Genomic DNA, 56,859 nt, shown 5'->3' on the forward strand with positions numbered 1-56,859 from the left:
GTGGTCGCACCAGGGTTCGAACCTGGAACCTACTACTTAGAAGGCAGTTGCTCTATCCAATTGAGCTATGCAACCGTTACTGTGCAAATTTCGGTGCAAATATGCACAAAATGGACAAATTTAAAAAATAGAAGATGATAATGCCCCTATAGCTTCTTTATCATCATGTTCCTAAACTCTATTTTCATTGGCGGGCCGACATGTACCTGTACACCTATTAATCCGCTCATTTTACGGTTTACGAGGTCGTTATCGGTAACTTCGCTCATCAGGGTGCCGTTTAGGTAGTGCTTCATGTTATTGCCTTTTACCACGATGGTAATTTCGTTCCAGTCGTCGTATTTGATGTGGCTCAACAGTTCGGCCTTGGTGCCCAGGCTATCGATGAGGCGTGGTGGTTTACCGGTTTCGATTATGGTGCGCTGCCCGCGCGGGGCCAGAAACTGACGACCACGTTCCTCGTAGTTTTGCCCGCTGTATTTAGGATAACCGAGATTGTATTTGTCTTTACCGTCGAGGTCGAACTGATAGCCTTTGAGGGCATAAGGCAAAGTATCAACACGAACGCTGCGGTAGTTAATGCCGCTATTGCCTTTTGATGAGATGCGGTACTCGGCCTTCAATATAAAATCGGCAGGCTGCTCTTTGGTATAGATGAGGAAGGTATTCACCTTGATGATGGTGGCAGGTGTAATCTCGCCTATCATCTCGCCGTTTTCCACGCGCCAGTATTTCGCATCACCTTCCCAACCATTTAAGGTTTTACCGTCAAATATGGGAATAAAGCCTTTTTCGCCCGACGTTTTGACCGTACTACAGCCTAAGTATGCCATCATAACAACTAAAAGGGTTACACTCAGTAAAATTTTGTTCTTCATGATTTAAGTGTGCTGCGTAAAAAGCCAGCTTCTTTCAGAATCCTGTTCAAATGTTATTTCATAGCAATTATTTTTTTGCCGGTATTTGCGCCAATAGCCATTTGCTCAGGTCGTCAAGGGCTTTGTCGTTATCGTAACCGGGAGGCAGGTGGCCGTTGGTATATTCGTTGTACAACCATGGGTCGCCAACGGCGAAAACGGTGCCTTTGCCATATTTTAGGGTAGCCATCAACACTACGCCGTCCTTGTTGGTGTATACGGGTTTGGCATTGCCGCTCAGTTTGATCGAGCTGATGTCCTTGAGGTATATTTTGCGGGCGGTTGTAAATATGGGGTGCCCTTCGGGTACCATGAGCGTGCCGGCGGCTATATTGCTGCCTATAACATGGTTTTGCAGATCATCGTTAAAGTGCAGGCCAAAAGCCTCGGCCAGTACATTGGCGCTGGGCAGGTTCACGTTGGCACTATCGTTGGCCATGATCACCAACACGCCACCGGCCTTTACCCATTCGGCCACAGCCTTGGCATCTTTAGGGGTAATAAAATTGGGTTTTGGTGTTTCCTTGGCATTATCGGGGTCAACAACGATGTATACGTCGGTACCTTTCAGGTTTTCGGCGGTTGGGGCGGTTTCAAGACTTTTTAGTTGGGCGCCGTATTTTACAAAGGCGTCGCCCCAATTGGAGTAGCCGTTCAGGTCCTTCTCTTCCCAAATGTAGTGGAAACGTTCGGTAGTGTAGTTACCGTCTTTGTCTTTTTTAAATTCGTGGTTAAAATAGTAATCGAGTGTTACGGTTGGTTTTTGCGCGATGGCCACGGGGGCAAACAATACTGCAAAAAGCACAAGGGCCAGTGTTTTTTTAATGGGGTTCATATTGATGCTGGTGTTATAATTTTAGGTTAGTAAAGGTAGTTTTATTCGTGTAAATTATTTGTTCATTTTAATCAAAACTACGCCGTGTGGCCCAACTTTGGCAGTAAAACTATCCGCAAAGGCTCCCAAATCTTTCTGACGCCATAAGTCGCGGACCTGGTATTTGCCCGATAGCTTCAGGTCGGCCCATTTGATGGTAACATCGGTATCTGCATCACCACGGTTAAACAGCCCTATCGACCATGAACCATCGGCCATGGGTTTGGCATACACATCGGTATTGGTATCAGTTGCTACATCCACAGCTTGTTTGCCCAGTTCGTCCTGACTTACGTCGATTACGTCATCGTTGGTGAGCAGGTTGAGGGTAAAATCGTCCATGTGCTCCAAATCGCAACCCAACAGCATAGGCGCATTGAGCAGGCACCATAGGCTGATGTGCGTGTACTGTTCGTTGGCGGTCAGCTTTTTGGGTTTTCCGCCACCATTGGCACCAACTTCAAACATGTCGGGGTCGTTCCAATGGCCAGGCGACGAGTATGGCAGCCAGTCGGTTTGGCCAAAGCCGTGCGTTTTGAGCGAGTTCCAGTTGTCGCTGATATCGCCGCTGATGCGCCAGCTATTGGCGTATTTGGCTATTCCAGGTATCTCTTTTATTAACGATTTGGTGGCATTATTAGAAAGGCTCAGTATCACATCGCGTTTGCTTGCGCGGAGGGCATCGTACATCTCTTTTGTTTCGGGCAGTTCATTTGGCGCCCAGTCGTACTTCAGGTAATCGATGCCCCAAATGGCCCATTGTTGCGCATCCTGTTTTGCAAACGAGTATTTACCGATGGCATAAGGCAGCTCTTTTTTATTACGCCCTCCATTGCCGACTTTGTGCGGGTCCCAGGAGCCATCTGCATTTTCGGAACTGCCGCCAACATGGCGCGCATATGATTGCACCCAAGGTGTAGAGTAGATGCCCAGTTTTAATCCCATTTTATGGATAGCATCCGACAATCCTTTCATATCCGGAAAACGGACAGAATCGGATTGAATAGCATTTAATGGGCCGCCACGTTTGCCCTGCCAGGCATCATCAATGTTGATATAGGTCCAACCATGCTGATCCAAGCCATATTTAATAAAGCCCTCGGCCGAACGCATAATTTTTGTCTGGTCGACATCGGCATGCCAGCAGTTCCAACTGTTCCAACCCATTGGCGGGGTAAGGGCAATGCTTTCGCCCACTACAATTTTGAAAGTGCGACTTGCCCTACCCAAACTGTTTTTAACATTTAATGTAACCTGGTAAGTACCTTCTTTTTCAATACTGCCGGTTATTTGGCCGTTATCGGCATTAACGTGTAAACCTTTTGGCAGATGGTCGGCCGAGAATTTTACCGGTCTGGTGCCTGTTGCGGGTATGGTGTACAAAAAGGGTGAACCCGGCCGTACGCCAAATATCTTTGGCCCATGTATCCAGGGCTGCGGTGGCGATGTCGGTGTTAAAATATCGGCGGAAGTTGGCAGCGCAATGGCGGGTGCCCGGTTTGCCGCAGGAGTTGTGGTTTGCGCGTAAACTGTAAAGCTCATCGCCAAAAGCAACAGGCTGCAAGCTGATTTTATATTGCTCAAGATGCGGGTATTGGTAATTGGTTTAAAATTAAGACGAATTAAATAAATATTGATGTATTGCCCATCATGTACAGTACTGCCTGTGTTAAAAGTTGTTAATAGTAAGGTAATAATTGTAGCACATTAGTTTAATTGAGAGGACAATATTTTATATTTGCGGCTATTCTGAAAAAAATCTACCAGTACCTTATAAACTTACACTGTGCCCGATAGTATTGTAATTGTCCCCACGTATAACGAGAAAGAGAATATTGAACGCCTGTTGGATAAGGTATTCTCGCTGGAGCATGATTTCCATGTGCTCATCATCGACGATGGGTCGCCGGATGGTACAGCCGATATTGTAAAACGCATACAAAAAGACTATCCAGAACGCCTTTTTATTGAAGAGCGGGCGGGAAAGCAGGGTTTGGGCACGGCTTATATCCACGGTTTCCACTGGGCCATTGCGCATCATTACGATTTTGTTTTTGAGATGGATGCCGATTTTTCGCATAACCCGGATGACTTGATACGACTGCGCCAGGCTTGCGTTGACAATGCCGACATGGCTGTTGGTTCGCGTTATGTTACGGGTGTTAACGTGGTAAACTGGCCTATGAGCCGTGTGCTGATGAGTTACTTCGCGTCGGTATATGTGCGTTTTATTACCGGTATCAATATACAGGATGCTACAGCTGGTTTTGTATGCTATCGCCGTAAGGTATTGGAGACCATTAATTTGGACAAGATACAGTTTGTGGGTTACGCTTTCCAGATAGAAATGAAGTTTACGGCCATTATGTATGGCTTTAACGTGGTGGAAGTGCCTATTATTTTTACCGACCGCACGGTTGGTACCTCCAAAATGTCGACCAGTATTTTCCGCGAAGCTTTCATCGGTGTGTTGCAGATGAAAATCAATAGCTGGTTTAGGAAGTATAAGAGGGTTGAACCGAAGTCAGAAGTCTGAGGTCGGGGGTCTGAAGCCTGACTTATTTTAAACAGATAAATATCTCCGTTTCCAGTTTCGATTCGTCGGGGGTCCAGTGCCCGTAAACTTCGAGCCAGGGGAAACAGGTGTCTAAAGCCTGACGCTTAATGGCTGCCCGTATCTCTTCATATGCCGCCGGGATTTTGCTGTAAGGCCCCACGAGTTTATAGTAGGCGTACTTTTTAAGGTTCACCTGTTTTGGCTCAAGGCCGATGCCAGGTGGCGGCACATCTTCCAGCTCAACGCCGGTAAACAGGTGCTCATTGGCTTCGTACACCCAAACATTGATGCCTTTATGTTTTAGTTTGTGCGCCTGTATCGTTTTCCACATTTCGCCCATCAGCTTCATACCTGTTTCGGCAAAAGCCCGGTTTACGGCAGTGCCCGATACGCCGTAAAGACTGAGCGTATAGTTTTGGTTGATGATTTGGAGTTCCATGGTTTTTGTTTGTGCTAATTTAGGGAACTGGTGGATAAAATTAAACGTCCAATTTGACTCACCCCGACTACGCTGCGCTGGTCGACCCTCTCTTCCGCTGCGCGGGAAAGAGGGTGAAGAAAATTACAGATGTTGTTCTATTTTATCTAAGACAACTTGTATGTCATTTAGTATCTCTTCGTTTTTAAATCTTAAAATAGTTAGACCTAATGCTGTTAGTACGGCATCCCTATTTTTATCATATTCTTTTTTGAAATTATGTATAGGACCGTCGGCTTCAATAACAAGTTTTGATTTATGACAGTAAAAGTCGGGGATATAATATAACCTTTTGCCCAAACCTCCATCTGCACAAATGGGGTACTGTCTTAAAAATTTATGGTTAAATAGTTTCCTGTTTCTCAAATTATCCCATAGTAGCTTTTCCGCGGGTGTTTCCCTTTGTCTTAACTCACGACATAATTCGACGATCGATGCCATACTCAAATATAAAAAAATGGGAAAACTCTTCAAAGTTTACTCACCCCGACCACGCTACGCTGGTCGACCCACTCTTCCGCTTCGCGTGAAAGAGGGTGAAAAACAAAAAAATTATTTTTCTTTTACCCTCTTTCCGCCGCAGGCGAAGAGAGGGTCGCCGGCGTAGCCAGGCGGGGTGAGTCAAATGCGCCGGATGTTCTAAATGCAGATCCATATTTTTCCAAAAAACTTTTCTGACATCCGGCGTCCCACTCCCCACTTCACAAAAATAATTACTAATTTCGTTGGCAATGAACGAGAACCTCGATCCGAGTTTGGACAATCTTTCACCCATTGAGCGCGACATTGAAAAAGTGTTGCGGCCGCAGGCTTTTGAAGATTTTACGGGCCAGCATGCCATTTTAGCCAACCTAAGGGTATTTGTTAAAGCGGCCAAAATGCGCGGCGAATCGCTGGACCATGTGCTGCTGCACGGCCCGCCGGGATTGGGCAAGACCACGCTTTCGCATATCATTGCCAACGAGATGGGTTCGGGTATCAAGATTACTTCGGGGCCGGTTTTGGATAAGCCCGGCGATCTGGCCGGATTGCTCACCAACCTGGAGAGCGGGGATATTTTGTTTATTGATGAGATACATCGGTTGAGTCCGCTGGTGGAAGAGTACCTGTACTCGGCAATGGAGGATTTTAAGATCGATATTATGCTGGAAAGCGGCCCCAACGCGCGCTCGGTGCAGATAACGCTCAACCCTTTTACTTTGGTGGGCGCTACCACACGCTCGGGTTTGCTGACGGCGCCTTTGCGCGCCCGTTTTGGCATTAACTCGCGGCTGGAATATTACGATGCCAAATTGCTCACCACCATTGTGCTGCGCTCGGCATCCATCCTAAAAACACCGATACTGGACGAAGCCGCTTACGAAATTGCCCGACGCAGTCGTGGTACCCCGCGTATTGCCAACGCCCTGCTGCGCCGCACCCGCGATTTTGCCCAGGTAAAAGGCAATGGCGAAATAGATACCGAAATAGCCCGCTTCGCGCTGGACGCGCTGAATGTAGATGAACATGGCCTGGACGAAATGGATAACAAGATACTGCTCACCATTATCGATAAGTTTAAAGGCGGGCCGGTGGGGTTAAAAACCATTGCCACTGCCGTGGGAGAGGACGAAGGCACCATTGAAGAAGTATACGAACCCTTTTTGATACAGGAAGGCTTTTTGATGCGCACCTCGCGCGGAAGAGAAGCTACGGAGAATGCGTATAAGCACCTTAACCGATTAAAAGCGGGGGGTGGACCGACGTTGTTTTAAATCACATGATTATGAAGATTATCTACATATTGTTTTTTGCCGCTTCTAACCTGGCCATTTATATGAAACTCAATAAGCCAGACATAATTGAACGCAAAGCATGGATTGCTTTTATATGTTTCTTTTTGTTCTTTGTATTTCTTCATGTTGGTTTATTTCAATGGGGGTTTTTAATGCCGAGTAAACAATTTTTCAGGCTCCTGCCTGGATTTATAATGCCGATAGTTGCTTTTCTATGTTTTAAATACATTTTTTTGCGCCGAATTAGTAAAGCGAAGGAAAATGGGTTAAACGAAGACTTCTTAAATTTTAGTCAAAAAGTTTTTTCGTTTTTTTGCTTGAAATTGGTGCCAATAATGATATTTTTCAGTCAATTCTTGTTTGTTTTATCCCCGGACGGCACGACAAATTAACAGTACTACTCGCTTTTGTTAATGATTTAAGCGCACCAAATAAAATCCCCCAAACCATTATATTTGCGTTAACTATGATTATCCACCAGTTTTATGATAAGGGCCTTGCCCATGCATCGTATGCCATCATCAGCCAGGGCAAAATGGTAGTGGTTGACCCTGCCCGCGACCCACAGCCTTATTATGATTTCGGGGCGGAGCATGGCGCGCAGATAGTCGGTGTGATCGAGACCCACCCCCATGCCGATTTTGTGAGTTCGCACCTGGAGATACACCAACAAACCGGCGCGGCCATTTATGTGAGCAAATTGTTGGGCGCGGATTATGAACATACCCCTTTTGACGATGGCAACAGCATAGAACTTGGCGATTTGACCCTAAAAGCCATCAATACCCCCGGCCATTCGCCGGATTCCATTTGTATTTTGGTGGAAGACGACCTCGGCCAGCCAAAAGCCATATTTACCGGCGATACGCTGTTTGTGGGCGATGTTGGTCGGCCCGACCTCCGCGAAAGCGTAGGCAACCTGACTGCCAAAAAAGAAGAACTGGCCCGCGCCATGTTCCACAGCACCCGCGAAAAGCTAATGACCCTGCCCGAAAGCGTGGTGGTTTACCCGGCACACGGCCCCGGCTCGTTGTGCGGTAAAAATATGAGCCCCGACCTGCACACCACCATTGGCCGCGAGATACGCGAGAACTACGCCCTACAGCTAATGAGCGAACTGCAATTTGTTAAGGTTTTGACCGAGGACCAGCCCTTCATCCCCCGGTATTTTGGGTTTGATGTGGACCTGAACAAACATGGGGCACCTTCGTACGAAAAGAGTATCGCTTCGGTACCGCACTTAGATAAAAATTCGCCGCTTGATAAGAGAGTGATCATTATTGATACCCGCCCGCAACAGCTGTTCAAAGCCGGGCATGTGCACGGCGCTTTTAACCTGCAAAACGGCGACAAGTTTGAGACCTGGCTGGGCTCGGTGATCAACCCGGATGAGAAATTTTACCTGGTCGCTAAAAGCGAATCTCTGTTAAACACCATGATCGGCAAAGCCGCAAAAATCGGTTATGAGCAAAATATTAAAGGAGCTTTACTAAAGCCTGATAGCGCGGTCGAAAAATCGGTAACAGCAGATACCGAAGCCATCCTGGCCGATCCGGAAAGCTATACCATTGTGGACGTGCGCAATGCAGGCGAGGCAGCCGATTTGAATTACTTCGAAAACTCCATCAATATCCCGTTGCCCGAACTGCGAGACCGTATTGGCGAAATACCAACCGATAAACCCATTGTAGTGCATTGCGCGGCGGGTTACCGCTCGGCAGCGGGGAGCAGTATTATTGCTTCGACTATTCATTCCGTACCTATTTATGACTTTGGCGAAGCCATTTTAACCGTCACGTCATCCTGAACTTGCTTCAGGACCCCATCATGAATGTCTACCACACGCATGATGGCTACTTAACGCGTGAGGTGCCGAAACAAGTTCGGCATGACCTGTTTAATTAAGTGCCATGACCAATGAACTAATGACAAGTGAACCAGTGAACTTCTTCGTACTAACCGCCGATGGCTCCAAAACCATTTACAACCCTGTTGTGGGCGAGAACTACCATTCGCGTAACGGGGCTTTGCAGGAGAGTGAGCATGTGTTTTTAAACTCGGGCCTGCGTTATTTTTTGGCGGATAAAACGGTTGATGAGGTTTCAATTTTGGAAGTTGGTTTTGGTACCGGTCTCAATTTCTTACTCAGCGCTGATTTTTGTACCATGCGCGAGATTAACCTGAATTATGTGGGCATTGAAGCTTATCCCTTAAGTCAGGAAATGATAAGCCAAACGAGCTATGAGCAATATGTTTCGCCGGGGTTGTGGGGCAGTTTTATTGGCACTTACCCGGCAGCAATGCAAAATACAGTCGGACTAAATGGATATGTGAATTTGCACATAGCCCCGCTCCCATTATTGGAATTTGTAAGTGATAAACAATTTGATGTAATTTACTTTGACGCCTTCGCATCGGCTAACCAGCCCGAGATGTGGAGCGAAGAAAGCATGAAAAATACCATTCGGTATTTAAAGACGGGCGGCGTGTTTGTTACTTATGCTATTACCGGTAATTTAAAGCGAATGCTGAAAGCTTTGGGGTGTAAAATAGAAAAAGCACCGGGAGCTTTGGGCAAGAGGGAAATGCTGCGGGCTACTTTGTTGGTTCATTAGTTCATTGGTCATTCGTTCATTGGTCATTCGTTCATTGGTATGGCATGTAAATCGGCTAATTGTTTTAATTTTGGCTGAACTCAATTTTATCGTATGCCTTTAATACCTCCTCCCTTCGCTTCCACCCCCGCTACAGCTTTCGACCGTTTGGTTGCCATTATGAACGATTTGCGTGCCAACTGCCCCTGGGATAAAAAACAGACGCTGGAAAGTCTGCGACATTTAACCATTGAGGAGACCTACGAACTAAGCGACGCCATACTGGAAGGCGATATGCAGGAAATAAAAAAAGAGCTGGGCGATATTATGCTGCACCTTGTATTTTATGCCAAGATAGGTTCGGAGAGCGGTGACTTTAATATTACCGACGTACTGAACGGCATCTGCGAAAAGCTGATACATCGCCACCCGCATATTTACAGCGATACCGAAGTGAGCAACGAGGAAGATGTGAAACGCAACTGGGAGCAGTTGAAACTAAAAGAAGGCAATAAGTCGGTTTTGGAAGGAGTGCCGGCATCGTTGCCTGCACTGGTGAAGGCATCTCGCATACAGGAAAAAGCCCGCGGCGTGGGTTTTGACTGGGAGGAGAAAAGCCAGGTGTGGGAAAAGGTGGAAGAAGAGATGCGTGAATTTCGCGATGAGTTTAACGCGGTGGACGATAAGGCCATCGATATAGAAAAAGCCGAAGGCGAGTTTGGCGATCTGCTGTTTTCGCTCATCAATTATGCCAGGTTTATCGACATCAACCCAGAGAACGCGCTCGAAAAAACGAACAGGAAATTCATTAAACGCTTCCAATACCTCGAAAGCAAAGCCAAAGAGCATGGCAAACAATTGCGGGATATGACCCTCGCCGAAATGGACCTGTTTTGGAACGAGGCAAAAAAAGTTTAGCCGTTTATTTAAACTGTATGGCCTTTACGGGCGATATGCGGCTCACCAACGTGGATGGTACGATGAGTACCAGTAAGCTGATGACCAGGGTGCCCAGGTTGAGCAAAACCACGTCCATTAGTTCCACTTTGATTGGGACGAAGGTCATATAGTAGGATGTTTGGTCGAGTTTTATCCAATGGGTTTGGTATTGCAACAGGCTGAGGCCCAGACCAAACAGGTTACCCAACAACATGCCGAAACCGATAAGGTAGGATGCGTTGATGAGGAATATGCGTTGTATGGTCCAGTTTTGGGCGCCCATGGCTTTGAGCATGCCAATCATCGAGGTACGCTCCAATATCATAATGAGCAGGGCCGATATCATGTTGATGACGGCCACGATGAGCATCAGGATGAGCATGATTTGGGTATTGATGTCGATTTTCTCCAGCCAGTCGAATATGTTGCCAAAGTTTTCGACCACGGTAAAGGTTTTGAGGTCGGTAGGTATTACATCGCCAATGGCGCTGTTGGCATAATCCAGTTTGTCGAAATCGTTGATGCGCACTTCGTAACCGCCGACATTATCCAAAGGCCAATCGCTCAATTTGCGGATGAGGGCCATATCGCCGATAACAAAGGTTTTGTCTACATCCTCTACCCCTGTTGTAAAAATGCCCACAATCTTAAACTTGCGTTTGCGCAGGTTGTCGCGCACAAAGTACATCAAAAAATCGTCGCCCACTTTCAGTTTTAACCTGTCGGCAGTGCGCTGCGATATCATGATCTGCTTTTGCGATGCCACGGTATCTCTAAAATCCATCACGGTACCGACCACCAGACATTTTTGGAGGAAGGTCCAGTCGTAATCGCGGTTAACGCCTTTCATCACCACGCCTTCAATCTCGTCGTTGGCCTTGATGATGCAGGGCAGGGTGGCAAAAGGCATAATGTGGGTAAACACCTTGTTGGCCTGTACATGTTTTACAAAAACAGGGTCATAAGGTACGGGGCTGTTTTCGTAAGAGGTATTGAGGTCGAGCTTGAGCACCTGGATATCGCCGGAGAAACCGCGTATCTTTTCGCGCACTTCCTGCTTAAAGCCGTTCATTATCGCAAAGGAAAGTATCATCACCCCCAGGCCCAGCATAATGCCTATAACGGCTATCCTGACGATGAGTTTCGAGAATGTCCGTTTGGAACGGAACGAAATACGCGAAGCGATGAAGGCAGCAAAATTCAAGATGAGAAAACGTTTTTGTATTTTAGCAAAGATGGAAATTTTTATTGGTTCGAGATTGGTTCATGGTTGATGGATCATAGTTCATGGCAAAAAAATTCCGATCTTCGACTATGAACCATGATCTATGAACTATGAACCCAAAACAGCATGCGAAGAATTAGTCTCGTAATTATAATCTTGTTTCTTTCGGCGCGGACAGCAAGTGCCCAAGCACCACGCATCATTACAGGCGCCAATCGTACAGATGCTTATGTGCCCTACCTGCAAGGCAAAAACGTGGGCATGGTGGTGAACCAGACATCTGTAATAGGACATTTGGTGCCGAGTGTGGACAGTTTGCTGAAACTGGGTGTTAAAGTGAAAAAGATATTCGGGCCGGAGCATGGATTTCGCGGGGCTGCCAGCGATGGCGCCAAAGTAAGTGACGAGGTAGATGCCAAAACGGGTATACCTGTGGTATCGCTTTACGGCAAACATTATAAACCTACGCCTGATGATTTAAAAGGCTTAGACATCGTAATTTTTGATATACAAGACGCGGGCGCGCGGTTTTATACCTATATCAGCACGCTGCATTATGTGATGGAGGCCTGCGCCGAAAACAATATGGAACTGATGATACTTGACCGGCCTAACCCCAACGGCGGCTATGTGGATGGGCCGGTGCTGGATACCGCGCTGCACTCTTTTGTGGGGATGGACCCGGTGCCCATTGTACATGGCATGACCATTGCCGAATACGCTCAAATGATAAACGGGCAAGGTTGGCTGAAAGGCGGGATTAAGTGCAAGCTGAAGATCATCAAGATGGAGAACTATATCCGTACTTTGCAGTTCGGTTTGCCGGTAAAGCCATCGCCCAATTTGCAAACGCACCAGGCTGTGGTATTGTATCCCAGCCTGTGTTTGTTCGAGGGGACCAATATTAGTGTTGGGCGGGGCACGCCCTATCCTTTTATGGTTTTTGGCAGTCCGCTGTTAAAAGGCAAATACACTTTTGAGTTTACGCCCCAAAGCATAGCAGGTGTAAGCGACAACCCGCCGCAAAAAGGACAGCTTTGCTATGGCCTTGACCTGCGGAATTACCATGTAGATGCCGACAAGATCAACCTGACCTGGCTGATGGAAGCCTACAAGGCCTATCCCGATAAGGCGCACTTTTTTACTCCCTACTTTACCAAACTGGCGGGTACTAAGGAATTGCAAAAGCAAATTGAGGATGGCGAGACGGAAGAAAATATCAGGCTAAGTTGGGAACCGGCCTTGAGCCAGTATAAGTTGATGCGGTTGAAGTATTTGTTGTACCGGTGAGTTGATTTGAATCTTATGAAGAAAATAATTGGGAACCCTATATTCATCTATGGTTTATGGATTTTACTTGTGGCTGGCAATTACTTCAGAATACTACTCACAGGTAGTCTTGATTATGAGGACGAGGTAAAGGAAGTTTTTAACATACACATTCTTGTTGCCTCACTTGGCGTATTGTGTATTGGCGTATTAACTATAATCTTTCGAAGGGATTGGTACAAGAAATTTTATTTCATTCCATTGACTATTCCCATCGGTGTGGTGCTCTGGATAGCTTATACTATACTACGATAGTAGGTGCAATGTAGGATATCGCGGTGATTATTTTGGATATCTCACAAATTTTCCTTATATTGTATAGTTTGTAAAACCAAATTGTGAATTTGATAAAAGTGCTTTTGAACTTTTTTTAGATACCCATAAATACCCATATCCATCAAAAAACAATTGAGAAAATTGTAAAATGAAATAATGAATGCGACAAAAGTGATGACCGTTTTGATACTGATTTTAGGCGTCCCTGTATTGATATGGGGGCTGATGATATCGCCCTATGCATTTGCCTGGGACCCGCTGTTGAAACAAAGGAATGATGAGGGGATATTTATTGCCAGGGTGCTTTTTAGCAGTTTGCTGGTATTGTTTGCCTGCGGTTTGTTTTTGGCCAGAAAAGGGGGCGGGTATTGGGTGAAGGCTGTCTATATCGGGGCCTTGGTAGTGGCTGTTTTTAAGTTGCTGGAGATGGTTAGTTTGTAATGCTATTGATAAAGGAACAAGGAGTAAAGACAAAAAGTAAATGTTTTGTATACCCATATTTACCCATAGCCAGGCCGGAGGCCAGAGGGTAGTTGGTCACGAGGCAGAGCCTCGCGCCAGCTTTCGCCGTACCCATATTTACCCATATCTTTCATTTTCATATCGGCACAAACGCACATTTGCACATTATATTGAATTATCTTTGCCATCAATATGAGAATAGTATTTATGGGTACGCCCGAGTTTGCGGTGGCATCGCTGGACGCACTGGTGAAGGCCGGGTTTGAGGTGGTTGGTGTGATAACGGCACCGGATAAGCCGGCCGGCCGGGGGCAAAAACTGAGCGAAAGCGCGGTAAAGCAGTATGCGGTGGCCAATAGTCTGATGGTTTTGCAGCCCGAAAAGCTGAAGAACCCTGAGTTTTTGGCGGAATTAATGGCCTTAAAAGCCGACCTGCAGGTGGTAGTGGCTTTCAGGATGTTGCCCGAAGTGGTTTGGGCCATGCCGCCAAAGGGTACCATTAATTTGCATGCTTCGCTGCTGCCCAATTATCGCGGCGCGGCACCGATAAACTGGGCCATTATTAACGGCGAGAAACAAAGCGGGGTAACCACGTTCTTTTTAAAGCAGGATATCGACACGGGCGATGTGCTCTTCAGCGAAAGCGTCAACATAAAACCCGATGATACCGCCGGCGACCTGCACGATGAACTGATGGCTGTTGGGGCCGGACTATTGGTGAAGACCGTAAAGGCCATTGTAAGCGGCGATTACAAAGAACAAGCGCAGGATAGCATGACCGCCGGTGCTAAGCTGAAACATGCGCCAAAAATATTTAAGGAGGATTGCCTTATAGACTTTAACCAACCCGCCGAGCAAGTATACAACAGGATACGCGGCCTAAGCCCATACCCTACCGCTTATACCTTTTTGAACGGGAAGTTGTTGAAGATATTTAAGGCTGAACTATTGCCCGGCGAACCCGGTATTTCGGCAGGTAGTTTTTTAACGGATAACAAGACGTATTTGAAGTTTGCCTGCGCGGATGGGTTTATGAGCGTTATGGATATACAATTGGAAGGGAAAAAGCGGATGGGGATTGAGGAGTTTTTGAGGGGATATTCGGGATTTCACTGATTTTTTGAGGATTACACCGATTTTATAGCTTAAACAATACCATCATCTGATAGTCGTTTTAAGATGCCGCTTTCATCAACGGTATCAAATTCCGACTTTAGATATATCTGTGCAAGAACAACGGTTTCGCGCGATATTTTAACGTAAGTTATAACACGGGCACCGCCGCTTTTGCCCTTACTTGTGCCGCTTAAGGCCAGTCGTACCTTATACAAATTATTGCCTAAAGATGTACCCATTGTTGGGTGTTCTTCAAGTTCATTAATTAAATTGAGGATGTCGTTCTTTACAGACTTATGTTTCTTTGCTATCTGCTTTAGCGACTTATCAAACTCGGGAGTGATTTTAACATTAAAGCTCATTCAACAGGTCTTTAGCGTTTTTTAACTCGATTTCGCCATTTTCCCATTTTTTGATGTCCTGCAAAGAACTTTTCAGTCCATTATATAGCTTTTGAGACTTTTTATCCAATGCTTTACCAGATGTACCAGAGTAGTTGACAGCATATTTCAATTCAAGCGCATCCAAAAAAGCTTTAACCGCTTTTTCGGCCTGTTGGTCTTCAATATCTATGGTAAACGTTGTCATTACAATACAAATTTAAGCTATTAAATAGATAATAACAATTCAGTAGGGTTATAGTTTATTGAGTTCGTCCATCAAAACCTTGCTCATTTCGTTAAAATAGCGTTTGATACCGAAACCCATTACCCATTGTATGCCCCGGCTGGCATTGGTGATGAACACTTCTTCGGCTTCGTACAATATTTCGGGCGCTATTTGGGCCTCTACTACGGGGATGCCTTGTTTGGTGGCTATGTCCATCACCACCTGGCGCATTACGCCGCCTATGCAGCCCTCGCTCAATGCCGGGGTATATAGGTAGCCTTGGTAAAGTACAAATACGTTGGCACTGATGCTTTCGCAAAGGTTGCCGCTTTGGTTGAGGATAAAGGCCTCGTCGAGGTTGTTACGGGTTTTGTACAAGCCGGCCATTACGTACAACATGGAGTTGCAGGTTTTATAGTTGGATAGGATGTTGATGGCCTTGGGCACTTCATCGTAAATATCCATGATGAGGCCGCGTTCGTTCAAAAAGTAGCGGGGTTCATCAACGGGGGTAAGTTCCAGACAATAGCCTGTTTTGTTTTGTGATGGGGCGTAAAAGCCCTCGGCATCCCGGTAAACGGTCAGTCGCAAACGGGCGTGCTTGGCCTGGTTGCGCCGGGCCAATTCCTCTGCTTTTTCTTTGAGGAAGTAGGCATCCATTTGTGAGTAGCCGTCGAGTTGCAGGGCTTTCATACCTTTTTGCAGGCGCTCGGCGTGCAGGTCTACAAATTTGAGTTTGCCTTTCATCAGGCGCATGCTTTCGAACAGGCCGTCGCCATACTTAAAGCCACGGTTGGCCACGCTAAGCAGGTTGGTACCCGAAGGCAGTATTTCGCCATTAAAATTGATGAAAGCAGGCATATTTAATTGACGTATAACAATGGTTTAATCATTTTGTCCGGCAGCAGCCGACATATATTTTTGCCACTTGGCCAGTACCGATTCGAAATCAGGCGGCAAAGGTGCCTCAAAATAAACAAATTTGCGTGTTGTAGGGTGCACAAAACCAAGGCTTTGCGCATGTAAGGCCTGGCGCGGCATCAATTCAAAACCGTTCTCAACAAACTGTTTGTACTTGCTGAATACGGTGCCTTTTAAAATGCTGTCGCCGCCGTAAGTGGCATCGCTAAACAAAGGGTGGCCGATGTGTTTCATATGGGCGCGTATCTGGTGTGTGCGGCCGGTTTCCAACTGGCATTCTATCAGGGTAACGTAGTTGAGGCGTTGCAGCACTTTGTAATGGGTAACGCTCCATTTGCCCTTTTCGGGGTCATCGTAAATGCTCATTACCCGGCGGTCTTTAATACTGCGGCCAATATAGCCTTCAACGGTGCCGTCGGTTTCCAGGTCGCCCCAAACCAGGGCGATGTATTTGCGGGCAATGGTATGCTCGTAAAACTGGCGGGCTAACCAGGTCATGGCGCGTTCGTTCTTACTGATGAGGAGTAGTCCCGAGGTATCCTTGTCGATGCGGTGCACCAATCCCGGCCTGCCATCATTCCCCGGAAGGGTTGGCAATTGCTGGAAATGGTATACCAAACCATTTACCAGAGTACCGGTATAGTTGTTATAACCCGGATGGACCACCAAACCGGCGGGTTTGTTCACCACCAATACATCATCGTCCTCATAAACAATGTCGAGCGGGATGTTTTCGGGGTAAACTTCAGTATCGCGAGGCGGATGCGGCAGTACCACCGATATTACATCCAAAGGCTTTACTTTGTAGCTGGGTTTGATGAGTTTATCGTTCACCAGCACGTTGCCCAGGTCGATAGCGTTTTGGATGCGGTTACGCGAGGCATTCTCGATGCGGTGCATCAGGAATTTGTCTATCCGCAACAGCGACTGGCCTTTATCAACCACCACGCGCAAATGTTCGTATAGGTCCTGTTCTTCCTGTTCGTCTATTTCGGGTTGGTGGCTCATTAGGGGCAAAAATACTGGTTTTTTTAAGGGGTATCTAATTTTGTGTACTTTTAATGTGAACGGTGAGTAAAGAAAATATGATGAAAGAGATTGACCTTGAAATATTCAGCCCGGTACACGAAGTGAGGCATCCTTTGCTGGATGAAAAGGGCATTTATCTATATCTTAAACGTGATGACCTGATACACCCGGTGATATCGGGCAATAAGTGGCGAAAGTTAAAGTACCTGCTTAAAAAAGCGCGAGAAGAAAAGCGCAGCCACCTGGTTACTTTTGGCGGTGCATACTCAAACCACCTCATAGCAACGGCTGCAGCCGCGGCACAGTTTGGGTTTAAGGCAACCGGAATTGTACGGGGCGAGGAAGTGATGAACGACCATATTTTTTTATGTCGCCTTTATGGCATGGAGCTGATATTTGTTGACCGGGAAAGTTATCGTAAAAAGGCGGCGTTGTTTGCCCATTATTTTGGCGACGATGCGGATGCCCTATTTATCGACGAAGGCGGAGCATCGCCCGAGGGCGCCTTAGGCTGTGCCGAAATAGTTGATGAATTAATGGACAATTATCATCATATATTTTGTGCCTGTGGTACGGGTACAACCGCTGCAGGTATTATCAATGGCATTAATAATAATTACCTGGAAACGGAATTTCACGCGGTTCCTGTGTTTAAAAACGGCGGTTTTATGGCGAATGAGATAGATAAATACGTTTTAAAACCGTCGGTTTATCAATTACATACGGATTATCATTTTGGGGGTTATGCTAAAGCCACTCGCGAGCTGATATCGTTTATAAAACAATTTGTGATGGCAACCGGTATCCTTATAGAACCGGTGTATACGGGAAAAATGCTGCATGCCATATTTGATTTAGCAGCAAAAAATTATTTTCAGCCCGGTAATAAAATATTAGCAGTTCATACAGGTGGTTTGTTAGGCTTGTTGGGAATGGCCGATAAGTTTTAACTTTAAAGCAATGCTTAAAATATGCTTAATCGGGTAAATACACCTATTATATAGGTTTTATTTTATTAAAATGCGCTTATAAAAATTACATTGTAATTAATTAATTATCACCAAATGCAGGATAGGAAAATGTTTATGAATTATTTTTAAATAATACACACTTTTTAACACATAAAACGTTAGTTATCATTATAATTGAAGTTAAAATAATTTGATTATAAAAAATTATACTGAAAATCAATTAAATTTGCAGCTGTATCAATTTTCCCCGGGTTGATGCAAATGCACAAAATTCAAGCACTTATTAATTAACATGAGCAAGCACACCGAAAAATTAAGAAAACAACTATTGGAAATATCCGAAGTTGTTAACGCCTTCCGCTCGGAAGCCGTACAAGTTAAAATTATTGACAGACTATTGGACAGCATCATTGAGGGTGACAGACATGACGGCGATGGAGAATCGTTGAAACTCCAGGACAATCGTGGCAGGAAAAGAAGAGAGTATGAAGATGATGGAACAGAAGGTAGGATAAGAAACCGCAAAAAACCCGGCGCTACAAAAATCCTTAATCAAATCATCCACACCGATTTCTTTGAAACACGCAGATCAATAGCCGCGATAGCTAACTACTGCAGGGATTCGTATGATTCTGATTTTAAAACTTCAGAACTGTCGGGTATCTTGTTGAAGCTTGCAAACGAGGGCAAGCTGAAACGCGAAAGAAACAACGAGAACAACAGGTTTGATTACGTAAAACCCTGAAAATTGTGTTGATGTGGTCGGTAATAAATCTCGCTTATTACCGGCAATCGACACCTTATCTAAGGTCAAAAAGGTTTTCCACCCCTAACAGTTTTTTAGAAGTAAAACCTTCTGCGTATTTAACCCCGATCGATTTTCCAAATTCGCGGGCGCGGCCATCAAGCATGTAATAAAACTCGGGCGATGAAATGTATGTTTCATGCTTCTCATTCGAGCCGGGGTTGTGAAATTGCGTGCCATAGGCCTTTACGCTCTCCATTTTTTTATCCCAATAGTCAGTAATATCTACAATGATATCGGGTTGGATATATTGATCCTGGATAAAATGTAGAACCAATGAGGGCCTCCAAGCTTCTTGCCGAACACCATTAAAATCGGTCTCAATTTTTATCAGTCCGGCCAAAAAAGCTGATGTCTCAACTAAATCGCTCGCGCGTCCATGATCGGGATGTCTGTCGTGATAGGCGTTGGTGATTACAATTTGGGGTCTGTATTTCCTGATGGCGGTAATTACCTTTAACTGGTGTTCTTTATCATTTGCAAAAAAGCCATCAGCCAAACCTAAATTTTCGCGAATAGTCAGGCCTAAAATTTTCGCGGCGGCGGCAGCCTCTATATCGCGCAATTCAGCAGAACCACGTGTACCTAATTCACCACGGGTAAGGTCCACTATACCAACTTTATGCCCCAAAGCTATATGTTTAAGGATGGTTCCCGCACAACCTAACTCGGCATCGTCAGGATGTACAGCCAGTACAAGGATATCTAATTTTAGCATATTAACTTTGAGATGATAGCAAGCGGGTTATCTTTCTTTTGATTTTGGCCGAATTTGGTTTGGTAAAAGGGTAAAAAAAATCGACCACTTCGCCTTTCCTGTTTATCAGGTATTTATGAAAATTCCACTTCGGTTGCGACCTTATATGCCCGTTCAATTTTTTGTCGGCAAGGAACTTAAATAGAGGGTGAGCGTAAGTACCCCTAACCCTTATTTTACCAAACATTTGATAGTTAGCCCCATGGTTTACATGGCAAAAACTTTCAATCTCCGCACCGTCTAATGGCTCCTGGCCACCAAAATCATTCGAAGGAAAAGCTAATATCTCGAAGTCTGTATTTTCAAATTCCTTTCTTAGTTCTTCCAAATCGTTCAGTTGCGGAGCAAACCCGCAAGCGGAAGCTGTGTTCACTATCAAAAGTACTTTATTGCTATACTTCGACAGGCTTATTTCTTCACCGTTTAACTTTTCAACATTAAAGCGGTAAATGGTATGTTCGTTCATTTAGTCCCTGTGATATTTATAACCAGCCTTATCAAGTATGTTTTCTATTTCGTACTCCTCTTGCGGGTCGTAGGTCTCTTTCAAATCATGGCCAAACAACCTCGCAAGCGATTGAAACATAAAAGCATTGATACTGCCTTTTAACTCTTTTACTAACGCATAACTGGTATTGCCTGTTTCACGGTTTACTAATTTTATCAATATTTCGCCCTGCGTAATGCTCATGTCTTTAATTTTGGCATTAAAAAGGTCTTTTATTTGTTTGTCGCACGCGTTAACCAAAGCCTTTTGTTTGGCTTTATCGCCGGTTAAGGCCAAATCGCGCTCCAGTTGGCGGTACCTGTTGCCCGCAAACATTGCATAAGGGGCTACTTTAAGTACGTTGTATCTCAGTTGGTAATAATTGTTGCGCGCATCTTTATCAGCAAAGGTACGATGGTCATATATCGAAACATCTTTTAATAGTAACCAAGGTATCATCTCACCGTCAACTTCTGCAACGGCTACCTTAATGGTATCATTTTTGCCCAATTTAGGCATAGGCGGATGCGCACTTTGAGCAAGGGCACACCCTGCAAAGCAAGTAAAAACACATAAAAGCCCAATAATTTTCATAATTTTACGTATACAAAATTAAAGCTATTTTTTAGGTATTTGGTTAAACAAGCCACAATTAATAGTTTGTTACAATAATATTGCATTTATAAATACCCGATTGTTTAAGAAGTAACCCATAATTACGTTTTAATAACGAAGAAATTACACCGGTAGTTCATAAACAAAAATATAAGCCGCTCTGAATGAAAGAATTAGTGATTGACCTGGAAGTTGAGAAGAACGAAATACTAAAAAGATACCGTGCCTTGCTGCGTGCCTGTAAAGCTACCATGCAAAAAGGCGATAAGGCCATGATACGCAAGGCTTTTGATATGGCGTTGGAAAGCCATAAAGATATGCGCCGTAAATCGGGCGAGCCTTATATTTATCACCCGATTGCCGTAGCACAGATAGCTGCCGAAGAAATAGGCTTGGGTACTACATCCATTGTTTGCGCATTGCTGCACGATGTTGTTGAGGATACTGCTGTTACCTTGGATGATATTGAACGTGAGTTTGGCAAAAAGGTGGCCAAAATTATTGACGGGCTCACCAAAATTTCGGGGGTATTTGATACCAACAGCTCGTTACAAGCCGAAAACTTCCGTAAGATGCTGCTTACCCTCGCTGATGATGTCAGGGTAATTCTGATAAAATTGGCCGACAGGCTCCATAACATGCGCACTATGGAGTTTATGCCGCGCGATAAGCAGTTGAAACTATCATCGGAAACGATATACCTGTATGCCCCTTTGGCACACAGGCTGGGGTTGTATGCCATAAAGTCGGAACTGGAAGACCTCTCGATGAAATACACCGAGCACGAAACTTACCAGTTCATCAAAAATAAACTGAACGAGAAAAAGGCGGAGCGGGAAAAATTCATCCGGGATTTTATTGAACCGGTAAAAAAAGTCATATCGGCACAGGATTTACATTCTGATATTTTTGGCAGGCCAAAGTCTATCCACTCCATTTGGAACAAGATGAAGAAAAAGGCTATCCCTTTTGAGGAAGTTTATGACCTTTTTGCAATCCGTATCATATTAGACAGCCAGCCCGACCAGGAAAAAGCGGATTGCTGGAAAGCCTACTCCATTGTTACCGACCTTTATCGCCCCAATCCCGATCGGCTGCGCGACTGGATATCTTCGCCAAAAGCAAATGGGTATGAAAGTTTACACACTACAGTAATGGGGCCGCGCGGACAATGGGTTGAAGTACAGATACGTACAAAGCGGATGAACGAAATTGCCGAGAAAGGCTTCGCCGCGCACTGGAAGTATAAAGAATCATCAAGCGACAGCGGGCTTGACCTGTGGGTACAAAAAGTACGCGAGATGTTAAAGAACCCCGACTCGAACGCGCTCGACTTTTTGGATGATTTTAAAATGAACCTCTTTTCGGACGAGATATTCATTTTTACGCCGAAAGGAGCGCTCATACAATTGCCATTGAACGCTACAGCACTGGATTTCGCTTTCGAGATACATAGTGACGTTGGTGCAAGTTGCATTGGTGCCAAGGTTAACCATAAACTGGTGCCGCTGGGGTATAAACTGCAAAACGGCGATCAGGTTGAAATCATTACTTCGGGTAAACAAACACCTAAGGAAGACTGGCTGAACATTGTGGTTACTGCCAAAGCGAAGGCAAAAATCAAGTCGTCATTAAAAGAAGAAAAGCGCAAAATTGCCGACGACGGTAAGGAGATATTGGAACGTAAGATGAAATCGTTAAAGATTACTTACAACTCCGACAATATTTATAAACTAAGCTATTTCTTTAAACTACAATCTACCCAGGACCTGTTTTATAACGTGGCCAAGGGGTTGATTGACATGAAGGACCTGCGCGAGTTTGTTGCATCCGAAAAAATTGTTGAATTAAAACCACAAGACAAAATTGAAACCGACCAGGTGCAAAACCTGCTCAGGAGCGTCAAAACGAAAGACAGCGATATATTACTGATCGGCGAAGACATGCAAAAAATTGACTATAAACTGGCCAATTGCTGCAACCCAATACCCGGTGATGATGTTTTCGGCTTTATTACCGTCGGCGACGGCATCAAGATACACCGTACCAACTGCCCGAATGCAACCAAACTGATGTCGAACTATGGTTATAGAGTAGTGAAGGCTCGCTGGACCAACCAGCAGGAACTGGCATTTTTAACCGGGCTACGCATTACCGGTATTGATGATGTGGGCTTGATAAACAAGTTGACTACCGTTATATCGAACGATTTTAAGGTGAACATACGATCTATTACGGTTGACAGCGATAATGGAATTTTTGAAGGATCGATTATGGTTTATGTTAACGATACCGAGCATTTGGATAACCTGATCAAAAAATTAAATACCGTTAGGGGTATAACTTCCGTTACCCGTTTCGATTCGATTGAAAAAGCATCTTGAGTTAACGTGTATACTACACGACATTTTTTTCCGTGGACTATAAACTAAAACGACTAACTTTGAACTGAATAAAGTATAAACATGTCCCAGCAGGAAACCAGCGCAATGGTTAAAAAAATTTTCGAGGCTTATCTCGAGAATAAAAGTCTCAGGAAAACCCCTGAGCGCTTTGCCATACTCGAAGAAATATACTCTCGTACCGACCATTTTGATGTGGAATCGCTGTATATCCATATGAAAAACAAAAAATACCGGGTAAGCAGAGCAACCGTTTATAATACGCTTGAATTATTGGTAAGCTGCGATCTGGTAACAAAACACCAGTTTGGCAAAAACATGGCCCAATTTGAAAAATCGTACGGGTATAAACAACATGACCATATTATTTGCATTGATTGCGGCAAGGTGGTTGAGTTTTGCGACCCACGTATTCAACAAATACAATCGATGATGGGCGATATATTAAAATTTGACATCAAACACCACTCGTTGAACCTTTACGGGAACTGCGATAAATTAAAAACGGGGGTGTGCGACAGGAGGAATTAAAGTTTCCTTTTTGATAAAATCTTCAAATTAATCTGCATAGTTTAGTTAATGATTATACCTTTGAACTTCTTCTTTGAAACGAAGGATACCAAAATGTTTTTTTGATAAAAATAAATAAGATAAATGGCTGTTGACGTATTACTTGGCCTTCAATGGGGCGACGAGGGAAAAGGGAAGATAGTGGACGTATTGAGTCCGGATTATGATTTGATAGCCCGATTTCAGGGTGGACCGAATGCCGGACACACCTTAGAGTTTGATGGTAAAAAATTCGTTTTGAATACCATCCCTTCCGGCATATTTTTTAACAATACGTTAAACCTGATAGGTAATGGCGTGGTAATAGACCCAATTACGCTTAAACGTGAAATCGATAAGCTAAAAGATGCCGGGCACGACCTGCTGGCCAAAAAGAACCTACTGATAGCTAAAAAAGCGCACCTGATATTACCCACGCACCAATTGCTGGATGCCGCTTCGGAGAAGAAGATGGGCGAAGGTAAGATTGGTTCGACGTTGAAAGGTATTGGCCCGACTTACATGGACAAAACGGGCCGTAACGGTTTGCGTGTTGGCGATATCTTACTACCCGACTTTAAAGAACGCTACCAGAAATTAACCGATAAACATACTTCGATGCTGCAAGCCCTGTATGGAGAAGTAGGTGATTTTAGCGAACGCGAGGCGGCATTCTTCGAAGCCATCGAACTGATCAAGAAATTTGAGTTGGTTGACTCTGAGCACTACGTAAACAACTGCATCAAAACCGGTAAAAAGGTATTGGCCGAAGGTGCACAAGGCACCATGTTGGATATCGACTTTGGTTCGTACCCTTTTGTAACCTCATCAAACACCACAACAGCAGGTGCTTGCACAGGCCTGGGTATTGCGCCACAACAAATTGGCGAAGTAATAGGTATATTTAAAGCCTATTGCACACGTGTTGGTAGTGGCCCCTTCCCTACCGAACTGGATAACGAACTGGGCGAAGAACTTCGTCAAATTGGGCATGAATTTGGTGCTACTACCGGCCGCCCGCGCCGTACAGGTTGGATAGACCTGCCTGCATTGAAATATGCTATTATGCTGAACGGCGTTACCCAATTGGTAATGACCAAGGCCGATGTGTTAAGTGGTTTTGAAAAAATATATGCATGTACCCACTACAACTACCAGGGCGAAATAATAGATTATATGCCATACGATATTTGTACTATTAAACCTGAACCTGTTCTTAAAGAAATTGACGGCTGGAACGAAGACCTGACCGGCATACGCGAAATAGCGGAGATACCTCAGAAACTGGCCAACTACATCACATTTTTAGAAAAGGAACTGGACGTGCCTGTTAAGTACCTATCGGTTGGGCCCGACAGGGTACAAACTTTGGTATTGCATTAACAGATATTAACTTAAATGAATAAGTAAAGGGCCGGTAATTCGGCCTTTTATCATTTTTACAGGTTTTATACGAATGAGGATCGCCACCGGAACCGTCGATTTGCTACTATTTAAAAGCAAAGCCCTGCATTGGGCTTCTGGCTTTGAGGTGTGCGCATACCTCGATTCGAACGGATTTAGTGACCCGTACTCAAAATTTGAAACCCTACTGGCGATTGGTATTAAACACTCCGTACGTTGCAATGAAGGGAGTGCTTTTGAGGAACTGGATACTTTCAGGAAAAAAAATCCCGGCTTTGTATTGGGATTTTTTTCATACGATTTGAAAAATGAGACTGAAGAACTCGCCTCTCAAAATGCGGACCATCTCCATTTTCCTGAACTGTATTTTTTTGTACCCAAGCATGTCCTACTATTTAAAGGCGCCGAAATCGAGATTATTTCGGATGATGCGGGAAAGATATTCGACGCGATAAAGTCCTATCCTGAACTAGAGTCGAAAACCCCAACTAACGTAGCTATCAAGGCGCGTTTTAGCCGCGACGAGTATATCACGACGGTTAAAACCATTCAGCAGCACATCACACGCGGGGATATTTACGAGACCAACTTTTGCCAGGAGTTTTATGCGGAAAACTGTGTGTTACAGCCATTGGATGTTTTCGTGAAACTGAACCGTGTATCACCAACACCATTTTCGGCGTTCTTTAAGTTAAATAACAAGTATATCCTCTCTGCTTCGCCCGAAAGATATCTGGCCAAACGCGGGGAGCGACTCATATCGCAACCCATAAAAGGGACTGCAAAACGCGGTATTGACAAGGCAGAAGACGAACACCTGAAAACCGAACTAAAAAACCACCCTAAAGAACAGCAGGAAAACGTAATGATTGTAGATCTGGTGCGTAACGATTTGACTCGTGCCGCCAAACCAGGTACGGTGCGAGTGGAAGAACTATTCGGCATATACAGTTTTGAGCAAGTACACCAAATGATATCGACCGTTACCTGTATAAAAAACGAAGCGTTGAGCGATGTGCAGGCCATCAAGCGCACCTTTCCGATGGGCAGCATGACAGGAGCACCCAAAGTGAGCGCCATGCGCCTGATGGAGCAATATGAGCGTACCAAGCGGGGTGTATACTCGGGTGCCATTGGCTATTTCGGTCCGGATGACGATTTCGATTTTAATGTGGTTATCCGGACCATTTTTTACAATGCAGAGAACCGTTATCTCTCGTTACAGGTAGGAAGCGCCATTACGCACAATGCCTATCCCGAAAAGGAATATGAGGAATGTTTGTTGAAAGCGAAGGCTATATTTGAGGTGTTAGGCTGTAATTTATAATGCGGAAGTAAAAGGATAGAATGATTTTTTTTCGCCTGCAAATTCAATCTTCAAAGTTTTTAAATACTGTTCTAATTGCATTACCTTGTCTAAATTACCTGGGTTCAATTCAATCAATTTACTATTACCTAGTTCGATAATTATGCCGTAACTACTTCCTTTTCTTGTGTTATAAACCGATTTATAATATCGAGAAATTTGTCCGCTGTCGATTTCCTTTTTAGATACAATTCTAATAAATGTCCATTTTCCGTCAAATTCGTCAATCTGTACCTTCAGTACACCGAAAACTGAAATCAATAAACCCACATACAACCAACTAATCAAAGCCGCAACTATATATAGAGGCTGTTGTCCATTTTTAATAATCCCATAAAAGACTATAAGAAACAGGAGAATTGAAAAAATAATTAACAAAAAAATCCGTGAGCTTATATTTTTATAGTTTGTGTTTATTTCCATTTGCTATGCAATATAGCTTATTTGATTGATATGCTATTTACTGTTTTAATTTTCCCAGCCACCCTCACCGCCACTGCCGAGCCATTGGCAAAAAAGGCGGACACTGGCTTTGCACTCAGGTAATGCACAAAATCAGCGCCGTACAATCGCGCAACATCAGCTTCAAACACAAAATCTTCCACTTTGCGCACCTCCCAACTCACATGCTCCACGGCATATTCGAGCGTTTTAGTTTCGTTTAGTTTATTGTAGCCCCAATAATGCTCAAAAATAAACTCTTCGGCGCTGCCGGGTTGCATTGGAGTGGCATTTTTATGTACCGAAGCACCCAACTTGTTCCATTTACCCTTTAGTTTCCATTCGTACAAGTATTCGGTTAGGCCATTTGCTTTCGGCGTAATGGAATGCCTCATTGGCATGGAGCAGTAATGCTCGTTATACAAACTGTTGGCTATGATGCAGATGACTGGTTTAGGCACAATTTCGCTGATAAAAACAGCACCACGCTTCCACTTATTGCCATCAAAGTAGCGCACATAAAAACGCAGGTTTACCTCTTCAAAATTGACATGCCCCGGCCATTTGATGCCGAACACACGGGTTTGGTTAAACAAAAAGCCAACCATACTTACCAGGGCCTTGCCTTGCCAAAGGTCGAGCTCGGTGCCGGGCGGCAGATGTGGCTTTAAAATTTCGGGGGCAACCTCGTAGTTTACCATCAACAGGTTTTGCCAATGAGCGGTTAGAAATTTGGGCTTAGTCATTTAACCGCAAAGGTCAGCTTTTAAATGGCTATGGCAAAGTTTATGGTTGCTACATCAATATTCCGACAATACGATGATATTCTCGGATATTGGCCTTATGCGTTCTTTCCCGTTTAAAAAACCAAGGCCAACTACAAAAGCAAAACCTGCTACTATGCCACCCATTTCCTGTATCAACTCACTGGTAGCAGTCACTGTGCCGCCCGTTGCCAGCAGGTCATCGTGTATCAATACATGCGCGCCAACCGCAAAAGCATCGGTATGCAATTCAATAGCGGCGTCGCCATACTCCAGTTCGTATTTTTTTTGCTTGGTGGTGTAGGGTAACTTGCCCACTTTGCGCACCGGTATAAATGGCACGTCCAGGCGCATGGCCAATATCAAACCGAACAGGAAGCCACGGCTCTCTACACCGGCAACCACATCAATACGGGTATCGCCCAGTTTTTCCACAAAAGCATCAATAATCCCGTTACAAAGCTGCGGGCTTTTTAAAATGGGCGTAATGTCTTTAAAAACAATCCCCGGGCGTGGGAAATCGTGAACATCGCGTATAACGGCTTTTATCTGCTGGTCTATCATTTATAAGTTATATAGGGTGTAATTTTACGTAAAATTTCGTCATCCAGTATGGCTACGTTTCGCAAGTCGTTTATAGAGGTGTAATCGCCGTGCTGTTTGCGGTACTGTAATATGGCATTCATTTGCTTAAAGTTGAGGTACGGGAACGGCCGCAAATCATCAATGCCCACTTTGTTAATGGCTATCTTTTTGACGCGCTTCGGATTAACACTAATGCTGTTTGCTATCGCGCGGTATTTTGCCGAATCGATACCATAAACTTCCATCAACTGCTCTTTTTTATAAAAGCCGCCCAACTGGTTACGGTATTTAATGATGCGCTCCGCGAAAGCAGGGCCGATGCCTTTTATTTCGGTCAGCTTTGTCGAATCCGCCGTATTGATTTCAAGCACTATCCCTTCTACTTTATTACTGAATTTTTCATCGGGGATATTGATATAAGGTTCCAGTCGAGAATAGTCGGCAGCAGTGATGGAGTAAACCTTTTGCAGGTCGGTTTTAGCATAAAAATGCCCGCCCTTAAGCTTGTAGTTTTTGATGATGTGCACCTGCCTTTCGCTTAAGCCTAACTTTAACCATAAGCTGTCGGGCAAGTTGTTAGGGTTAAAGGCAAACATGAGTGGATGTGTTTCCTTTTTATCCAAATCGGTATCCGCATCATCGTAAGTTACTTCGCCATCTTTGGTTTTGGCAGCTTTGATAAGAGCAAGGTCTTTGTTAAACTGGGTTAGGTCCATCGGCTTATCGCGATGGAAATGCCGGTAAACATAAGGCGAAATGATGATGAGAAAAATAAGGACGACCAGCACAACCATGCCGTTCCATTCTTTTTTGCTGATCTCAAAATATTTCCTGATGCGCGAACTCATTCGAAGCTAATGTTTAGCTAAACTATGGCTATTTTTGATTAATATTACAAACCGCATGAAGATAATAACCAGGGCCGAATTTGCCAAAGCCACCGGGTTAGATAAATTTAAAATGCCAGGGCTTGCCGCTCTGTTGATGGAGGTAATGAAAATTAACCGGGTAAACGAACTGTTTGCCCAAGCCGAACATCAACAAGGCACAGCTTTTATTGATGCTATACTAGAAGGCTGTGGCATTACCCTCGAATTTGACGAACAGGAATTAAAGAATATTCCTGCCAATGGCGGCTTTATCGCTATCGCCAATCATCCGTATGGCGGTATTGAAGGGATGGCGCTCCTGAAAATACTCTGCATTGTTCGCCCTGATGCCAAGCTGATGGCCAATTTTCTGCTCAAAAAAATACCCAACCTGAGCGAATATTTTATCGCTGTTAACCCTTTCGAAAATATTGAACATTCATCCAGTATTAGTGGTATCAAAAATACGCTCCAACTGTTGCAGGCAGGAACACCGATTGGCATTTTTCCGGCTGGCGAGGTGTCCACCTTTAAAATGGAAACCAAACAGGTTACCGACCGTATGTGGAGCCCTGTAGTAGGTAAAATTATTGCCAAAGCCGGGGTGCCGGTAATACCCATATACTTTCATGGCAATAACGGGCTGCTATTCAACTTACTGAGCCTGATTCATACTAATTTGCGTACAGCCAAGCTCCCATCAGAATTGTTCAACAAACAGGGCCATACCATTAAAGTGCGCATTGGAAAACCGATTGAAGTTGACGAGATAGCAGGCTACAGCAAGAATATACCCAAGCTTTTGAGTTTTTTACGCGCCAAAACCTACGTGCTTGGTACGGGCATTGAAGAACACAGAAGGCTTTTTAAGCCACGAAACCTGTTCAAAATAAAAAAAAGCCCCGAAGTAATTGTGATCGAAACCGCTGTCACCCTCATCCAAAAAGAGGTAACGGTTTTACGTGAGGAGCATTTGGTCTGGACCGAAAAGACCTACGAAGTATTTATAGCGCCCCCACAAGGTATTCCTAATATATTGCGCGAGATTGGCCGCCTGCGGGAGATTACCTTTCGCGAGGTTGGCGAAGGCAGCAATAAAAGCATCGACCTGGACGAGTTTGATATTTATTACTACCACCTGTTTATTTGGGATGCCGACGCAAAACTCATCGTTGGCGCCTATCGCATTGGCTTGGGCGATGAGATATTTTACAGTCTCGGCAAAAAGGGATTTTACACAGCCGGGCTATTCAAAATAAAGAGCCAATTTACGCCAGTGCTAAAACGCAGTCTGGAGCTTGGCCGTTCTTTCATCCGGCGGGAGTACCAGCAAAAGCCATTGCCCCTGTTTTTGCTTTGGAAAGGTATACTGAAATACCTGATTGATAACCCGCGTTACCGTTATCTCATTGGCCCGGTAAGCATTAGTAATAGTTTCTCAAGATTTTCCAAATCGCTCATTGTGGATTATATTAATCGCCACCATTTCGACAATGAGCTGGCACGATTTGTAAGGCCACGCAAACGCTTCAAGGCCGACTTTTCGAAGATTGACACGGCCTCACTACTGCATGGCGATGAGAGCCTTAAAACAATTGATAGTCTTGTGTCGGAAATTGAAACGCGCCACCTTAAAATCCCGGTTTTACTGCGCCAATACATCGCGCTGAACGCCAAAATTATCTGCTTTAATATCGACCCTAAATTTGCAGATTGCCTAGACGGTTTTTTGGTACTCGACCTTGAAAATGTACCTCACGAGATGTTGGAAAAACTGGGGAAGAATTTGTGACTAATACTTCACCTTCCACCTCAACAAAACGAAGTGCAATAGCCATATCGGCCCGATAAGCAGGAACTTGATATCATCCAGAAATGATGGCTTTTTTCCTTCAATTTTATGACCGATGAACTGCCCTACCCATGCCAATACAAATACAGTTAAGCACGATAGCCATAGCTGCGGGCCACCCGTCTTGGCCCAGGTATCCAGCTCCATCACCCCGTAAGTAAAAACAAACACCACAATCAGCATAAAATACGACAGTATAGGCGATAGTTTATAGTAATAGTAAATACTGAAGCCGATGAGGAAAGACGCCCAGTTGAAATCCTCATTATATTTCCCTAAAAAACCAATATGAGGAAAAGGTATGGCCCAAACCAAACCCAGCAAGCTAAAAACGATAAGGGGTACACATATCCAGTGTATTAGTTCGTTTTTCGGATTTTGGTGGCTTTCGGCATACTTGTCAAAATAAACATCGACAAGCTTTTTTTGCTCTTTTGCGGGAGCGATGGGTTTAGCTGATTTTACCTTTGCCATAACACTTTCGTTTTGTGTTAAAGTATAAACCCTCCCCTTTGAAGGAGAGGGTTAAATTGGTTGTTCTTTACTTAGCAAACGCTACCGACCGGGTTTCCCTGATCACGGTAACTTTGATCTGGCCGGGATAGGTCATCTCGGTTTGTATGCGGTTTGAAATGTCGGCAGCCAGTATCTCCGATTGTGCATCGGTTATCTTTTCGCTCTCAACAACCACCCGCAACTCGCGGCCGGCCTGGATAGCGAATGTTTTCTCTACACCGGGGTACGACATCGCCAGTTCTTCCAGTTCCTTCAAACGCTTGATATAGCTTTCTACTACCTCGCGGCGTGCACCGGGACGGGCACCCGATATCGAGTCGCAAGCCTGGATGATAGGCGATATCATCGAGGTCATTTCTATCTCGTCGTGGTGGGCGCCTATGGCATTGCAAACCTCAGGGTTCTCTTTATACTTTTCGGCTAATTGCATACCCAAAATAGCGTGTGGCAGTTCGGGGTTATCGTCGGGCACTTTACCAATATCGTGCAGTAAGCCTGCTCGTTTGGCCAGTTTTACATTCAAACCTAATTCGGCAGCCATGGTGGCGCAGAAGTTAGCAACCTCGCGCGAGTGCTGCAACAGGTTTTGCCCGTAGCTCGAACGGTAGCGCATACGGCCCACCATACGGATGAGTTCCGGGTGTAAACCATGGATACCCAAGTCAATTACGGTACGTTCGCCAATTTCAACGATTTCTTCTTCTATCTGTTTCTTGGTTTTAGCTACGATCTCTTCTATACGTGCCGGGTGGATACGACCGTCGGTAACCAAACGGTGCATAGCCAAACGGGCAATCTCGCGCCTAACCGGGTCAAATCCCGAAAGGATGATAGCTTCAGGAGTATCGTCCACAATGATTTCAATTCCGGTGGCTGCTTCCAGCGCTCGGATATTACGACCTTCGCGACCGATGATACGGCCCTTCACTTCATCGTTGTCGATATTGAATATCGAAACCGTATTCTCAATAGCGCTTTCCGTAGCGGTACGTTGTATGGTTTGAATAACAATCTTTTTGGCTTCTTTAACGGCAGTCAGCTTGGCCTCGTCAACCACATCCTTAATGTGCATCATGGCTTTGCTGCGTGCTTCTTCGCGCAGGTTGTCTATCAGTTGGTTACGTGCGTCTTCAGCGGACAATCCTGCCAAAGTTTCCAATTGCTCGATATGTTGATTTTTTATCGCCTCAACCTCTTCCTGCTTTTTAACGGCCAGTTCGGTTTGGCGCTCCAGGTTTTTGCGCACATTGTCTAACTCCTGATCCTTACGTGTAGCGTTGTCCAATTTCTGGTTAAGCGATTGTTCCTTTTGTTTCAGGCTGTTCTCGCGTTGTATCATGTTGTTGTTTTTGCCGCTAATCTCCTGCTCGTGCTCAGCCTTCATTTGCAAAAACTTCTCTTTGGCTTCCAATAGCCTATTTTTCTTTAACAGTTCAGCATCGTTTTCAGCTTCTTTTAAGATTTTTTTAACTTTTGCCTGGGCGGCTATCTCCTGGTCTTTAAATAATTTCCGTAGAAAAAAACGACCGATTGGCACTCCGGCTCCAACGCCTACCAACAGCCCGATAATCAGATATAATATGTCCATGTTTGTATATGTATAATTGGTGTAAATAAAAAAAACCGCAACTAAATTTTAAGCTTCATGTATTATAAACTCCATTTTTAAGGCCTGGAAGCTAAGTCATCGTTAAGTGTTAAATGCTAACAGGTAACGTACACCCTCTTGCTTTCGCCAATATTGAAGTGTTAAGTTTTAAATAGTGAAACTTAAAAATTTAACTGCGGTTAAATTTTAATTGCTCTGTATGTCTAAAGAACGTTATTACTTCGAGAAAAATTCGGTCAGCATGCCATCCAACTGGTACACTTTGGCTGCTACTTCGGTGTCCTCAACCACTACCCTCTTTTCGGCTTTTAAGGCCGATGTAGCGTAATGTAGCACACACATCGATAGCAAATCCTGCTTGTCTTTAACCGCGTACCCATCCTGGTACTCCTTTATACGGTCGTTGATCAGCTTAGCCGCCCTGCGTATTATTTCTTCCTCCTCCATGTTTACCTTTAACGGGTAAACCCTGTCAGCAATATTTATTTTTATGGAGATTTCTCCCATTGAGCTGTTTCACTTTTTTGCGTTACTTTTTAAGCAACACAATACACTTATCTATTTCCCGCACAAATTCGTTAATTTTTTGCTTGATGTCAAGTGTTTTCTCATTTGTTTCTGAGAACGACTTGGCCAACTTCAATACACGAAGCTTTTCTTCAAGCTCTTTATTCTTTTCTTTACTGGCTGCCAGTGCCGATTTAAGCGACTCGTTTTCCAGCGTAGCTAAATCATTTTCTTCTTGTAGGGCAGCGCAAAGCTCAATTAACCGTTCCGTTTTCTCTACTACCTTACTTAACTGATCAGCTAATGCAGCCATTTTTTGTTATTCGTTATCTTGTTTTTTTGCTTGTTATTAATTATTTGTTACCGGGTTACTAAGTTAATGCAATAATTCCACATTAGTAAGATTTACAGATTTATAACAAGTGTCAGTTTGAACCTTATTTTCATAACTTTTTATCCAAAACAAACAACTCCGAAATCACTTCCTTATCTCCGCCCCGGCTTCTTTCCCGAAATTGTAGATCAGCTTTTGCATAATGCTGTCGATGGCTTTATCTGTCAATGTATTCGCCTCATCCTGCAACACAAAGCTTAATGCATAACTCTTTTTCTCGACAGGCAACTTGTCGCCTTCATACACATCAAAAATATTCACCTCTTTCAATAGCTTACGCTCTGTCTTCTGCGCAATCTGTTTTAATTGCTGAAAACTTACCGCCTTATCTATCAACATCGACAAGTCGCGATTCACTGCCGGGAATTTTGATATCTCCTGGTATACAATCTTACTCTTCCGCACCAACGTTAACACCTGGTCGAAGTTAAAATCGGCGTAAAATACTTCTTTGTCAACATCGGCTTTTTTTAGTGCTGTTTTTGCCACCGCACCCAAATTTACCAATACCTTACCGTTTTTCACATATTGTAGGCCATAGGCCAAGTCGGCGTTCGCGGAATCTTCAATCGTATAATCTCTAATTCCCAAACGCTCAACTAATGTATCAACCACGGCTTTTAAATTATAAAAGCTGGATGGTTTCGGTTTGCTGTTCCAGTTTTCGCTTTGGTTAGCACCGGAAAGGAAAACAGCAAACTTTTGGCTCTCTGTGTACTTCTCTTCGCGAACATGATATATCTTGCCAAACTCGTACAGTTTCAAATCGGCCTTTTTGCGGTTCAGGTTATAAGCCACGGCTTCCAGACCCGAATACAGCATGGTTTGGCGCATAATGTCCAAATCGCTGCTCAACGGGTTCAATATTTTTACTGCCTCGTCGATATTCTCGGCATAAGCCGATTTGGTGAGCGAGTTGGATAAAATCTCGTTAAAGCCATTGGCCGTTAACAAATCGGAGATAGTATTTTGTACCGAATCCTTATCGGGCCGGATGGATGTATTCAACGAAGCCCGAATCTGTGTAGGTATCTCAATATTGTTATAGCCGTAAATGCGCAATATCTCCTCAATCACGTCCACATAGCGGGTTACATCCACTCGGTAAGGCGGCACTTTGAGAGATAGACCTTCGGCTGTCTCGTTCACCACTTGAATATCCAAAGCTTTGATAATGGCTTTGATTTCCTCATGCCCGATAGTTTTACCAATCAGCCTGTCAACGTTTTTGTATGCCAGTTCCACTTCAAACGGTGCAACAGGTGCCGGGTAGTTATCGTATATCTCCGATGAAATGGTACCACCAGCCACTCCTTGTATCAAGAGGGCTGCGTATTTCAATGCGAACACGGTCATGTCCGGGTCGGTACCACGCTCAAATCGGAACGACGCGTCTGTTTTTAAGCCAAAGCGTTTTGAGGTTTTTCGGACAGATACCGAATTGAAATAAGCGCTTTCCAAAAATATATCGGTTGTGGATGCCTTTACACCCGATGCCTCGCCGCCAAACACACCGCCAATACACATGGGTTCTGTGGCATTGCATATCATCAGGTCATCGGCCGATAGCTTGCGTTCCATACCATCCAAAGTTTTGAATATAGTCCCTTCGGGGCAGTTCTTTACGATGACCTTGTCGCCGGTTATGGCAGCGGCATCAAAAGCATGCAGCGGCTGACCTAAACCATGTAAAACATAATTGGTAACATCCACCACGTTGTTGATGCTGCGGATGCCGATAACAGCCAGCTTTTCCTTGAGCCATTTCGGCGAATCTTTTACTTCGATGCCCGATATGCTTACGCCTGAGTATCGTGGCGCGGCGGCCGTATTCTCCACCATCACTTCTATTTTCGAACTGTAGTTATCTACCTTAAAAGTGCTCACATCAGGCTTAATGATGCCTGTCTTTAAAAAAGCGGCGATATCCCTTGCCGTACCCAAATGCGACGCCGCGTCGGCACGATTAGGTGTGAGGCCTATCTCGTATAAATAGTCGTCGTTCAGTTTAAAGTAGTCTTTGGCTAACGCGCCTACTGTGGCATCCGCATCCAATATCATGATGCCATCGTGCGATTCGCCCAAACCTATTTCGTCCTCTGCACATATCATACCGGCCGATTCTTCGCCGCGTATCTTCGACTTGCCAATTTTAAATGGCTCGCCTTTCAGCGGGTGAACCGTTGTACCAACCAAAGCCACCACCACTTTTTGCCCGGCAGCCACATTGGGGGCGCCGCAAACAATTTGCAGGTCTTCGCCGGTGCCGGCATCAACCTTGGTTACCCGCAGCCTGTCGGCATTGGGGTGCTGCACGCAATCTTTAACATAGCCTATCACCAAACCTTCCAAACCACCTGGAATAGCCTGCACCTTTTCCAAACTCTCCACCTCCAGGCCTATGCCGGTAAGGATGACGGATATTTCTTCGGGCGTTTTATCGGTTTGTATGAATTGCTTTAACCAGTTATACGAAATCTTCATTGCTTGCAAAAAATGAACAGCAAAGATACGTTTTTGAGCTGAAAGCTTAAAGGCAAAAAGGGAAACAAGAAGGACTTAAAGAAAGTCGCGCCTATATGCAGGCGCGACTTTTAGGGGAATATTAAAAACGGCTAAAACCGCCATCAAGCACCAGGTCGCCGCCCACCATATATTTGGAGTCGTCGGACGCGAGGTATAAGAAGCCCTCAGCTATTTCTTCTACATTGCCTAAACGCTTTACCGGTGTTATGCTGGCCATATATTCTTTCATACCGTCTATTTGCTCAGGCGTTGCACCATTACGACCAAAAATTGGTGTTTCGATAGGGCCAGGCGATAGCACGTTTACACGGATACCCCTGTCTAACAATTCGGCCGAGAAGCCCCTCGCCAATGAAGTTACGGCTGCTTTTGTAGCGGCATACGCCGACGCTGTCGCCAAACCTTTATTGCTTACACCTGATGAGGTGATAACAATAGAAGCGCCATCGTTTAGATAAGGTAAGGCCCTTTGTACCGAAAAGAATGCGCCTTTAAAGTTGATGTCGCTGGTGGTATCAAACATTTCTTCGGTAAAATCGGCCAATGGGGCGGCAACAAATACACCGGCATTAACTACCAATACATCTATCTTACCCAATTTGCCGGTTATCTCTTTATATTGACCATCTAACTTGCTGATATCGGCAACATCGCCTGCCAATCCTATCGCGTCATGGCCTATAATTGTTATCGCTGTATCGAGCGTTGTTTTGTTACGGCCGGTAATGGCCACTTTAGCCCCATTTTGGGCAAATAATTTTGCGGCTGCCAAACCGATACCGCTGTTACCACCTGTAATCACGGCTACTTTGTTCTGTAATTTTTTCATTGCGATTGTTCTTAATATATTTATATATGTAAATTTATCGATATTTATAAGCAAGCTTCTGACTTATAAATCCGTTGCAATAGTAAATCAACTTATCGATATATCGAAAATAATCGATTGATTAAGGTTGTTTTTTTACACAGAAAATACATTTAAAAACTTTACGTATTCGGCAACTACGTCTTTGTTTACCTGGTACTGCATGTTACGCCCGTCTTTTACGGCAATTAGCAGGTCGGCATCAACCAGCAAGTTCATGTGGTGCGACATGGTGGATTGTGCCAAATCAAAGTTCGAAATGATGCAGGAGCATTGCACCCAGTCGTTTTGCTGCTTCACCATCTCCATTATTTTCAGCCTGCAGGGGTCGCCCAACGCTTTTGATATCTTTTCTATCTTCTTCAAATCCATAACCTTGCAAATATATCGACTATTTTCGATTGAATGAAATCACCCTACAATACGCCCTCATCCCCAAAACTATAATACGCTTCATCGGTCAGTATCAAATGGTCAAATACCGTAATCTCCAGCAGTTTGCCACCTGCAACAATCTTTTTGGTCATATCCAGATCCTCGCGACTGGGTTTTAAGCCGCCCGACGGATGGTTATGTGCCAGTATGATAGACGATGCATGGTGCTCTATCGCCACCTGAAATATCACTTTAGGATCCACTACCGTGGCGGCCAGTCCGCCCTTGCTGATGAGCTGCGTGCTAATCACCTTGTTCGATTTCCCCATCAGCAGTATCCAAAACTCTTCGTGGTTCAGGTCGGCAAGCAGGGGGTAAAACAGTTTGTAGGCATCCTTGCTACAAGTGATCTGCTCCACGGTTTTGGCCTCAGTATCATCGCGCCTTCGGCCAAGCTCCAAAGCGGCAACAATGGATATTGCTTTGGCTTCGCCTATGCCTTTAAACTTGCACAGTTCGGCTACGCTGGCTTTGCCGATGGCATTCAGGTCGTTTTTGTAATGGTGCAAAATGCGCTTACTCAACTCCACCGCCGATTCGTCCCTGCTGCCCGAACCGATGAGGATGGCAATCAGCTCAGCGTCCGTTAAGGTGCGCCTGCCCTGCCCCAATAGCTTTTCGCGGGGCCGGTCTTCCTCGGCCCATGCCTTGATGCTGATCTTGGCTTCATATGGTTCCATTAGCTAAAGCTACTATTTAATGTGCAAATATGTAAATGTGCGTATGTGCAAATTAAAAATGACTTCCCGATAGCTATCGGGATGACCAATGACTCAATGACAAAAACATATGGGTAAATATGGGTATATGTCTAAGAACTTTAACACATCTTCCGTCTTCCATTTTACATCTTACATCAAAAGTATTATGGGTAAATATGGATATTTTAAAAAATTTCAAAATACCCATAAACCAAAAACAGCGTCCCGATAATCATCGGGACGCTGTTTTGCGCTTTTAAAAAGCTATATATCGTTATGCCAGGCTATTAACAAATTTTGTCAGTTTCGATTTGTTGTTCGAAGCTTTGTTTTTGTGAATCACGTTCTTTTTAGCCAAACGGTCCAGCATCGAGATCACTTTCGACAAAAGTGGAGTAGCCTCAACTTTCGAAGTAGTGCTTCTTAACCTTTTGATGGCATTACGGGTAGTTTTTGCCTGATACCTGTTACGTAAACGCTTCGCAGCATTACTCCTGATTCTTTTTAGTGATGATTTATGATTTGCCATTGCTTATAGCTATATTATTCGTTCTGTTTTAAGGACTGCAAATATAGGGACTTGTTTTTGAATTTGCAAAGGTGAGTTGAAAAAAATTTTGATAGAAATTTGCCGTTGACTGGCGCTATCGTTTTACCGTATCCGAAATAACTTTCCCGTCAAACCCTATTTTGTATACATCATTGTTCCAATCGGTAGCTATTATACAAGATTCCGTTACTTCAAATCTCTCGTTACCTTCGAGTGTAACAAAAATGTCTGCACCACTGGTCTGCCAAATAATAATACCATTTTTATCCAGTTTTGTTATTTGGAGCTCTCCGTGAACAATATAGCCACCTTGTATCGAAAATATTTCAAAACACGTAGCGCTATCGGCTATAACCTGCCAAGACATCTCAAGGGTAGGTATCCTTAAACAAAAAACACTATGACCACAACAAACTAATAGAGCGCCGTCATCAATTATCACACTTGTTTCGTGAATTGCTGTACCCCCACCCCAAGAGGAGACAAACGCACTATCAATAAGTTGTTCATTTTCATAAACCTTTACACCAAAAGAGGATTTGTAATAATCTCGGTCTTCATCATATAGGTGGTTATATTGAAAAACGTTGTCCGCAGAATCTGGCTTAAATTCATATTCGTCACAACACTTTATTTGATAATTATTAAAATCAAGTTCAATCATTTGCGCAGAAAGTTTATCTTTATCTAACTAAGATAAAGATATTTATCCTATGCCCAAATCCCAAACCTCCGAACTCCTCACCTTCCTGCTCCCTTTCGATAACCACATCGTTGAACTGGCGCTATGGCTGCGCGAGTTTGTTTGGGACCGATACCCGCACTGCAACGAGCTTATTTACGACAACTATAACGCTGTAGCCGTAGGCTGGTCGCCGACTGAGAAGATGGGTGATACTTTTTGCTCCATTGGCGTTTATGGCAATAAAGACGTTCATTTCGGCTTTTACTGGGGCTCAAAAATTGCTGACCCCGAAAAGATGTTATTAGGTAACGGCAATCAATACCGCTACATCAAATTAAATACCCAAGCCGATTTCCCGCAGGCCTACATCGAAAAACGGGTTGCCGATGCTTATGCCTACTCCGTGTCGCAGTTGAAACCTAAGTCTGTTATCCTAAATGGGCAAACCATCGTAAAATCCATTTCGGCAAAGAAAAAGCGGCCTGGCATTGTAGCACCCACCAAGAAAAAGTAGCTTTACTTGCATGAAGCAAAAGCTTGCCCTTTTAATCCTTGGCTGTACCCTCATCATAACCTGCTCTTCCTGGGGCTTTTTTGCTCATAAACGCATCAACCGCACTGCTGTTTTTACCTTGCCAAAGGGTATGGCTGCATTTTATTCGGCCAATATTGACTATATTACTGAACACGCTGTCGACCCGGACAAACGCCGCTACGTCGACTCAACTGAAGCACCCCGGCATTTTTTTGATGCCGACCACTATGGCAAACACCCTTTTACCCGAATGCCACAACGCTGGGAAGAAGCGGAGCGCCAATATTCGGCCGATTCGCTCGATAAATACGGCACCGTGCCTTGGGCTATACAGTACCAGTATTATCAATTAGTAAAAGCTTTTAAGGGGAACGATACAGCGGCCATATTAAAAACATCAGCTAATCTGGGGCATTACATTGCCGATGCTTGTGTACCCCTGCATTTAACGCAAAACTATAACGGGCAACTGACTAACCAAACCGGCATACACGCGCTCTGGGAAACCCGCATACCCGAACTAATGGCCGATGGCTACCACTATAACGTGGGCAAAGCCCGTTACATTAACGACCCTTTAAAAGAAGCCTGGAAAATTTGCCACCGAACATTTAATTGTGTAGATTCAGTTTTGTTGTTTGAGAAAAGGCTGGATAAAACATTTACCGCCGACCAGAAATACGCCATCACGAAACGGGGCAACCGCAGCGTGAAGGATTATTCGGCGGCCTACGCCATGGGCTACAGCAAAAGCATGCACGGCATGGTGGAGCGGCAAATGCGTATTTCGATTTTGGAAGTGGGCAGCTATTGGTTTTCGGCCTGGGTGGATGCCGGGCAACCTGATTTAAATAAGCTGATTGATAAAAACATAAACACCACAGCCTTGGCTCAGGCAAACAAAGAAAAGCAACTATATAAATTGGGCAAGGTGATGCCCAAATCTAATTAGGCTCCCTGTTTAGTCATTTTGCCCTTAACAGCCGCGTATATTGGCGGTAATATTGATACAAATATGATGGCCAGCGTAACCAGCGAAAAATGCGTTTTAAAAAACGGTATCGTACCTAAAAAATACCCTGCCGATAGCAGCAAAATAATCCACGAGGCACCACCAATGATATTGTACAAGGTATAGCGCAAAAACGGCATCCTACTAACACCGGCCACAAAAGGCGCTATGGTACGGATGATGGGCACAAAACGGCTCAAAATAACAGCGTTACCGCCGTGTTTCTCAAAAAAAGCATGGGTTTGGTTATAGTATTCCAGTTTAAGCACTTTGTTTTCGGGTTTAAATATTTTAATCCCAAAAAACTTGCCCAGTTCGTAATTTACCGTATTGCCGGTAAATGCTGCGGCTATCAGTATCAAACCTAAAATAAAAATATTGAGGCCGGTATTGCCTACGGCTATCAAAGCACCCGCTGCAAATAGTAATGAATCGCCGGGCAAAAACGGAGTAACCACAAAACCGGTCTCGGCGAATATAATAGCGAATAAAATGAGGTATGTATAACCCTGATACTCGTTTATGATGAGCGCCAGGTTTTTGTCGATGTGCAGTATAAAATCAATAATAGTTTTTATCAGTTCCAAAATGTGTGGGTTTTAGTTGTGCCAAAAATAAACATATCGGCAAAGCAATCAATTATTTATTGATAATTACTTTAGCGCCAATAGCCGCGGTATCGGTACGGCCGGTAAGCCCATAGCTAAACAAGGTATACAATTTGCCGTCTTGTATGGTAATGAGTGGCACATCCACCAAAACACTGCCGGGTGCACCTGTGGCATAAATCTTAAAATCGTAAATACCGGCAGGCATTTGCACATATGGGGAAAAATTAGAATACGCTATACCGCTGAAGGCTGTAGTGCCGTTAGCGGTAACACTAAGCCCGGTAGTGCGCGGCGAAGCGTTTACAAACCTGATTTTCCCGCTGCCAATTGTCGATGCAGTTGCCGTGTCCACGGTCAGTACAGTAATAATGCTGTCAGCTGCAGTTGTTGCCGATTTGAGCCCCATTATATAAAGGGTATAATTAGTATTGGCAGCAAGGTTATCGGTTCTGGTTTTTATGGTGTAAAGCTGGGTATTAAGTACCTGCATGTTTTGTATACCATTACCTATCCCGTAATAGCTCGATGGATAAGGATATTTAAAAGTGGTGGCGGTGCTGCCTATCCGATTGCTGCCGATAAGTAAAGTAAGGGGCAAAACATCGGGACTGGCATTCACTACCAATATTTTGGTGGCAGCAGCGGAGGGGCTTACCGAAGCCCCTGTATTGGCATTGCACGATGTGATAACCATTGGCAGCATGATGATATAGAGGATATTGAACAACCATACTATTGGAGTATTTATTCGCAGCGGGGATTTATAATGGTTGTTGTTCATTTCACAAATTTATCAGCTATAACTTAATTCTGAATCAAGCCTACATTAAAAGCTTTAACGCCTGTTTGGTTGATAAGGCCGTAACTAAAAAAGGTATAAACACTGTTCGAGCTTAAAGTTATCGTGGCATTCAAAATAGTATTGGATGTGCCGGCTATGTTCACTTTAACTGCTACCGCCCCCGAATCAGCCAAAGCGTAACCGGATACAGACTTGTATGCCTTATTGCTCAACACCAAACTGTTCAAATAAACATCGAGCGATGGCGAACCGGGTGCCGCGTTTACAAACCTGAGTTTAGGTTTGCCAGTGGGGTGTGGCTCGGCATTGGCAGTTAAAATAGTGCTTACAGGGTTTGGAGCGTTTGCGACATAATCGCCTGTTACAAACATGGTGTAGTTCGAATCCGGCTTGAGTGTTAGCGAGGCCTCCTGTATTTGTGTATAGGTGGTGTCCTTAAACGATACATTTTGCTGTTCTGATGGCACACTAAGGTAACCCGACGACTCGAGGTAAGCTATTTTGTTGCCATTTTGCCGGGTACCGTTAAAATACATATTAATAGTAGGCGCTTCGGGTATTATGTTGATGAAGGCCAAGTTTGCCGGCTGGGCCACGGGGTCGGGCGCATCATTGTTGCTCTTATTGCAGGCACAAAACCCTACTACAACGGTGCAAATAAAGAACAGATAATGCGTATATCTAAAATTCATTGTTTTTGACAGGCCTCAAAAATAAATTTATAATGATTAATAAACGAATTTGTTTGGCTTTGGCGTATAGTTACTGGTTATTAAGTTGTTGTGTTATTACGCCACTTAACATTGTTTAAAGCATGTTTAATCCCAATAACCCAATAGCCAACAACCGGAAGCTAAACAAAACGATGCATAATCTGTTGATATCTAAATAGATGTTAACAAATAAATGACGCTGGGTTTATATAATCTCGCGCTATATATGGTAATTTTACTAAACTCAATTCAGGGTTGTTAATTATACACCACTATTATGACCTGGAGAAAATTTAGCGGCGAAATACTACAATCGCCCATTATTGAAGAAGTTGAAAAAGCCATTGAGCGCGAATCGGCCCTGGGCAACAAACTCAAAGTGTGTATCGGCACCGACTCGCAGGTTAAAGGCAACGTAACCGATTTTGCTACCGTAATCGTTTTTTTACGCGAGCAACGCGGCGGGTTTATGTTCATCCATCAGGAACGCACCTCGCAAAAAATGAGCATCAAGGAGCGTATGCTAAACGAGGTGCAAAAATCCATCGACATTGCCTACAAACTGTGCACCCTGCTGGACCTGTACGATGTCGACCTGGAAGTACACGCCGACATCAACACCAACCCGATGTTCAAATCGAACCAGGCATTGCACGAGGCTATGGGTTACATTTTGAGCATGGGCTTTGTGTTCAAGGCTAAGCCCGAAGCTTTTGCCAGCTCATATTGCGCCAACAAAATGGTGCAATAGTTTTTTCGTTTTAATGTCATCATCCTTCTTTTTAAAAGAGGGTATTGGTTTTCTTTCCTACTTTCGCGTCCTGTTTATCAGCAGGATATGGGGGTATTGCCCCATTAAATATCCTTGCCATTAAAACATTGAGTAACTTTTTTTGTTAGACGCACGTGAAGACCTACCACTTTAAATTCGAAACCGACCTGCCAATACCCTTGGCCGAAGCCTGGGACTTTTTTTCATCGCCGCTAAACCTGGCGAAGATTACCCCGGAAAAAATGAATTTCATTATTACCTCCAATTTTACTGCCGATACCAAAATGTACCCGGGTATGTTCATTTCGTACAAGGTATCGCCGCTGTTAGGGATAAAAATGAACTGGGTTACCGAAATTACCCATGTCAAGGAGGGGGAATACTTTGTGGATGAACAACGCACAGGCCCATACGCTATCTGGCATCATGAGCATCATTTTACCGAGATAAAAGGCGGTGTACACATGACAGATATTTTGACTTATGCCATCCCATACGGCATCATCGGGCGGATTGCCAACAAACTGATTGTTGAAAAAGAAGTGAAAACCATTTTTGCTTACCGCGATGAGGAAATCAAAAAGCTTTTTGGTGTTTATCGCGCCAAATAAGCCGGGTCAATACATCCTGAAATAGTCCTGATACCAAAGGTATTGATAGGTATAATACAGGTCGTCAACTTCGTGGGTTTTGTTGGGGCTTACCCATATTTCCTTGTTTTTGTTTTTCAGCACGTTATAGGTAGCGAAGCTGCACTCGGGCGGGCAAAACTGATCTAACAAGCCAATGGCCATTAATACCGGGCATTTTATTTTAGGCACAAAATTCACGGGGTCGTAGTAGTCCCAAACCTTAAACAGTTTTTCCTTACTGAAACTCGGGTGGGTACGAACATAGTTCACCAACATGCCCACCGGCGTTTGCGATTGCGGGTCTAAAGCAGTTATCTCATACGCCCGCCTAAAATTGGTGTAAAGAGGGACTTCGCAGGTTACCAGTTTAACGCGCTTGTCCATTGCCGCCAAAGCAAGCACCAAGCCGCCGCCCTGGCTGGCACCATCAACCAATATCTTGCTGGTATCTAAACCCATGGCGGCTTGCGCGCATAAAAAATCGAGCCCGCGTATACAGTCCATATAAACGGCGCGATAAACGTATTCATCCTTATTTTCTACGTTGTAAAGGTTGTACTCGCCGTGGGTATCAATAGCATCGGCACTGTTGCCGTTGCCGCGCACGTTAAAGTTGAACACGGCAAAATCCTTATCATCAAATGATGGTTCCATTTTTACCACATAACCCGGAAGGCGGTATTTTACAGGTATTTTTTTAGGGCGTTCGTTGGGTATAGTCAACCATCCGCGCACCGTAACATTCCCCCATGACTGCATCTCGACCAAATACACCTGCTGTCCGTTGATAGACAGGGCGCGCTCCAGTGTCATTTTATATTTAGGCGGTATCTTTTTCAGCGAGTCGCGCGAGGCTTTCCAAAACGCGTCAAAATCATCAGGAATATGCTGTATCGCCGTTATGTTTTTGGGATTAAAACCAAACACACGTTTTACTGTATCATCGTACAGGCTTAGGTTAAAGCCAAAGCCAATTTTATAAAAGCCAGGGTTTTTGCAAGGTATTTTAAAATGGTAACGGGTGGTACTCTTTTTATCTATCTTAACATTGATTGAATCTTCATATATTTTGACGCCTTCTTCGGTGGTTACAAAACATCTTACTTTACCTTCCTGAGGTTTTTTATAAGCATTTTTTAATTTTACGGTGTAGCCTACCGCGCCTTCGCCGGTAAAAATGGCATTTTTTACAGCCGGGGTTACAGTAATGAAAACATTACCCTCGTCATCGGCATTTTGTCCCTGGGTAAGGGTATCCTGTTTTGCGGCGTTAAAGTTTTCGGGGAAAATGTATTGGGCGCGCACGCCGCTATAACACAGAACGATCAGCGTTACCGATACAAAAAACTTTAGGCTTAATTTCACACGGTAAATTTAAATGTTCTGTTAAAATTTATAACCATAGCCCAACGATACACTACTGCCTATTGCTGTGTTTTTACCACTTATAAAGGTAGTATAACTTAACGACAAGCTGCGGCTATGCCCCAAGCCGTACGAAAGGCCGGCGGTTACCTCGTTCGACGAATAATCCTTTGCCGGCGCAGGGCTGGCGGGGTTAAAGGTCTTGGTGATACTGTATGACGTTGCCGACGATTCGGAGAGCGACAGTTGCAGCTTTTTGGCTAACGATGTCCCGATGGATGCTGTAAACTGTCCCTGTAAAGGTGCGTCGCCGCCAAAATACTGACTCGTGCTCAGGTCAACCTCAAAAAAGAAGCTTTTGCTCAACATATTAAAATCGCCGGCGGCGGCCAATTGTATACTGCTGCCCAACTCGCCATAACCTCTTGTTACAGCAGCTGTATTAACATATAACGGGAATATAAGGTTGCCCTGGATTGAAAAATAGGTGCGATAGGCGATATTGGCAAGGTAATAGCGCACACCAATCTGCCCATCGCCAAGGGTGTTGATGGTACTATTGGATATATCACTTCTCACCATGTTGGATACAAAAGGAACAGACGCCATTAACGATACCCGCCTTGAAAAGCCGTACTCGGCACTAATGGATGCCGATAACGATGAGTTCCTTTCATTAAAAGCATAGTTTTGTACTTGCCCGTTTTGGTCCCAAAACTGATGGTTAAAAAAGTATGATGCGCCTATATTGATAAATAATCGGTGTTTGCCAACTGGTCTGCCACCCGCATAAGTAGCCATACTGAGCAACAACAGAAGCGCGCCCAAAGCAAGGCATTTTATAGCGGTAAATTGTTTATGCGAAGTATTAAAGGTTATGGTCATTTGCTTAGTCGAATATATTAAAATGCCCCGAGTTCATCCATGGCCCACTTCATTTTATACGAACCAAGCCAAGGGTCCACTTCGTGCGTCAGGTTGGGGTAAATGAACAGTTTTTTCCATGCAGTAATGTTGTTGTACATAATCATCTCGTTAGTTGGCGGCACCAGCGGATCGAGCAAACCAATACCTACAATTACCTTACACTGAATGTTGGGTACAAAATTTTTCAGGTTAAAATATTCAAAGTTATCGAGCAGTTTCTGCAGGGTTACCGATTTTTGGTCGGCATAATCCGTAAAAACTGTGGTTGGCCATTTATTGGCATAGTACGGCATTTTCAAATCGATATAGCCAGGGTTTTCGGCCTCGCACAAGGTTACGCGATGGTCAACACTGGCCAGGCAAAGGGTTAAGTACCCGCCCTGGCTACCGCCGGTAACAAAGATGGATTGCGTGTCAAAAATCTCTTTATGCGCAAACACAAAATCGAGCAGGCGCACACCATCCATAATGGAGCCGCGGTAAATAAACTTGTCTTTATCTTCCAACCCGTACGATATATATTCTTCGCGTTCGGGGTGTATCACATCGCGGCTGTTGCCTTGCCCGCGTACGTTTAACGCTATAAAAGCCATATTGGGCGCTCCATGCAATGGTACCATCGCGTTACCATAACCCGGTAAGTTTATAAACACCGGGAACCTGTCTTTAGGCTTTCTATCTTTAGGCAAAGTAAGCCAGGCCCTGATGGTTAAATTACCCAAAGACTGCATCTCGATGAGATAAACCTGTTCATCGGGAGTAATCTCCATTTCCGGCTTCTCCGTCATTTTAAAGTTTGGCGGTACAGCGGCCAATTCCTTTTTGGTCCTGTCCCAAAACTGGTCAAAATCGGCAGGTTTAGGGTAGTTTGAACGGATGTGCTCTATATCTACACCAAAAACACGGCGTAATGTATCATCATAATCACCCACATCAACCGCAAAGTTTATTTTATAAAAGCCTGTTTTTTGGGTGGGTATATCTACATGCACACGTTTGGTACCGCGCGAATCGATACTGATTTTGGATGAGTCTTCTTTAATAAATTTATCGTCGGAGGTATACACAAAATAGCTAAACATACCGTCCACCTTTTTAAAGAAGTTGTTTTTCAGGTCAACGTCATAGCTGATGGTAGTATTGGCTTTAAAAACGGCTTCTTTAGTGGCCGGATGGTCAATAATTACAACCGACTCGCTGCCAGATTCCGCTTCTTTAACCTTATCCAGTTCATTCTGTTTGTTAAAGGCAAGATACCTGTTCCATATATTCAGCTTTTTATATACCCAAGGACCGATGTAAGCACCCATTTCGGGGCCTATGTCATGCGCCAGGGTTGGGAAAACAAATAGCTTTTTATCGGTAGCCGGGATGCTGTTGAACATGGTGGTTGAAAGCGTAGGTGGTGCCATGGGGTCGAGCATGCCTATACCAACTACGGTTGGCGCGTTTATTTGTGGGGCAAAATTCTGCAGGTCGAAGTAATCAAGGGTGTTCAAAATCTCGTCGAGGTTTTCGCCGTTGTTTTTGGCGTATAACTCAATCTCACCCATCGGAAAGGCATTACTTGCCTGAACGGACAATGTTCTGAAATCAGCAAAAACAGGGTTGTTTGCTGTGGATATTGTAACCCTCTTGTCCAATGCCGACAAAGCCAAAGCGAGGTACCCGCCCATACTGGCACCCGATGCATAAATCGCGGTCGAGTCGAGTTCGGGGCGGCTGCACACAAAATCGACCAGACGCTCGCAGTCCATCAACACGCCTTTTAAAATGTACTTGTTTTTGTTCTCGATATCAGTAGTGATGTATGCTTCACGTTCGGGTTTTATCACATCGTCGCTCATCATCTGGCCGCGTACACTGATGTTAAGCAATGCAATGCCCGATGAAGCCACAAGTGGCACCGCACTGGCTGCGTACCCGGGCAGGTATATACTTACTGGCAAACGCTGGCCGGGTTTAAGGTCTTTTTGCAAGGCCATATACCCCCTTATGGTGATATTATTGAGCGATTGCATTTCTATTTGGTACACCTTGTCGTTATGCTCCATATCGGGCATTTCGGTTACTTTGAAATTAGGTGGCACCTTGGCGAGCTCCCTTTTTGCACCTGCCCAAAACTCATCAAAATCGGCAGGTTTATGGCCGGCGGCCATTATCTTATTGGTATCAACAGCAAACGCGCGCCTTAAGGTATCGTCGTATTTGGAGGTGTTGATCATGAAATTCAAATTGTAATAACCAGGGCCTTGTGCAGGTATTTCGAAGGCAACGTTTTTAGTGCCTTTTGCTTCGATGCTTACCGGTTGCGAACCATTAGCAACAAGTTTACCTTCGGGTGTAAACACCGCGTACGATATTTTGCCTGTTTGTGTGGTCTTAAAACTGCTCTTCAGGTCTACCGTATAGGTAACCGGCGCATCGCTTTTATACACCGCGCTTTTATTGATGGGATGTTCAACCAGGTCGATCACTTCGGCATTAGGGTCAACCACAGGTTTGGCCGCGTTGGCAGCCGCAGCAGCGGCTTCAGGTTTATGAAAAGCTATCCACTTGTCGTAAATCTTTAGTTTCTGATAAACCCAGGCCCCTACATACGTACCCTGTTCATCGCCAACCTCGTGGGCCAGGTTAGGAAATATGAACAATTTTTTATTCTTCCCGGGGATATTGTTCCATGCGGCCATGGAGGCTATCGGCGCGATAAAGTTATCCAGCAAACCGATACCCATTATCACGGGGCATTTAATGTGGGTTGCAAAACCTTTTAAGCAATAATAATCCCATGTTTTTAAACATTTCTCAAAATCAAGACCGGTACGGAGTGAGTAATCCTTCATGGTATTTATTGGGAATACTTCGGTGCTCATGGCCCGTATATCGGGATAACCGGGGTTATCTGCCGAGCATATCGTAACACGGTCATCCAATCCGGCCGTAGCCATTGACAGGTATCCGCCCAAACTACCGCCTGTAACAAATATAGCTTTCGAGTCGAGGTAATCTGTACTGCAAATAAAGTCTATCGCCCTCACGCAATCCATCATCACTCCTTTAAAAACGTAGGTGTTTTTATCCTCCACACCAATATTGATGAAAGCATCGTGCGTTGCCGGGTGTATCACATCGCGACTATTACCATAACCACGTATGTTGAGTGCCAGAAAGGCCATGCCCGACACGCCATAATGTGGGTACATTTCGCTGTTAAAACCGGGATAAGCTATGGATACGGGCAATTTTTCGCCTGGTTTACGGTCGTGCGGCAAAGTAAGCCAGGCCCTTATGGTCATGTTACCGAGCGATTGCATTTCCACCAGAAAAATATCATCGTTGCCTTTTGACAATTTGGGTTGTGGCGTAACCTTAAAGTTGGGTGCTACGGCAGCCAGTTCTTTTCTGGCATTATCCCAAAAATCCCAAAAATCGTCGGGCATTTTATATGGGGATACCATATTGGTAGTATCCACACCAAAAACACGGCGAACGGTATCGTCATCATCCGTTACGTTCAACATAAAGTTGACTTTGTAAAAACCCGATGGTTGTGATGGGATGTTGAACTGTACCTGTTTAGTGCCTTTGGCATCGATAGTTACCGGCTGGGAGTATTTGGTGATTAATTTATTCTTAAAGTCGGTAACGGCGTAGGATATTTTGCCGCTTTGCTGGCTGTTGTAGGTGCTACGCAGGTCGATTTTATATTTTACGGTATCGTCTTTTTTAAATATCGAGTTCCTGTCGGCCGCATGTTCGTTAATGATGATTTCTTCGGCAGCAGCAGCCGGTTTCTGCTTGCTTTGGGCCAAAAGGGTTTCCGTTTGCCCTATCGCCAAAAAGAAGAAAAATACCGATAATAACTGTTGTTTCAATTTCATTGTTTCTTATTTAACCTCAATTACGTCGCTGCCGATACTTGCCGGTGCCACATCTGCATCGAGCGGTTTTGCATGTGTTTTTTTATGCGTTAAAAATTCTTTTACGCGCCTGTTCAAAGGCTCTTCAACAAATTTGTAGATGAAGATAGAGATGCCGAACAGCGCGGCCAAAATGTAAAATACGTTGATGGCATCGTTCTCGAAAGGTGAGTGCCAGTCGAGACCCCATTTATCGTACAATTCGAATACCCTGTCGTTTAACCAGTTGATGCCATTATGGATAAAATTACTGATGGGCCCAAGATGTATCAGATAGAACAAGAACGAACTGTTGCTCAACAACGTAACAAACTTGCCCGATAGTATCCTTTGCATAATGGTTTCTTCGCGTATCAAACCCAAAAAGAATATGCCGATGGCCGGGGTGAGCATAACGGTATCGAGTATCATACCAGTGTAGGTTTTGATGCCGAATACCTGGCCCGGCCCAAGCGGGATGAGCGTAAAGAAGTAGATGCACACAAACATCAGCACAAAACCGATATAGGTGATCTTGATCTTACCAAACTGGTTCACCTTCATTTTGTGGTAGTATAAGGCCAATACCATCCCGACAAAAATTTCGATACAGCGGCCAAAAAAGGTGTAATACAACATAAACACGATGTTGCCCATAAAGCCGTACCAATTAAACCTGCCAAAAATATATACCAACAGGTAGCCCATAGGCACAAAAACCAGCGGCTGCCATATCAAAAATTTACGGTCTTTTTTAACCAGATAAAACACAATCGGGGTAATAACGTAGAACACCACGTCGACAGTGATAGACCAGCCCTGACCGATGCCTGTAAACTTCAGATCCTCGAAAAAGCCACGTAAAAATGTTAAATTTAAAAATATGGTGAACCATGGATGGTTTGCCTCGCCTACCAAACTGGCGGCCGATTGCTAGTTAAAATACCAATAGACAAATGCGAGCGTAGTGAAAATAAAGTACATGGGGTACAACCTCGCCGCACGACTTATCCAGTATTTTTTGGCCCATTTCATACTCAGTTCAAAGCCATCAAAATAGCGTATAGTTATCAAAAAGCCGGTGAGCACAAAAAACATGGGCAAACCTATGCTCAACTCGTTACAGTAGCGTTGTACCCAAGCGGGTGCCCATGCAAACAGCACATAGCCAAAGTGCGTTAAAAACACCAAAATGGCCGCGAGGGCGCGTACACCTGTTAAAGCCGGGAAAAATTTCTGTTTTGTACCTTCAGCCATCTTGTCCTTTTTTTATTAATATAGGCCTCCGTTAATATCGATGCAGGCTCCGTTAATATATGTGGTATCCATTAATAGTTGTATCGTTTTAAAAATATCGTCGGGGTTACCCAGTTTTTTGTTGGGGATGCGGCTCTTAAGTTCCTCCAGATACTTTTCAGGCACTTCCCTTATCAGGCCGATATCAAAATAGCCCAGGTTCAATGTATTGCACGTGATGTTTTTACCGGCGTTCTCTTGTACCACAGTCTTCATCAAACCCCACAGGCCCGATTTGCTGGCCGCATAGGCCGATGCCCCTGCCACACCCGTTTGTGCAACAATGGACGATATAAAAACAATGCGGCCGTATTCCTGAGCGCGCATATAAGGCAGCAATATCTTGCAGATGTAAAAGGTCGACGTGAGGTTAACGTGTATCAGCTTCTCCCACTCCAACAAGGGGAATTTGTGCATATAGGCGTTAAAACTAACGCCTGCACAGTTGATGAATTTAATATCGGCCAGTTTATCACCCAGGCCCAACATTGCTTTTTCGGTTTCCTCAAAGCTGTTCAGGTCAACCTGGCACCAGGTGATGTTTTTGTGTTCAAAATCGGGAGGGGGTACTGTTATAAAAAGCGATAACAGGCTCATCGGTTGTATGAACCAGTTTTTGCAGTAAATGCCTGCCAATCCCTTTTGATGCTCCTGTTAATAAATACATTTTACTTTGCTACTATGTATATGCGTGTATAATGGGTTGTTTAATCGAAATAATGGATGCCCCGTAAGTAAAGCCCGCGCCAACGCCGGCCACTATAATCTTCATGCCCTGTCTGATGCGGCCATCGGCTATAGCCTCTGATAAAGCTATCGGTATTGAACCCGAATTTGTATTGCCGATGTGCTCGATGTTGATGATAAACTTACTGATAGGTAAATTTAACTCGGCAGCCAAGCCTTCCAACATACGTTTATTGGCTTGGTGCGGTACAATATAATCAATATCGTCGAAAGTTAAATGGTTTTTGCCCATCACTTCCAATATCACTTCTTTAAACAAGGCTATCCCGCCGCTAAATATACCACGCGAAGTAAACTTCATAAAGTGGTTGGTATTGACCAAGGTTTCGGGCGTAATGGGGTTCTTGCTGCCACCATCGCAAGCGCTAACGCTCATCAGGTCGGTGCTGTCTAATTTGCAAATGGTATCGATAATTTCGTTGTGTTCATCGTCCGTATGCTCCAATAAAACCACGCCCGCGCCGTCGCCGAAAATCAACGATGTCTTTTTATCCATCGGGTCGATAATGCTGGTCATTTTATCGGCAGCGCACAACAACACGTTTTTGTACTGGCGCGAGTTTAACAAGGCCGAACCTATTTCAAATCCGTACAAGAAACCGCTGCAAGCCGCCATGGCATCAAAACCCCAGGCGTTTTTGGTACCCAGTTTATGGTGAACCACTGCCGCTGTGGACGGGCAAGGGAAATCGGCCGTCATGGTGGCTACGATGATGCATTCTACATCCAACACGTCCATACCGCAAGCCGAAAGGCATATTTTGGCCGCGTTAACAATCATGTCTGAAGTTGCGCCTTCATTAAATATACGGCGCTCCAATATACCCGTCTTCTCAGCAATTACATCACTGTCCATATTTAAACGGGCACCCAGCTCCACGTTGGTTATACGTGTTTCGGGTATAAAATGACCGATACTTTTTATGGCTACTCCCATGTTCTTAAATTTTAGTTCTGCAGTTCGGCGCTTTGCTTTTTATAAGGCAGTAAAAAACCCGACTTGCGTATATAATGGTTTAAAGGCTCTTCAATATTTTTATACAGCAAAATGGCTACGCCGTTTATGGCGATGAATATATACACCAAATTCAAAGTGTCATTTTCGAATGGTGTATGCTGCCAGCTGATATTCCACTTGTCGTAAAGCGCAAAAATGGCATCGTTTAACCAGTTTACCGAAAAATGAAACATGCTGTAAATAAAGCCTAAATGTATCAAATAAAATATATACGAGCTTTTCCCCAATAGTTCAACAAAGGGGTTGGCCAGTATCCGTTTCAAAAAACTCGCTTCGGTAAGCAGTCCGTAAAAGAACAGCGTTATCGATGCTGCCAGCAAATAGTTGTTGGTAATGATACCAAAAGGGTGTTGCTGACCAAACCCGTTACCCGGCAAGATCGGCAATACCGACATGATGCCCACGCAAAAGAATATCAAAAAAAAGCCGAAGTACGTAAAGCTTACCCGTTCTTTCGTTCGAAACCTTTGCGCTTAACATAAAGAGCCAATAATATTCCCGAAAAAAACTCAAAACACCTGCCGAAAAACGTATTCAGCATCATAAAGGTAAAGTTGCCGAAGAAACCATACCAGTTTATATTCCTGAATATCAATACCAAAACAAAGCCAAAACCTGTAATGATGAAGGGTTGCAAATAAAACCTACCCCATTTTTTTGCCGCGAAAAACATGAGCGGCGCCGAAAAATAAAAACACTCTTCCACCGTGAGCGACCAGCCCTGGCCAATGCCCGTAAACTTAAACTGGTCGAAAAAACCACGGACAAATGTAATATTCATTAAAAACACGGCGATTGGGTGGTTAAAGCCATTTAAAACACTCGGCTCTTTTGTTACCGAGTAAGCAATGAACGCGCAAATGGTGAGCAAAAAGTACATGGGATAGATGCGCGCCACCCTGTTTTTTAAGTATTGCTTAAACCAATCGCTGGTTAGCGAAAAATTATCGTAATAGCGGAAAGCAATCAAAAAACCCGAAAGCACGAAGAAAATGGTAACGCCAATGTGGAACTCACGGAAAAAAGCTTGCACATAGTGGGGAAGATTTTCATCAAAAATATCATGAAAATGCGATATGAACACCAGGTAAGCAGCCATGGCCCGTACGCCTGTTAATGCAGGAATGTAATTTTGCAGCGCTTTTTGTGACAAAGTTCCGGTTGTGCTAAGTAATTAATCAATAGGTATTTTGCAAAATCGATACCGCAAAATCGGTACGCTGCTATAAAGATAGTGCAGACCCTTGAATAATCCCTCTTTTGCGAATAGTTTCGTCGATAAAATGTTGTATTTCCGATTTTTTGAGGCCCCAGTCGGGTGCGATGAGCAGGTCGCGGTCCGACAGGCCAAATAAGCGCTGTATCACGATGTCTTCCCGCACCAGCGGCAACAGCTCGCATAAAAAGTCGGTGTACTCCGGCAGGCTAAACAGTTTAAATGGTTCGCGTTTGTATTTTACGCCCATAATGGACCCTTCCACAATATGCAGATGATGGAATTTAACGAATTTAATTTGCGGGAAAAGGTTGATTTCGTCGGCATATTTCAGCATCATTTCGTTCGTTTCGCCCGGCAGGCCGAAGATGGTATGCACGCAGACATCCAGTTTGGAGTTTTTGAGCAGTTCGAGCGCGTTGAGCAATTCGCTGTGCGAGCAGCCCCGGTTCAATTGCGAGAGGGTTTCATCATAGATGGACTCCATGCCCATTTCCAGGTCCACATCAAAGCGGTCGGTATAACTTTCCAGCAAGGCAATCTTTTCGGCATCGATGCAATCGGGGCGGGTACCTACGGACAGGCCGACGATATTTTCGGGCTCGTAACTCAACGCCTCATCATACAGCATTTTTAAATAATGCGCAGGTGCGTAGGTATTGGTATTGGGTTGGAAGTAGATGATAAACTTATCGGCCTTATTACCTGTGCGGGCACGTTCCATGCCTTTTATCACCTGCTCGCGGATAGATGGGTTTTCGCGCGAGACAGTGGGCGTAAAGGAATCGACATTGCAGTAGGTGCAACCGCCAAAGCCTCTGGAGCCATCGCGGTTGGGGCAGGTAAAGCCGCCATCAACAATTACCTTAAAAACTCGCTGGCCATTATACTTTTTACGCAGCCAGGCGCCGTAATTATTGTAAGTTTTAAAGCCTTCGGCTACCGGTGTCAATTCTGCTTGCATTGGCGCAAAGATACGGATTAAGAATCAAGAGCCAAGAATCAAGAACCAAGACATGCACCGTCATCGAGACGTAGCTTTCAGTCTTAATTCTTGCATCTTGATTCTTGAATCTATCTCAGTTATTTTGGTTAATTTTGTATTACTAACCGATTATAGTATGGACGCCGTTTCCGTTTATAAACCACAGAATAAAATTCGCTTTGTAACTGCTACCTCGTTGTTCGACGGGCACGACGCTACCATCAATATCATGCGCCGTATTTTGCAATCGAGCGGGGCCGAAGTGATACATTTAGGCCATAACCGTTCGGTTGACGAGGTGGTAAATTGCGCCATACAGGAAGATGTGCAGGGCATTGCTTTAACATCATACCAAGGCGGGCACATCGAGTATTTTAAATACATTTACGACCTGCTGAAAGAACGCGGCGCGGGCCATATAAAAATATTTGGCGGCGGCGGCGGGGTGATATTGCCACACGAGATAAAAGAATTACAGGACTACGGTATCGCACGCATTTACTCGCCCGATGACGGCCGGCACATGGGTTTGCAGGGCATGATAAACGATATGATGCGCCAATGCGATAC

At 44.4% G+C, this 56,859-nt stretch carries 60 protein-coding genes, 1 tRNA gene and 1 pseudogene (1 of these 62 only partly in view); 21 read left to right on the forward strand and 41 right to left on the reverse strand.

Going from position 1 to position 56,859, the window contains the following annotated elements; translation table 11 throughout:
• Window position 1: 1 nt before the first annotated feature.
• The 4 genes from QZX97_RS13810 to QZX97_RS13825 form a co-directional block, all read right to left on the reverse strand.
• A tRNA-Arg gene (locus QZX97_RS13810) sits at window positions 2-75 on the reverse strand.
• Between the two features lie 71 nt (window positions 76-146).
• A complete protein-coding gene (locus QZX97_RS13815; protein ID WP_295664729.1) occupies window positions 147-836 on the reverse strand; it encodes a DUF1080 domain-containing protein in 690 nt (229 codons plus the stop codon).
• A 109-nt stretch (window positions 837-945) separates the two neighbouring features.
• Window positions 946-1,752 carry a DUF4350 domain-containing protein gene (locus QZX97_RS13820; protein WP_295651959.1) on the reverse strand — a complete coding sequence of 269 codons (807 nt, stop codon included), beginning with the start codon at window positions 1,750-1,752 and terminating at the stop codon, window positions 946-948.
• Between the two features lie 54 nt (window positions 1,753-1,806).
• Window positions 1,807-3,375 carry a putative Ig domain-containing protein gene (locus tag QZX97_RS13825; RefSeq protein WP_295651961.1) on the reverse strand — a complete coding sequence of 523 codons (1,569 nt, stop codon included), beginning with the start codon at window positions 3,373-3,375 and terminating at the stop codon, window positions 1,807-1,809.
• A gap of 202 nt (window positions 3,376-3,577) precedes the next feature.
• Between QZX97_RS13825 and QZX97_RS13830 the strand changes: the two genes are divergently transcribed.
• Complete coding sequence (locus QZX97_RS13830) at window positions 3,578-4,327, forward strand: polyprenol monophosphomannose synthase (protein WP_295651963.1); 750 nt, start codon at window positions 3,578-3,580, stop codon at window positions 4,325-4,327.
• A gap of 22 nt (window positions 4,328-4,349) precedes the next feature.
• On the opposite strand, the gene QZX97_RS13835 is transcribed toward QZX97_RS13830, so the two are convergent.
• Entirely contained in the window at window positions 4,350-4,787 is a 438-nt protein-coding gene (locus tag QZX97_RS13835) for a GyrI-like domain-containing protein (RefSeq protein WP_295651965.1), read from the reverse strand.
• A gap of 123 nt (window positions 4,788-4,910) precedes the next feature.
• Window positions 4,911-5,267, reverse strand: a complete 357-nt coding sequence (locus tag QZX97_RS13840) for an endonuclease domain-containing protein (RefSeq protein WP_295651967.1) — start codon at window positions 5,265-5,267, stop codon at window positions 4,911-4,913.
• A gap of 290 nt (window positions 5,268-5,557) precedes the next feature.
• Here QZX97_RS13840 and ruvB point away from each other — a divergent pair, with 290 nt between their 5' ends.
• The 5 genes from ruvB to mazG all read left to right on the forward strand — a co-directional run bounded on the left by ruvB (window position 5,558) and on the right by mazG (window position 10,113).
• Window positions 5,558-6,580, forward strand: a complete 1,023-nt coding sequence (ruvB, locus tag QZX97_RS13845; RefSeq protein ID WP_295651969.1) for a Holliday junction branch migration DNA helicase RuvB — start codon at window positions 5,558-5,560, stop codon at window positions 6,578-6,580.
• Between the two features lie 11 nt (window positions 6,581-6,591).
• Entirely contained in the window at window positions 6,592-6,993 is a 402-nt protein-coding gene (locus tag QZX97_RS13850; RefSeq protein ID WP_295651971.1) for a hypothetical protein, read from the forward strand.
• 74 nt (window positions 6,994-7,067) lie between these two features.
• Window positions 7,068-8,408, forward strand: a complete 1,341-nt coding sequence (locus QZX97_RS13855) for an MBL fold metallo-hydrolase (RefSeq protein ID WP_295651973.1) — start codon at window positions 7,068-7,070, stop codon at window positions 8,406-8,408.
• Window positions 8,409-8,511: 103 nt separating this feature from the next.
• Complete coding sequence (gene mnmD, locus QZX97_RS13860) at window positions 8,512-9,216, forward strand: tRNA (5-methylaminomethyl-2-thiouridine)(34)-methyltransferase MnmD (protein ID WP_295651975.1); 705 nt, start codon at window positions 8,512-8,514, stop codon at window positions 9,214-9,216.
• Window positions 9,217-9,309: 93 nt separating this feature from the next.
• A complete protein-coding gene (mazG, locus tag QZX97_RS13865) occupies window positions 9,310-10,113 on the forward strand; it encodes a nucleoside triphosphate pyrophosphohydrolase (RefSeq protein ID WP_295651976.1) in 804 nt (267 codons plus the stop codon).
• A 4-nt stretch (window positions 10,114-10,117) separates the two neighbouring features.
• On the opposite strand, the gene QZX97_RS13870 is transcribed toward mazG, so the two are convergent.
• Window positions 10,118-11,338: an FtsX-like permease family protein gene (locus tag QZX97_RS13870; RefSeq protein ID WP_295651978.1), complete on the reverse strand. Its 1,221-nt coding sequence runs from the start codon at window positions 11,336-11,338 to the stop codon at window positions 10,118-10,120.
• Window positions 11,339-11,485: 147 nt separating this feature from the next.
• Between QZX97_RS13870 and QZX97_RS13875 the strand changes: the two genes are divergently transcribed.
• Together QZX97_RS13875 and QZX97_RS13880 are read left to right on the forward strand one after the other, a co-directional pair.
• A complete protein-coding gene (locus QZX97_RS13875; protein ID WP_295651980.1) occupies window positions 11,486-12,649 on the forward strand; it encodes a DUF1343 domain-containing protein in 1,164 nt (387 codons plus the stop codon).
• Window positions 12,650-13,120: 471 nt separating this feature from the next.
• Window positions 13,121-13,405: a hypothetical protein gene (locus QZX97_RS13880; protein ID WP_295651981.1), complete on the forward strand. Its 285-nt coding sequence runs from the start codon at window positions 13,121-13,123 to the stop codon at window positions 13,403-13,405.
• 59 nt (window positions 13,406-13,464) lie between these two features.
• Here QZX97_RS13880 and QZX97_RS13885 read toward each other — a convergent pair whose 3' ends face one another.
• Window positions 13,465-13,614, reverse strand: coding sequence for a hypothetical protein (locus tag QZX97_RS13885; RefSeq protein WP_295651983.1), 150 nt, complete (start codon window positions 13,612-13,614; stop codon window positions 13,465-13,467).
• A gap of 4 nt (window positions 13,615-13,618) precedes the next feature.
• Here QZX97_RS13885 and fmt point away from each other — a divergent pair, with 4 nt between their 5' ends.
• Window positions 13,619-14,542 (forward strand): methionyl-tRNA formyltransferase, encoded by a 924-nt coding sequence (fmt, locus tag QZX97_RS13890; protein ID WP_295651985.1) that lies wholly within the window; start codon window positions 13,619-13,621, stop codon window positions 14,540-14,542.
• A gap of 29 nt (window positions 14,543-14,571) precedes the next feature.
• Here the strand turns inward: fmt and QZX97_RS13895 are convergent, their stop codons facing one another.
• The 4 genes from QZX97_RS13895 to QZX97_RS13910 are packed head-to-tail and all read right to left on the reverse strand — an operon-like array spanning window position 14,572 to window position 17,080.
• Window positions 14,572-14,904: a type II toxin-antitoxin system RelE/ParE family toxin gene (locus QZX97_RS13895; protein WP_295651987.1), complete on the reverse strand. Its 333-nt coding sequence runs from the start codon at window positions 14,902-14,904 to the stop codon at window positions 14,572-14,574.
• On the reverse strand, window positions 14,894-15,130 hold the full coding sequence (locus QZX97_RS13900) for a hypothetical protein (protein ID WP_295651989.1): 237 nt from the start codon (window positions 15,128-15,130) through the stop codon (window positions 14,894-14,896). The genes QZX97_RS13895 and QZX97_RS13900 overlap by 11 nt, the downstream gene beginning before the upstream one ends.
• Before the next feature lie 48 nt (window positions 15,131-15,178).
• Window positions 15,179-16,012 carry an aminotransferase class IV gene (locus tag QZX97_RS13905; protein ID WP_295651990.1) on the reverse strand — a complete coding sequence of 278 codons (834 nt, stop codon included), beginning with the start codon at window positions 16,010-16,012 and terminating at the stop codon, window positions 15,179-15,181.
• A 24-nt stretch (window positions 16,013-16,036) separates the two neighbouring features.
• Window positions 16,037-17,080: an RluA family pseudouridine synthase gene (locus QZX97_RS13910; protein WP_295651991.1), complete on the reverse strand. Its 1,044-nt coding sequence runs from the start codon at window positions 17,078-17,080 to the stop codon at window positions 16,037-16,039.
• A gap of 62 nt (window positions 17,081-17,142) precedes the next feature.
• Between QZX97_RS13910 and QZX97_RS13915 the strand changes: the two genes are divergently transcribed.
• The gene (locus QZX97_RS13915; RefSeq protein WP_363152567.1) at window positions 17,143-18,051 is read left to right on the forward strand and encodes a pyridoxal-phosphate dependent enzyme; all 909 of its coding nucleotides are present in this window, start codon (window positions 17,143-17,145) and stop codon (window positions 18,049-18,051) included.
• 313 nt (window positions 18,052-18,364) lie between these two features.
• Complete coding sequence (locus QZX97_RS13920) at window positions 18,365-18,817, forward strand: hypothetical protein (protein WP_295651993.1); 453 nt, start codon at window positions 18,365-18,367, stop codon at window positions 18,815-18,817.
• Between the two features lie 55 nt (window positions 18,818-18,872).
• Here the strand turns inward: QZX97_RS13920 and bshB1 are convergent, their stop codons facing one another.
• Genes bshB1 through QZX97_RS13935 form a run of 3 tightly spaced genes read right to left on the reverse strand, consistent with a single transcriptional unit; the run spans window position 18,873 to window position 20,640 of the window.
• Window positions 18,873-19,595, reverse strand: a complete 723-nt coding sequence (gene bshB1, locus QZX97_RS13925) for a bacillithiol biosynthesis deacetylase BshB1 (protein ID WP_295651995.1) — start codon at window positions 19,593-19,595, stop codon at window positions 18,873-18,875.
• Between the two features lies 1 nt (window position 19,596).
• Window positions 19,597-20,100 (reverse strand): glutathione peroxidase, encoded by a 504-nt coding sequence (locus QZX97_RS13930; RefSeq protein ID WP_295651997.1) that lies wholly within the window; start codon window positions 20,098-20,100, stop codon window positions 19,597-19,599.
• Window positions 20,101-20,640, reverse strand: a complete 540-nt coding sequence (locus QZX97_RS13935) for a DUF4294 domain-containing protein (RefSeq protein WP_295651999.1) — start codon at window positions 20,638-20,640, stop codon at window positions 20,101-20,103.
• Window positions 20,641-20,900: 260 nt separating this feature from the next.
• Here QZX97_RS13935 and QZX97_RS13940 point away from each other — a divergent pair, with 260 nt between their 5' ends.
• From QZX97_RS13940 to QZX97_RS13955, 4 genes are all read left to right on the forward strand, one after another.
• On the forward strand, window positions 20,901-23,120 hold the full coding sequence (locus tag QZX97_RS13940; protein ID WP_295652001.1) for a bifunctional (p)ppGpp synthetase/guanosine-3',5'-bis(diphosphate) 3'-pyrophosphohydrolase: 2,220 nt from the start codon (window positions 20,901-20,903) through the stop codon (window positions 23,118-23,120).
• An 81-nt stretch (window positions 23,121-23,201) separates the two neighbouring features.
• A complete protein-coding gene (locus QZX97_RS13945; RefSeq protein ID WP_295652003.1) occupies window positions 23,202-23,669 on the forward strand; it encodes a transcriptional repressor in 468 nt (155 codons plus the stop codon).
• A 123-nt stretch (window positions 23,670-23,792) separates the two neighbouring features.
• Window positions 23,793-25,070, forward strand: coding sequence for an adenylosuccinate synthase (locus QZX97_RS13950; protein ID WP_295652004.1), 1,278 nt, complete (start codon window positions 23,793-23,795; stop codon window positions 25,068-25,070).
• Between the two features lie 73 nt (window positions 25,071-25,143).
• On the forward strand, window positions 25,144-26,418 hold the full coding sequence (locus QZX97_RS13955; protein WP_295652006.1) for an anthranilate synthase component I family protein: 1,275 nt from the start codon (window positions 25,144-25,146) through the stop codon (window positions 26,416-26,418).
• Here QZX97_RS13955 and QZX97_RS13960 read toward each other — a convergent pair.
• Genes QZX97_RS13960 through QZX97_RS13975 form a run of 4 tightly spaced genes read right to left on the reverse strand, consistent with a single transcriptional unit; the run spans window position 26,413 to window position 29,095 of the window.
• On the reverse strand, window positions 26,413-26,880 hold the full coding sequence (locus QZX97_RS13960; protein WP_295664730.1) for a hypothetical protein: 468 nt from the start codon (window positions 26,878-26,880) through the stop codon (window positions 26,413-26,415). The genes QZX97_RS13955 and QZX97_RS13960 overlap by 6 nt on opposite strands.
• Window positions 26,881-26,897: 17 nt before the next feature.
• Window positions 26,898-27,644 (reverse strand): DUF2071 domain-containing protein, encoded by a 747-nt coding sequence (locus QZX97_RS13965; RefSeq protein ID WP_295652010.1) that lies wholly within the window; start codon window positions 27,642-27,644, stop codon window positions 26,898-26,900.
• A 54-nt stretch (window positions 27,645-27,698) separates the two neighbouring features.
• Window positions 27,699-28,226 carry an adenine phosphoribosyltransferase gene (locus QZX97_RS13970; RefSeq protein WP_295652012.1) on the reverse strand — a complete coding sequence of 176 codons (528 nt, stop codon included), beginning with the start codon at window positions 28,224-28,226 and terminating at the stop codon, window positions 27,699-27,701.
• On the reverse strand, window positions 28,223-29,095 hold the full coding sequence (locus tag QZX97_RS13975) for a helix-hairpin-helix domain-containing protein (RefSeq protein ID WP_295652013.1): 873 nt from the start codon (window positions 29,093-29,095) through the stop codon (window positions 28,223-28,225). Before QZX97_RS13975 ends, QZX97_RS13970 begins: the two co-directional genes overlap by 4 nt.
• A gap of 55 nt (window positions 29,096-29,150) precedes the next feature.
• On the opposite strand from QZX97_RS13975, the gene QZX97_RS13980 reads away from it, so the two are divergent.
• On the forward strand, window positions 29,151-30,908 hold the full coding sequence (locus QZX97_RS13980) for a GNAT family N-acyltransferase (protein ID WP_295652014.1): 1,758 nt from the start codon (window positions 29,151-29,153) through the stop codon (window positions 30,906-30,908).
• Here QZX97_RS13980 and QZX97_RS13985 read toward each other — a convergent pair whose 3' ends face one another.
• The 10 genes from QZX97_RS13985 to QZX97_RS14030 form a co-directional block, all read right to left on the reverse strand.
• Window positions 30,909-31,442, reverse strand: coding sequence for an Mpo1-like protein (locus QZX97_RS13985; protein ID WP_295652015.1), 534 nt, complete (start codon window positions 31,440-31,442; stop codon window positions 30,909-30,911).
• A 67-nt stretch (window positions 31,443-31,509) separates the two neighbouring features.
• Window positions 31,510-33,072 (reverse strand): ribonuclease Y, encoded by a 1,563-nt coding sequence (rny, locus tag QZX97_RS13990; RefSeq protein ID WP_295652017.1) that lies wholly within the window; start codon window positions 33,070-33,072, stop codon window positions 31,510-31,512.
• Window positions 33,073-33,309: 237 nt separating this feature from the next.
• Entirely contained in the window at window positions 33,310-33,600 is a 291-nt protein-coding gene (locus QZX97_RS13995; protein ID WP_295652018.1) for a cell division protein ZapA, read from the reverse strand.
• A 22-nt stretch (window positions 33,601-33,622) separates the two neighbouring features.
• Window positions 33,623-33,913: a hypothetical protein gene (locus QZX97_RS14000; RefSeq protein ID WP_295652020.1), complete on the reverse strand. Its 291-nt coding sequence runs from the start codon at window positions 33,911-33,913 to the stop codon at window positions 33,623-33,625.
• Between the two features lie 165 nt (window positions 33,914-34,078).
• Complete coding sequence (gene pheT, locus QZX97_RS14005; RefSeq protein WP_295652021.1) at window positions 34,079-36,478, reverse strand: phenylalanine--tRNA ligase subunit beta; 2,400 nt, start codon at window positions 36,476-36,478, stop codon at window positions 34,079-34,081.
• 121 nt (window positions 36,479-36,599) lie between these two features.
• Entirely contained in the window at window positions 36,600-37,349 is a 750-nt protein-coding gene (locus QZX97_RS14010; protein ID WP_295652023.1) for an SDR family oxidoreductase, read from the reverse strand.
• 135 nt (window positions 37,350-37,484) lie between these two features.
• Entirely contained in the window at window positions 37,485-37,754 is a 270-nt protein-coding gene (locus QZX97_RS14015; RefSeq protein WP_295652024.1) for a metalloregulator ArsR/SmtB family transcription factor, read from the reverse strand.
• Between the two features lie 50 nt (window positions 37,755-37,804).
• Window positions 37,805-38,503 carry a DNA repair protein RadC gene (gene radC / locus QZX97_RS14020; RefSeq protein ID WP_295652026.1) on the reverse strand — a complete coding sequence of 233 codons (699 nt, stop codon included), beginning with the start codon at window positions 38,501-38,503 and terminating at the stop codon, window positions 37,805-37,807.
• 295 nt (window positions 38,504-38,798) lie between these two features.
• The gene (gene rpsT / locus QZX97_RS14025) at window positions 38,799-39,053 is read right to left on the reverse strand and encodes a 30S ribosomal protein S20 (RefSeq protein WP_295652027.1); all 255 of its coding nucleotides are present in this window, start codon (window positions 39,051-39,053) and stop codon (window positions 38,799-38,801) included.
• A gap of 115 nt (window positions 39,054-39,168) precedes the next feature.
• Window positions 39,169-39,738 carry a hypothetical protein gene (locus QZX97_RS14030; RefSeq protein ID WP_295652028.1) on the reverse strand — a complete coding sequence of 190 codons (570 nt, stop codon included), beginning with the start codon at window positions 39,736-39,738 and terminating at the stop codon, window positions 39,169-39,171.
• A gap of 49 nt (window positions 39,739-39,787) precedes the next feature.
• Here QZX97_RS14030 and QZX97_RS14035 point away from each other — a divergent pair, with 49 nt between their 5' ends.
• Entirely contained in the window at window positions 39,788-40,273 is a 486-nt protein-coding gene (locus QZX97_RS14035; RefSeq protein ID WP_295652030.1) for a hypothetical protein, read from the forward strand.
• Between the two features lie 10 nt (window positions 40,274-40,283).
• Window positions 40,284-41,246, forward strand: a complete 963-nt coding sequence (locus tag QZX97_RS14040; protein WP_295652031.1) for a zinc dependent phospholipase C family protein — start codon at window positions 40,284-40,286, stop codon at window positions 41,244-41,246.
• Here the strand turns inward: QZX97_RS14040 and QZX97_RS14045 are convergent.
• The 3 genes from QZX97_RS14045 to QZX97_RS14055 are packed head-to-tail and all read right to left on the reverse strand — an operon-like array spanning window position 41,243 to window position 43,411.
• On the reverse strand, window positions 41,243-41,893 hold the full coding sequence (locus QZX97_RS14045) for a DedA family protein (RefSeq protein ID WP_295652033.1): 651 nt from the start codon (window positions 41,891-41,893) through the stop codon (window positions 41,243-41,245). The genes QZX97_RS14040 and QZX97_RS14045 overlap by 4 nt on opposite strands.
• A gap of 52 nt (window positions 41,894-41,945) precedes the next feature.
• Window positions 41,946-42,698 (reverse strand): DUF4397 domain-containing protein, encoded by a 753-nt coding sequence (locus QZX97_RS14050; protein ID WP_295652035.1) that lies wholly within the window; start codon window positions 42,696-42,698, stop codon window positions 41,946-41,948.
• A 23-nt stretch (window positions 42,699-42,721) separates the two neighbouring features.
• Complete coding sequence (locus tag QZX97_RS14055; RefSeq protein WP_295652037.1) at window positions 42,722-43,411, reverse strand: DUF4397 domain-containing protein; 690 nt, start codon at window positions 43,409-43,411, stop codon at window positions 42,722-42,724.
• Between the two features lie 298 nt (window positions 43,412-43,709).
• Here QZX97_RS14055 and QZX97_RS14060 point away from each other — a divergent pair, with 298 nt between their 5' ends.
• Window positions 43,710-44,183, forward strand: a complete 474-nt coding sequence (locus tag QZX97_RS14060) for a ribonuclease H-like YkuK family protein (protein WP_295652039.1) — start codon at window positions 43,710-43,712, stop codon at window positions 44,181-44,183.
• Window positions 44,184-44,338: 155 nt separating this feature from the next.
• A complete protein-coding gene (locus QZX97_RS14065) occupies window positions 44,339-44,815 on the forward strand; it encodes an SRPBCC family protein (protein ID WP_295652040.1) in 477 nt (158 codons plus the stop codon).
• A 6-nt stretch (window positions 44,816-44,821) separates the two neighbouring features.
• Here QZX97_RS14065 and QZX97_RS14070 read toward each other — a convergent pair whose 3' ends face one another.
• From QZX97_RS14070 to QZX97_RS14110, 9 genes and pseudogenes are all read right to left on the reverse strand, one after another.
• Window positions 44,822-46,201, reverse strand: coding sequence for an acetylxylan esterase (locus QZX97_RS14070; protein ID WP_295652042.1), 1,380 nt, complete (start codon window positions 46,199-46,201; stop codon window positions 44,822-44,824).
• Window positions 46,202-46,222: 21 nt separating this feature from the next.
• On the reverse strand, window positions 46,223-47,086 hold the full coding sequence (locus QZX97_RS14075; RefSeq protein WP_295652044.1) for a hypothetical protein: 864 nt from the start codon (window positions 47,084-47,086) through the stop codon (window positions 46,223-46,225).
• A 17-nt stretch (window positions 47,087-47,103) separates the two neighbouring features.
• Window positions 47,104-51,009, reverse strand: coding sequence for an acetylxylan esterase (locus QZX97_RS14080; RefSeq protein ID WP_295652046.1), 3,906 nt, complete (start codon window positions 51,007-51,009; stop codon window positions 47,104-47,106).
• A gap of 6 nt (window positions 51,010-51,015) precedes the next feature.
• Window positions 51,016-52,284 (reverse strand): annotated as a pseudogene (locus tag QZX97_RS14085) (acyltransferase).
• A 15-nt stretch (window positions 52,285-52,299) separates the two neighbouring features.
• Window positions 52,300-52,959 (reverse strand): SDR family NAD(P)-dependent oxidoreductase, encoded by a 660-nt coding sequence (locus QZX97_RS14090; protein WP_295664731.1) that lies wholly within the window; start codon window positions 52,957-52,959, stop codon window positions 52,300-52,302.
• Between the two features lie 43 nt (window positions 52,960-53,002).
• Window positions 53,003-54,007 (reverse strand): ketoacyl-ACP synthase III, encoded by a 1,005-nt coding sequence (locus QZX97_RS14095; protein ID WP_295652049.1) that lies wholly within the window; start codon window positions 54,005-54,007, stop codon window positions 53,003-53,005.
• A gap of 11 nt (window positions 54,008-54,018) precedes the next feature.
• A complete protein-coding gene (locus QZX97_RS14100) occupies window positions 54,019-54,483 on the reverse strand; it encodes a hypothetical protein (protein WP_295652051.1) in 465 nt (154 codons plus the stop codon).
• Between the two features lie 47 nt (window positions 54,484-54,530).
• The gene (locus QZX97_RS14105) at window positions 54,531-55,241 is read right to left on the reverse strand and encodes an acyltransferase (RefSeq protein ID WP_295652053.1); all 711 of its coding nucleotides are present in this window, start codon (window positions 55,239-55,241) and stop codon (window positions 54,531-54,533) included.
• Between the two features lie 70 nt (window positions 55,242-55,311).
• Complete coding sequence (locus tag QZX97_RS14110; RefSeq protein WP_295652054.1) at window positions 55,312-56,268, reverse strand: TIGR01212 family radical SAM protein; 957 nt, start codon at window positions 56,266-56,268, stop codon at window positions 55,312-55,314.
• A 157-nt stretch (window positions 56,269-56,425) separates the two neighbouring features.
• Between QZX97_RS14110 and QZX97_RS14115 the strand changes: the two genes are divergently transcribed.
• Window positions 56,426-56,859 carry the 5' portion of a cobalamin B12-binding domain-containing protein gene (locus QZX97_RS14115; protein WP_295664732.1) on the forward strand. The gene runs 55 nt beyond the window's last position, so the window shows 434 of its 489 coding nt (coding positions 1-434); the start codon lies at window positions 56,426-56,428; its stop codon lies beyond the right edge, outside the window.

The organism is uncultured Mucilaginibacter sp., from assembly GCF_903893715.1.
GTDB lineage: Bacteria > Bacteroidota > Bacteroidia > Sphingobacteriales > Sphingobacteriaceae > Mucilaginibacter.

What these genes read in the sequence shown, in the direction of transcription:
- QZX97_RS13950 (WP_295652004.1), top strand. Translation starts at nt 23,793, where the DNA reads ATGGCTGTTGACGTATTACTTGGCCTTCAATGGGGCGACGAGGGAAAA.
- QZX97_RS13995 (WP_295652018.1), bottom strand. Translation starts at nt 33,600, where the DNA reads ATGGGAGAAATCTCCATAAAAATAAATATTGCTGACAGGGTTTACCCG.
- QZX97_RS13895 (WP_295651987.1), bottom strand. Translation starts at nt 14,904, where the DNA reads ATGAGCTTTAATGTTAAAATCACTCCCGAGTTTGATAAGTCGCTAAAG.
- QZX97_RS13920 (WP_295651993.1), top strand. Translation starts at nt 18,365, where the DNA reads ATGAGCAAGCACACCGAAAAATTAAGAAAACAACTATTGGAAATATCC.
- QZX97_RS13905 (WP_295651990.1), bottom strand. Translation starts at nt 16,012, where the DNA reads ATGCCTGCTTTCATCAATTTTAATGGCGAAATACTGCCTTCGGGTACC.
- QZX97_RS13960 (WP_295664730.1), bottom strand. Translation starts at nt 26,880, where the DNA reads ATGGAAATAAACACAAACTATAAAAATATAAGCTCACGGATTTTTTTG.
- QZX97_RS13900 (WP_295651989.1), bottom strand. Translation starts at nt 15,130, where the DNA reads ATGACAACGTTTACCATAGATATTGAAGACCAACAGGCCGAAAAAGCG.
- pheT (WP_295652021.1), bottom strand. Translation starts at nt 36,478, where the DNA reads ATGAAGATTTCGTATAACTGGTTAAAGCAATTCATACAAACCGATAAA.
- QZX97_RS14010 (WP_295652023.1), bottom strand. Translation starts at nt 37,349, where the DNA reads ATGAAAAAATTACAGAACAAAGTAGCCGTGATTACAGGTGGTAACAGC.
- QZX97_RS13850 (WP_295651971.1), top strand. Translation starts at nt 6,592, where the DNA reads ATGAAGATTATCTACATATTGTTTTTTGCCGCTTCTAACCTGGCCATT.
- QZX97_RS14075 (WP_295652044.1), bottom strand. Translation starts at nt 47,086, where the DNA reads ATGACCATAACCTTTAATACTTCGCATAAACAATTTACCGCTATAAAA.
- QZX97_RS14055 (WP_295652037.1), bottom strand. Translation starts at nt 43,411, where the DNA reads ATGAATTTTAGATATACGCATTATCTGTTCTTTATTTGCACCGTTGTA.
- QZX97_RS14030 (WP_295652028.1), bottom strand. Translation starts at nt 39,738, where the DNA reads ATGATTGAACTTGATTTTAATAATTATCAAATAAAGTGTTGTGACGAA.
- QZX97_RS14110 (WP_295652054.1), bottom strand. Translation starts at nt 56,268, where the DNA reads ATGCAAGCAGAATTGACACCGGTAGCCGAAGGCTTTAAAACTTACAAT.
- QZX97_RS13945 (WP_295652003.1), top strand. Translation starts at nt 23,202, where the DNA reads ATGTCCCAGCAGGAAACCAGCGCAATGGTTAAAAAAATTTTCGAGGCT.
- QZX97_RS14040 (WP_295652031.1), top strand. Translation starts at nt 40,284, where the DNA reads ATGAAGCAAAAGCTTGCCCTTTTAATCCTTGGCTGTACCCTCATCATA.
- fmt (WP_295651985.1), top strand. Translation starts at nt 13,619, where the DNA reads ATGAGAATAGTATTTATGGGTACGCCCGAGTTTGCGGTGGCATCGCTG.
- QZX97_RS13820 (WP_295651959.1), bottom strand. Translation starts at nt 1,752, where the DNA reads ATGAACCCCATTAAAAAAACACTGGCCCTTGTGCTTTTTGCAGTATTG.
- QZX97_RS14000 (WP_295652020.1), bottom strand. Translation starts at nt 33,913, where the DNA reads ATGGCTGCATTAGCTGATCAGTTAAGTAAGGTAGTAGAGAAAACGGAA.
- QZX97_RS13970 (WP_295652012.1), bottom strand. Translation starts at nt 28,226, where the DNA reads ATGATAGACCAGCAGATAAAAGCCGTTATACGCGATGTTCACGATTTC.
- QZX97_RS14050 (WP_295652035.1), bottom strand. Translation starts at nt 42,698, where the DNA reads ATGAACAACAACCATTATAAATCCCCGCTGCGAATAAATACTCCAATA.
- rny (WP_295652017.1), bottom strand. Translation starts at nt 33,072, where the DNA reads ATGGACATATTATATCTGATTATCGGGCTGTTGGTAGGCGTTGGAGCC.
- mazG (WP_295651976.1), top strand. Translation starts at nt 9,310, where the DNA reads ATGCCTTTAATACCTCCTCCCTTCGCTTCCACCCCCGCTACAGCTTTC.
- QZX97_RS14080 (WP_295652046.1), bottom strand. Translation starts at nt 51,009, where the DNA reads ATGAAATTGAAACAACAGTTATTATCGGTATTTTTCTTCTTTTTGGCG.
- QZX97_RS13840 (WP_295651967.1), bottom strand. Translation starts at nt 5,267, where the DNA reads ATGGCATCGATCGTCGAATTATGTCGTGAGTTAAGACAAAGGGAAACA.
- QZX97_RS13935 (WP_295651999.1), bottom strand. Translation starts at nt 20,640, where the DNA reads ATGCCTAAATTGGGCAAAAATGATACCATTAAGGTAGCCGTTGCAGAA.
- QZX97_RS13980 (WP_295652014.1), top strand. Translation starts at nt 29,151, where the DNA reads ATGAAGATAATAACCAGGGCCGAATTTGCCAAAGCCACCGGGTTAGAT.
- QZX97_RS13885 (WP_295651983.1), bottom strand. Translation starts at nt 13,614, where the DNA reads ATGGCAAAGATAATTCAATATAATGTGCAAATGTGCGTTTGTGCCGAT.
- QZX97_RS13975 (WP_295652013.1), bottom strand. Translation starts at nt 29,095, where the DNA reads ATGAGTTCGCGCATCAGGAAATATTTTGAGATCAGCAAAAAAGAATGG.
- QZX97_RS13955 (WP_295652006.1), top strand. Translation starts at nt 25,144, where the DNA reads ATGAGGATCGCCACCGGAACCGTCGATTTGCTACTATTTAAAAGCAAA.
- QZX97_RS14095 (WP_295652049.1), bottom strand. Translation starts at nt 54,007, where the DNA reads ATGGGAGTAGCCATAAAAAGTATCGGTCATTTTATACCCGAAACACGT.
- QZX97_RS13855 (WP_295651973.1), top strand. Translation starts at nt 7,068, where the DNA reads ATGATTATCCACCAGTTTTATGATAAGGGCCTTGCCCATGCATCGTAT.
- QZX97_RS14060 (WP_295652039.1), top strand. Translation starts at nt 43,710, where the DNA reads ATGACCTGGAGAAAATTTAGCGGCGAAATACTACAATCGCCCATTATT.
- mnmD (WP_295651975.1), top strand. Translation starts at nt 8,512, where the DNA reads ATGACCAATGAACTAATGACAAGTGAACCAGTGAACTTCTTCGTACTA.
- QZX97_RS13965 (WP_295652010.1), bottom strand. Translation starts at nt 27,644, where the DNA reads ATGACTAAGCCCAAATTTCTAACCGCTCATTGGCAAAACCTGTTGATG.
- QZX97_RS13985 (WP_295652015.1), bottom strand. Translation starts at nt 31,442, where the DNA reads ATGGCAAAGGTAAAATCAGCTAAACCCATCGCTCCCGCAAAAGAGCAA.
- bshB1 (WP_295651995.1), bottom strand. Translation starts at nt 19,595, where the DNA reads ATGCTAAAATTAGATATCCTTGTACTGGCTGTACATCCTGACGATGCC.
- QZX97_RS13875 (WP_295651980.1), top strand. Translation starts at nt 11,486, where the DNA reads ATGCGAAGAATTAGTCTCGTAATTATAATCTTGTTTCTTTCGGCGCGG.
- ruvB (WP_295651969.1), top strand. Translation starts at nt 5,558, where the DNA reads ATGAACGAGAACCTCGATCCGAGTTTGGACAATCTTTCACCCATTGAG.
- QZX97_RS13880 (WP_295651981.1), top strand. Translation starts at nt 13,121, where the DNA reads ATGAATGCGACAAAAGTGATGACCGTTTTGATACTGATTTTAGGCGTC.
- QZX97_RS14100 (WP_295652051.1), bottom strand. Translation starts at nt 54,483, where the DNA reads ATGTCGGTATTGCCGATCTTGCCGGGTAACGGGTTTGGTCAGCAACAC.
- rpsT (WP_295652027.1), bottom strand. Translation starts at nt 39,053, where the DNA reads ATGGCAAATCATAAATCATCACTAAAAAGAATCAGGAGTAATGCTGCG.
- QZX97_RS13835 (WP_295651965.1), bottom strand. Translation starts at nt 4,787, where the DNA reads ATGGAACTCCAAATCATCAACCAAAACTATACGCTCAGTCTTTACGGC.
- QZX97_RS14035 (WP_295652030.1), top strand. Translation starts at nt 39,788, where the DNA reads ATGCCCAAATCCCAAACCTCCGAACTCCTCACCTTCCTGCTCCCTTTC.
- QZX97_RS13910 (WP_295651991.1), bottom strand. Translation starts at nt 17,080, where the DNA reads ATGAGCCACCAACCCGAAATAGACGAACAGGAAGAACAGGACCTATAC.
- QZX97_RS13815 (WP_295664729.1), bottom strand. Translation starts at nt 836, where the DNA reads ATGATGGCATACTTAGGCTGTAGTACGGTCAAAACGTCGGGCGAAAAA.
- QZX97_RS13940 (WP_295652001.1), top strand. Translation starts at nt 20,901, where the DNA reads ATGAAAGAATTAGTGATTGACCTGGAAGTTGAGAAGAACGAAATACTA.
- QZX97_RS13930 (WP_295651997.1), bottom strand. Translation starts at nt 20,100, where the DNA reads ATGAACGAACATACCATTTACCGCTTTAATGTTGAAAAGTTAAACGGT.
- radC (WP_295652026.1), bottom strand. Translation starts at nt 38,503, where the DNA reads ATGGAACCATATGAAGCCAAGATCAGCATCAAGGCATGGGCCGAGGAA.